The organism is Microbacterium sp. LB12 (genome assembly GCF_037150835.1).
GTDB lineage: Bacteria > Actinomycetota > Actinomycetes > Actinomycetales > Microbacteriaceae > Microbacterium.
Genome location: NZ_JBBCPF010000004.1, coordinates 55,183 through 112,853 on the forward strand (window position 1 = coordinate 55,183; position 57,671 = coordinate 112,853).

The following is a 57,671-nucleotide window of genomic DNA, read 5'->3' on the forward strand; positions in this document are numbered from 1 at the left end:
GACAACCCGGACGTCGACATCAAGATGACACAGATCCCGGAAGCGGAGTTCGCGTCGAAGATGACCGCGGCGATCACCGCGGGAACCGTCCCCGACCTGATCTACGCCTTCACCGAGACCCAGTCGTCGCTGATCTCGACCGGGGGATTCGACGCCGTGCCCGACGGCCTCGTCGACCCCGACGACTTCTTCGACGTGATCTGGGACAACTCGGTGTACGACGACGTCGCCTACGGTGTGCCGTGGTACGCCTACGCCGACATGGTGATCTACCGCACCGACCTCGCCGAGGCGGCCGGCGCCGAGGCCCCGAAGGATTGGGACGGGCTGCGCGAGTTCGGCGAGAAGCTCAAGGCCTCCGGTGTCGAGTACCCGCTCGCGCTGTACGCGGCCTACGACGCGTACACCGCGCGCCAGCTGCTCACCTTCGCGAAGCAGAACGGCGGCGGGTTCATCTCCGACGACCTGTCGAAGTGGACCATCAACTCGCCCGAGAACGTCGAGGCGCTCGAGTACTGGGCCAGCTTCATGGCGGACGGTCTGGCCTCGCCCGACGGCCCTGCCTTCCTCGACACCGTCTCGTGGACCTCGACGGGCAAGAACGCCGCGATCATCGACGGCGGCCCGTGGTTCGTCGGCTGGTTCGACGACGCGAACGGCGCCGGTTGGGCCGACGAGCACCTGTCGCTGTCCACCATGCCGGTGGGTCCCGACGGCGACGCCGCGACCACGGTCGGCGGCGGCAGCTGGTTCGTGCCCTCCGACTCCGAGAACAAGGACGCGGCGTGGAAGTTCGCCCGCTTCATGTCGGAGCCGTCGAGCCAGGTCGAGTGGTTCAACATCTTCAAGAACATGCCGGCCGTGAAGTCGGCGTGGGACGACCCCTCCCTGGCCGGCAACCGCCTGCTGGAGACGGTCGAGGCCGGCCTCGAGACCGGTATCACGCTGCCGAAGGTCTCCACCTGGAGCCAGGTGGGCACCGTCATCGGCGAGCAGATGGAGAAGGTCGTCCGCGGCGGAATGTCGGCCCAGGACGCTCTCGACGAGGCTCAGGCGCAGGCCGAAGCCATCGGGATGGGGCACTGACGCCTCTCATGTCCACCACTGCGACCCGCACCATGGTCACCTCGGGGACGCCGGCCCGGCGTCCCCGAGGGGGCAGGAAGACGCACGAGGGTTCGCGGGCCGAAGCCACCACCGCGTGGCTGTTCCTCGCCCCGTTCCTCGCGATCTTCCTGTTGTTCACCGGCATCCCCGCCGTCCTGGCCATCAGTGCCAGCCTGACCGACATGAGCGCCCGCGACATCCGGGACCCGTTCAACGTCAACTTCACCGGCTTCCAGGGTTTCATCGACATCATCAACAACCCCGGATTCCAGAGTGCGTTCGGGAACACCGTGATGTTCGTGGTGATCTGCGTGCCGCTCAGCATGGCGCTCGGACTCGCCCTCGCACTCATGCTCAACAACGGCATCCGGCGCCTGCGCAATGTCTTCCGCGCCGCTGCCTATGTGCCCGTGATCACCAACATCGTCGCGGCGGCCGTGATCTGGCAGTACGCGTTCTCGATCACCGGACCCGTCAACTCCACGCTCGGCGACCTGGGGCTGCCCGAGCCGAACTGGCTCGGTGAACCCGGATGGGCCATCACCACCGTCGTCATGATGGGCGTGTGGCGCACCACCGGCACCTGCATGATCCTCTTCCTCGCCGGCCTCCAGGCCGTCCCTGAGGAGATCTACGAAGCCGCGGCCACCGACGGCGCGGGCGCCTGGCGCCGGCTCTGGTCGATCACCCTGCCGCTGCTGCGCCCGACGACACTGCTCGTCACGGTGCTGCAGACGGTGTCGTTCCTCAACATCTTCGAGGAGCCCTACCTGCTCACCAAGGGCGGGCCGCTCGGCTCCACGAAGTCGATCGCCGTATGGGTCTACGAGCAGTTCGGATTCGGCAACGTCTCCGCCTCCATGGCGGGCTCCGTGCTCCTGCTGCTGCTCGTCGGCGTCGTCGCGATCGTCCAGTTCAGAATCCTGAGGCCGAAACATTGAAAACCCTGTCTCCGACGCGGCAGGCCCTGAACTACACGGCCCTCGTCGTCATCACCGTCTTCATGCTGCTGCCCTTCGTCTGGGTGTTCTTCGGATCGTTCAAGACGCAGTCCGAGTTCCTCGGCAACCCGGGCGCCTGGTTCCCGGAGTCGTTCCAGATCCAGAACTACATCCAGCTGTTCGCCGACCGCGGCTTCGGCACCTACATGCTCAACAGCATCGTGGTCTCGAGCGTGGCGATCGTCGGCAACGTGCTCTTCAGCGCCATGGCGGGATACGCGCTGGCGAAACTCCGTTTCCGCGGTCGCGGTCTCGTGTTCCCGCTCGTGATCGCCTCGATGATCGTGCCCTATGTGGCGCTGTTCGTGCCGCAGTTCGTGATCGTGGTGCAGATGGGTCTCGTGAACTCGCTCATCGCCATCATCCTGCCGGTGCTCGTGCTGCCGCTGTGCGTGTTCATCATGCGCCAGTTCGCGCACGGCGTGCCGTTCGAGCTGATGGAGGCCGCACGGCTGGACGGTGCGGGGGAGGCGCGGATCTTCTTCCGTGTGTTCCTGCCACTCACCGGGCCGGGACTCGCGACCGTCGCGATCCTGTCGTTCCTCACCTCGTGGAACAACTTCCTCTGGCCGCTCGTGGTCGCGCAGTCGCAGGACACGTACACCGCGCCGGTCGGCCTCTCGGTCGCGTCGCAGGCGTCCAACACGATCTCGTTCGGCCTGCTGCTGGCCGGTGCCATGGTCGTGCTGCTGCCGATCCTCATCCTCTTCCTGTTCCTGCAGAAGTACTTCATCCAGGGCGTCGCCGCCACCGGGCTGAAGTGACCTCGTCTTCCCCCTTGAAAGGACCCGTCTCATGGCCGTGAAGGATCTGAAGTTCGCCCTCAACGCGATCCAGTGGATCAACGTCAAGGAGGACCCGGACGACCTGGACAGCGCGAGCCTCTGGCGTTTCGCCGATCCGTCGTTCGTCGCCGAGTACCCGGGCGTGCTGCGTGCGATCAAGGAGGCGGGGTTCGACGCCACCATGCTGGAGGTGCTCGACACGCAGACGCTGCAGAACTACGCCGCGATGGTCGAGGAATCGGGGCTCGTCCTCGCCCCCGGCTACGTGCAGGTGCCGCTCGCGAGCGATCACGGCGGGCGCCTCGAGCGCGGGACGTTCGAGCGGATCCACTGGTTCGACGGTGTGCGGCGCAAGGCCGAGGAGTCGAACTACTTCGGTCTGAAGACCATCTTCCTCGCCGCCGAGGTGGACCAGACCGCGATCCGCTGGCAGCAGCCGGCCGTCGGCGCCGACTTCTCGCAGGACCGACTCGACGAGCTGACCGACCTGATCGACGAGGCCGTGGACGTGCTCAACGCCGAGGGCGTGAAGCCGGGACTGCACAACCACGTCGGCACCTGGATCGAGACGCAGCACGAGTACGAGCACGTCCTGCAGTCGATCGACGCCGCACGGCTGGGGGCGGCCTTCGACATCGGCCACCTGGAATGGGCGGGCATCAGCGCGAAGGATGCCATCGCGAAATGGTCCGACCGGGTGCAGGACCTGCACCTCAAGGACCTCGACCTCGATCTGGCCCGCCGCAGCCGCGACGAGGGCCTCACCTACGAGCGCGCCACCGACCTGGGCCTGTACCTGGAGCCGGGTCTCGGCCAGATCGACCTGCGCGGCACGCTCGAGGCGCTGCCCGAGGGCTGGGGCGGCTGGGTGATCATCGAGGTCGACCGCGCCAGCATGGACCCGATCGCCAGCGCCCGCCACACCGCGGGCTGGGTCGCCGAGATCACGGCCTGATCTCATGACCCTCACGCAGGAGCACTTCTCGCTCAACACCCTCCAGTGGATCACCGTCTCGCTCGGCGAGTCGACGGGCGAGCCCGGCAGCGTCGGGTGGGAGTTCGATCGACCGAGCTTCCTCGCCCGCCAGCCCGTCGTGCTCGGCCAGGTGCGCGACGCCGGGTTCTCGTCGGTGATGCTGGAGGTGCTGCCCACGCAGACCCTGCAGGCGTACGCCCGTGTCGTCGCCGACTCCGGCCTGCAGGTCACGCCCGGCTACGTGCACATCGGGCTGCCCGAGGAGTTCGGTCTGGATCACACCGGCGACGACGAGGCGCACTTCCGCTGGTTCGACGGCATCCGTCGCCGTGCGGAGGAGACCCGGTTCATGGGCCTGGACCGGGTGTTCCTCGCCGCCGACATGGCGCCGGGACGGCCGCGCATCGATGAGGCCGCCGCATCCGGTCACGCCTTCGACGCGGCCCGCCTCGACCGGGTGGCGAACATGATCGGCGAGGCCGCGGAGGTGCTCGCCGCCGAGGGCGTGACCGCCGCGCTGCACAATCACGTCGGCACCTGGATCGAGACCGAGGAGGAGTACGAGTACGTGCTCGACGCCGTCTCGCCGTCGCTGCTCGCCGCCGGTCCCGACCTCGGGCACCTCGCATGGACCGGGACGGACGTCGTCGCCTGGGTCGCCGCACACGCCGAGCGGATCTCCGACCTGCACGTGAAGGACATGGACCTCGCACTCGCGAAGAGCGCTCGTGAGGCACGCACGCCGTACTTCGACGTGATGGCGCAGCGGTTCTTCCTCGAACCCGGCCTGGGCGATGTGCCGATCCGCGACGCGCTCGCCGAGCTCCCGGACGACTTCGGCGGTACGGTGCTGATCGAGGTCGACAAGCCCAGCATGGAGCCGTTCGAGAGCGCGAAGACGAGCTGGGCGTGGATCGCCGAGAACTACCCGTCATCCGAGGAGCCGTCATGAGCACGCATCCCGTCACCCTGTTCACCGGGCAATGGGCGGACCTGCCCTTCGAGGAGGTGGCACGGCTCGCCGCCGAGTGGGGCTACGACGGTCTCGAGGTGGCCGCGTCCGGCGACCACCTGGACCTGCGCCGTGCGGACGAGGACGATGCGTACCTGGCGTCGCGCAAGGAGATCCTCGACCGGCACGGCCTGAAGATCTTCGCGATCTCGAACCACCTCGCCGGTCAAGCGGTGTGCGACGCCCCGATCGACTTCCGCCACCAGGCCATCCTGCGCGACTACGTGTGGGGCGACGGTGAGGCCGAGGGTGTGCGGCAGCGCGCCGCGGAGGACATGAAGCGCGCGGCCCGGGTGGCGCGCAAGCTCGACATCGACACCGTCGTCGGCTTCACGGGGTCGTCGATCTGGCCGTACGTGGCGATGTTCCCGCCGGTGCCCGCCGAGGTGATCGAGGGCGGTTTCGAGGATTTCGCGGCCCGCTGGAACCCGATCCTCGACGTGTTCGACGGTGAGGGCGTGCGGTTCGCGCACGAGGTGCACCCCGGCGAGATCGCCTACGACTACTGGTCGTCGGTGCGTGCCCTGGAGGCGATCGACCATCGGGAGGCGTTCGGGTTCAACTGGGATCCCTCGCACATGATGTGGCAGAACATCGACCCGGTCGGCTTCATCGTCGACTTCGCCGATCGGATCTACCACGTCGACTGCAAGGACACCCGGATGCGCCCGCACAACGGCCGCGCGGGCGTGCTCGGGTCTCACCTGCCGTGGGGAGACCCGCGCCGCGGCTGGGACTTCGTCTCGACAGGGCACGGCGATGTGCCGTGGGAGGACTCGTTCCGCGCACTCGACGCGATCGGCTACACCGGTCCGATCTCGATCGAGTGGGAGGACGCCGGCATGGATCGGCTGCACGGCGCGGCGCAGGCCGTCGGCTTCGTGCGGTCCCTGCTGTGGCCGCAACCCACCGCCTCGTTCGACGCCGCCTTCCGCAACCAGTAGGGGCTTCGTGTTCTGGGAGCCCCTGCGTGCGCGATTCACCCGGGAGGCCCTGACCCGTTCGTTCCTGGCGCTGCGCGTCCGCGACTACCGACGGTGGAGCATCGCGCAACTGCTCTCGGGTGCGGGAGCCGCGGCCTCGCAGATCGCGATCGCGTGGCTCGTGGTCGAGCTCGGCGGAGACGGCATCGCCCTCGGTGCGGTGACGGCGTGCATGATGCTGCCGACGCTGCTGCTCGGTCCGTTCATCGGGGTCCTCGTCGACCGACATACGCGCCGCGCGGTGCTCCTGGTGACCGCGGTCGCGCAGATGCTGATCGCCGGCGTGCTCGCTGCGCTCACGTTCGGCGGGGCGCTGGAGCTGTGGATGCTCCTGGCACTCTCGCTCGCGCACGGTGTGGCCTTCGCCGCCGACAACCCGGCGCGCCAGCTGCTCGTGATGGACCTCGTCGGTCGGGAGCGGATGACGAGCGCGGTCAGCATGAACGAGGTGATCATCAACGGCGCCCGTGTGATCGGACCCGCGATCGCCGGGGTGCTGCTGGTCGTCTCGGACGCCGGGTGGTGCTTCGTGTTGAACGTGCTGCTGTTCGTGCCGTCGATCTTCGTGCTGCTGTCGTTGCGGCCGGTCGCGCCTGTGCCCGCTCCACCGTCGGCGGAGCGGGCGGTGGGCGCCTGGCGGTTCGCGATGCACACCCCGGCGATCCGGGCGACCCTGCTCCTCGCGGTGTGCGCCGCCGCGAGCTACAACATCGCCGTGGTCGTGCCGCTCATCGTCGCGGACGTGTTCCGCGCCGACGGCGGCACGTACGGAGCGCTCGCCGTGGCGTTCGGCCTCGGGGCGCTGCCCGGCGCATTCTTCTCGGCCACCGGGCCGACCATGCCCCGCAGCGGCGAGGTGCGGGCAATGGCCGTCGCGATGGCCGCGGCCGTGCTGCTCGCCGCCGCCGCGCCGTCGCTCCCGCTGTTGTTCGTCGGTCTCGCCGCCGTGGGCACGGTGGTGATGTGGTTCATCGCCCGCGCCAACGCGTTCGTGATGCTGTCGACGCCCACCGCCGTCCGCGGCCGGGTCATGGGTATCTGGGCGATGGCTCTGCCCGGATCCAGCGTGGTGACCGGGCTGCTGGTCGGCGGCCTGGCGGATCTCACCGACCCGCGCATCGCCTACGCCGCCGTCGGCGGAGTCACCGCGCTTCTCGTCGCGCTCTCCTGGCGGGGGCTGCGCTCGGCGCGGTGAGCCCGGCGATCAGCGGTCGCGGTGATCAGTGGTCGCGCAGGCGCACCAGACGCTCGTGGCCGGTCTCCTCGAGCTCGGCCATGTCGTCGCGCGACTTCAGGAAGTCGGAGAACGAACGGTAGCCGAGCGCCTTCTCGCTGAACGAGGGATCCATGCGGCGCATGTGCGTCTTCACCGCGGAGCTGTGCAGCCATTCATCGGCATCGCCCTTGTCGTGCCCCAGTCGCAGCGCGCGCTCGAGGAGTTGCGTCGCCTCGCTCTGCTCGTCGACCTTCGGGGGTGCGGCCGCCTTGGTCTTGGCGCGCGAGCGGCTCTTGCTCTTCGGGGCGTCGGCTGCCGCCTCGGCCGGTGCGGTGGCCGCTTCCGCCGGGGCGTCGACGGCGGGTGCCGCCACGACGGGAGCCTTCGGCCGCACCACGCCGGACAGCGAGTCGTACGCCTCGAACTCGTCGCACGCGGCGGCGAGGGACTTCGCGGTGGAACCCGCCACGCCCACCCCGATCACGTAGCGGCCGAGGCGCTTGCACCGCTGCGCGAGCGGCACGTAGTCGCTGTCGCCCGCGACGATCACGACGTGCGTGAGGTCGGGGAGGCGGAACATGTCCTCCACCGCATCGACGGCGAGTCGGATGTCGGCACCGTTCTTGGCGTAGGCCGCCGCCGGGAACAGCTGCACGAGGTCGACCGCGCGGGCCACGAGCTGGGAGCGGTAGACCGCGTTCACGGGCGACGACCAGTCGGCGTACGCCCGAGTGAGCACCAGCGTGCCGAACGAGGCGGCGTAGTCGATGATCGCGCCGACCTCGATCATCGCCTGGTTGAGGCGCTCGGCGACCTCCGGATCGTTGGGGTTCTCGCTGATGCGCTGACGGTCCTTGCCGTAGGCGTTGCGCCCGTGCACCCGGTCGTACCAGGAGATGACGATGTTGTCGAAGTCGAGGTAGACCGCGACGCGCGAATCGTTCGTCTCAGCCATTGCTCGCCTCCCCGGGGTAGCTGACCCCGATCTGCCGGCGGATCTCATCCAGGGTTCCCATGATCGCCACGCTCTCGGCGATCGGGAGGATGTCGCCCTCGAGGATGCCGTCGCGCACGAGGCGTTCGGCGGCGAATGCCTCGTGCTGCATGCCGCGCCCCTCCGCCTCGGATCCGACGCGACCGTCGAACTCCTCGAGCACGACGCCGTCCGGATCGATCAGGCGCACCACCGAGGGCGACCACCAGAAGCGCTCGATCTCGATGCGCGCCTGCGTGCCGAGGATGATCGCGGTGTTGGGGCCGGCCGCACGCGAGGACGACAGGCTCGTGGAGATCGCGCCGCCCTCATGCGTCATGACGGTGGCGACCTCGGAGTCGGCACCCGTCTCGACCAGGCGGGCCACGCTGCGGATGCTGGTGGGCGTGCCGAGGATGTCGTGGATGAACGACAGCGGGTAGATCGCGAGGTCGAGCAGCGCCCCGCCTCCCAGCGCGAGGTCGTTGAGCCGGTGCGCCGGGTCGGTCGGCAGGCTCTGCGTGTGGTCGGCGCTCACCGCGCGGATCTCGCCGAGCGCGCCCGCCGCGATCAGCTCGCGCACGCGGACCATGTGCGGCAGGTACCGCGTCCACATCGCCTCCATCACGAGCAGCCCGCGCTCCGCGCCGAGCGCCTGCAGGTCCTCCGCCTCGCCGCGGTTGAGCGTGAAGGCCTTCTCCACGAGCACGTGCTTGCCGTTCTCGAGGGCGAGCCGGGCGTTCTCATGGTGCATCGGGTGCGGCGTCGAGATGTAGATGATGTCGACCTCGGGGTCGGTCGCGAGCGCCTCGTACGACGCGTGCGCGCGGGGGATGTCGAAGCGCGCCGCGAACGCATCCGCAGATTCCTGCGAGCGCGAGCCGACGGCGGCGAGGTCCAGCCCTGCGGTGCGCAGATCGGACGCGAAGGCGCCGGCGATGCCGCCGGTCGCAAGGATTCCCCATCGAAGACCAGTCATGGTCTCAGCGTAGGGGGTGCGACCTGTGTGTCGGACTGTGACATCGCGTGACGCCCGGCATCGGCGCCGTGGCGCCCGGCGAACACGGCCTCCTACCGTGACGGGCATGACCGAACCCCTCATCATCGGCGCCATGGTGCGCACGCTCGGCGCCTATCCGTCCGGATGGCGCCAGCCCGGAGCACATCGCGATCCGGCCGCCGACGCCGACATCCTGCGCCACATCGCACGGGAGGGCGAGGACGCCGGTCTGGACTACCTCTTCTTCGGGGACTGGCTCGCCACCGGGGCCGATCTGGAGTTCCGCGACCCGTACCTGCTCGCCCGCATCGACCCGGTCAGCGCGGTGCTCTTCCTGGCGGGGGTGACCTCGCGGATCGGTCTGATCGCCACCGTCAACACCACGTATGCCGACCCCTACACGACGGCGCGCTCGCTGGCCTCGCTCGACGTGCTCACGCGCGGCCGCGCGGGCATCAACCTCGTCACCGGTGCGGAACCCCGCGCCGCGGGCAACCACGGCCGAGACGCCCATGCCGACAACGAGACCCGCTACGACCGCGCCGAGGAGTTCGTCGAGGCGCTGCGGCGACTGTGGGACTCGTGGGACGAGGACGCCTGGATCGCGGATGCCGAGCGTGGCGTGCTGATCGACCCCGACGGCCTCCGTGCTGCCGACCTGCACGGCACGCAGGTGCGGGTCACGGGACCGCTCAACGTCGCCCGCCCGCCGCAGGGCCGCATCCCGATCGTGCACGCCGGGACCTCGCCGCGCTCGCGGGCGCTCGCGGCCACCGAGGCCGACCTCGCCCTGACCGCCGCGCCCACCCTCGCCGACGCGATCGCCACGCGGCGACTGCTGCGGGACATCGCCGCGGAGGCCGGGCGCTCGCCGGATGCGCTGAAGGTGATCGCCCCGGTGCTGCCCGTCGTCGCCGACACCGACGCCGACGCCCGGCGCATCGTGGAGCGCCTGCTCGCCCTGGTGCCGCTCGCGGAGGGTCACCAGAGCAGCAGGACCGCATTCCCAGCGAACCGCACGGTGGCCGCCCTCGCCGACGCGCTGGAGATCCCCGCGAACGATCCGCTGCGCGCTGCGGCGTTCGATGCACCGGTGACCGCCGACGAGGCGCGCCGGCTGGGGGAGCGCGGAGCCGCGCTGATCGAGCGCCTGGCCCGTATCGCCGGCCTGCGTGTGACCGGAGCCGGTGACGGGGACGCGCTCACCTGGCGGCACCTGGTCGCCGCCCATGCCGTGCCCGCCGCCTTCGTGGTCGGCGACGCCACCACCATCGCCGACCATTTCGAGACCTGGCGCGACGAGGGCGCGGCGGACGGTTTCAACGTGCTCTCCGCCTTCCAACCCGCGCAGTTCGAGGCCTTCACACGGAGCGCGGCGCCCGAGCTGCGGCGCCGCGGGCTGCTGCGCGCCCCCGATGAGAGCGAGGGCACGACGCTCCGCGACCGGCTGCGCATTACCTCGTATGTCGATGCGTGACCAGGGGTGTCGTCACGCGACACCCGGTGTCCGCCGCCTCGCGCCGCAGCACCCCCGATTCCTAGCGTGATCACCACACAGCAGCACCCGAATCGCACAGCCCCACCCGAATCGCACAGCCCCCCGAACCACACAGCCCCCCGAGGAGTCCACCCCATGAACCGTCGTCTCGTCCGCGCCGCCGCGATCGCGCTCCCGCTCGTCCTGGCGGGAAGCCTCGCCGCGTGCGCATCCACCCCGGCCCCGGCCAACTCGCCCGATGCCGCCGGCGATCCCGTCTCCGGAGGCACCCTCACCTACCTCGAGCACCAGGCGTACACGAACCTGTACCCGCCGCAGGCCGGCTTCTACCCGAACGGCGGCATCGTCAACAACATCGCGGCGCGGCTCACCTGGCAGAACCCGGAGACGCTCGAGATCGAGCCGTGGATCGCCTCGGACTGGACCGTGAACGACGACGCCACCGAGTACACCTTCAACCTGAACCCGGACGTGACCTTCTCGGACGGCACCCCGGTCGACGCCGCGGCCGTCGCGAAGAACTTCGACACCTACGGCCTGGGCGACACCGCGCGCGGTCTCACGGTCTCCGAGGCGATCAACAACTACGCCAGCAGCGAGGTCGTCGACGACGACACGGTCACGTTCCACTTCACCGCTCCGTCGCCCGGCTTCCTGCAGGCCACCTCGACCATCAACTCCGGCCTGCTCTCGCCGGACACCCTCGACGGCACGATCGAGGACTTCGGGGCGGGCAACGCCGCCGACATCATCGGCGCCGGCCCGTTCACCGTCACGGACGAGAAGCTCGGCACCGAGTACACGCTCACCGCCCGCGACGACTACGACTGGGGCCCTGACTCCGTCGACAACGACGGACGCCCCTACCTCGACGCCGTGCACGTGCTGATCACCCCCGAGGACTCGGTGCGCATCGGCTCGCTGCTCGCCGGGCAGGCCGACTACGTGCGCTACGTGCAGGCCTTCGACGAGGACCGCGTCGAGAGCGCCGGCTTCACGCTGTACGCCCCGCAGACCCGCGGTGTGAACAACTCGATCGCCCTGCGTCCCGAGAACCCCCTGCTCTCCGACATCCGCGTGCGCCAGGCGATCATCGCCGCCGTCGACGCCAAAGAGGTCGTCGACACCCTCTTCACCGAGAACTACCCGCAGGCGACGTCGGTGCTGTCCTCGCAGGCCGTCGGATACAAGGACGAGTCGGAGCACTACGCCTTCGACCCGAAGAAGTCCGCGAAGCTGCTCGACGAGGCCGGCTGGGTGCCCGGTGCCGACGGCATCCGCGAGAAGGACGGCGAGCGCCTGTCGTTCACGGTCTACGAGGCCAAGCCGCAGCCGCTGTCGAAGCAGACGCTCGAGCTGGTCGCGCAGCAGCTGGCGAAGGTGGGCGTGGAGCTCTCGGTCAAGCCCGGTGACGCCGGCAGCGCCGCCGAGGACAACCGCGATCCGCTGAAGACCGGCTTCTACCACTCGATGGTCGGACGCGCGGACCTCGACGTGATCAAGAGCCAGTACTTCACCAAGAACCGCGACGTGCTGATCTCGAAGGACGCGAAGCTCGACGAGCTGCTGCTCGCCGTGGCCTCCGAGCCCGACGCCGACAAGCGCATCGCCGCCTCCCAGGCCGTGCAGGACTACATCGCCGAGCAGGCGTACGTGATCCCGCTGTTCGAGGAGCCGCAGGTGTACGGCACCGCGACCTACGTGCACGGCGTCGCCTTCGAGTCGGTGGGACGCCCGACGTTCTCCGGCGTCTGGCTCGCCGAGCACTGATCGGCATGGTGCATCGATGACCTTCGTCCTCCGACGAGCCGGGCAGGCCGCGATCGTTCTGATCGCGGCCTTCACGGCCACCTTCTTCCTGCTGCAGCTGCTGCCCGGCGACGCGCTCCTGATCAAGTTCTCCGACCCCAGCCTCGGGCTGTCACCGGATCAGCTCGCGAGCATCCGCGCCACCTACGGTGCCGACCTGCCGTGGTGGGAGCAGTACCTGCATGCCGGGCTCGGCTTCCTCGCCGGAGACTTCGGCTTCTCGACGCAGTTCGGCACCCCGGTGCTGACGATGCTCGCCGAGGCGCTCCCCGCGACGCTCCTGCTCGCCTCGCTCGGACTTCTCGTCGCCCTGGTGCTGGCGATCCTGATCGCGGGGTTGTCGTCGCTCGCCCGCTTCGGCTGGCTCCGCGACGGTCTGCGCCAGGTGCCGGGGCTGTTCGTGGCGGTGCCCGTCTTCTGGCTCGGCATCCTCCTCATCCAGGTGTTCTCGTTCGGACTCGGGTGGGTGCCGATCGTCGGCGCCGACCCGGTGCGCGGACTGATCCTGCCGGTGCTGACCCTGGCCGTGCCGATCTCGGCGCCGCTCGCGCAGGTGCTGGTCCGTGCGATCGACCAGGTGCAGGCGCAGCCGTTCGTCACCGTGGTGCGCGCGAAGGGCGCCCCGCCGCTGTGGGTGCTCACCCGCTCGGTCGCCCGCAACGCCGCCGTGCCCACGCTGACCATCGCCGGTGTGCTGTTCGGCGAACTCGTGGGCGGTGCGGTCGTGACCGAGACCGTGTTCGGCCGCACCGGCATCGGCCGCCTCACCGAGCAGGCCGTGGCGAACCAGGACATCCCGGTGCTGCAGGGCGTGGTGCTGCTCTCCGCCCTCGGCTTCGTGATCATCAGCTTCACCGTCGACCTCGTCACCCCGCTCATCGACCCGCGCCAGCGCACGATCGCGCGCTCGACCGGGGCCCCCTCCGCACGCCGCGCGCCCCAGGAGGTGGCAGCATGACCGCTCCCGTGATCGCCGATGCGCTCATCGAGACCGACACCGCACCGGCCGCGCCTTCCCCGCAGAAGCCGGGTGCCCCGCGCCGCCGCGGCCGTCTGCGCGGACGCGCGTGGGGGCTGTACCTGGCCGTGGTCGTGATCGCCCTCGCCGTACTGTGGGCGGTGATCCCCGGTGTGTTCGCCCCGGGGGACCCGCTCACGGGCATCCCGGCCGACAAGCTGCTGCCGCCGAGCGCCGCGCACTGGTTCGGCACCGACACACTCGGCCGCGACCTGTTCGGCCGGGTGGTGCACGGGGCCGTGAACTCGCTCTCGGGCGCGCTCATCGCCGTCACCGTCGGTCTCGCCCTCGGCACCGTGCTCGGGGCCATCGCGGGTGCGGTCGGCGGTGTCGTGGACGACATCCTGATGCGCGTCGTGGATGTGCTGCTCGCGATCCCGGGCCTGCTGCTGTCGCTGTCGGTGATCATCCTGCTCGGGTTCGGCACCGTGAACGCGGCCCTCGCGGTCGGCCTCGGCAGTGTCGCGGCCTTCGCCCGTCTGATGCGCGCCGAGGTCGCCAGGGTGCGCCGCACCGAGTACGTCGAGGCCGCCTTCGGCAGCGGCGCCACGTTCTTCGCGGTGCTCCGCCGGCACGTGCTGCCCAATTCGCTCACCCCGATCGTCGCGCTCGCCGCCCTGCAGTTCGGCACGGCGATCCTCGCGATCTCCACGCTCGGTTTCCTCGGCTACGGCGCCCCGCCGCCCACGCCGGAGTGGGGTCTGCTGATCGCCGAGGGGCGCAACTACGTCGGCACCGCCTGGTGGCTCACGGCACTTCCGGGTCTCGTCGTCGTCACGGTGGTGCTCAGTGCCAACCGCATCAGCCATCGCATCGGAAGGAACGGGTCATGAGTGTGCTCACCGCCACCGACCTCACGGTCTCGTACGGCGAGAAGGAGGTCGTGCACGGCGTCTCGTTCGAGATCGCGGAGGGGGAGACCCTCGCACTCGTCGGCGAGTCGGGGTCGGGCAAGTCCACGACCGCGCACGCGCTGCTCGGTCTGCTTCCGTCGGGTGGGCGGGTCGACGGCGGTCGGGTGGTGCTCGGCGACCTCGACATCTCCGGCTGGTCGGATCGGGCGCTGAGGGGCATCCGCGGTGCCGAGATCGGCCTTGTGCCGCAGGACCCGACGACGTCGCTCGATCCGGTGCGTCCGATCGGGGTGCAGGTGGAGGAGATCCTGCGTCTGCACGGCCACCGGGATGCCCGCACGCGCCGAGCGCGGGTGATCGAGCTGCTCGATCGCGTCGGCATCGACGACCCCGACCTGCGCGCCCGCCAGTACCCGCACGAGCTCTCCGGCGGGATGCGCCAGCGCGTGCTGATCGCCACCGCCATCGCCCTGCGCCCCCGACTGCTGATCGCCGATGAGCCGACCAGTGCCCTGGACGCGACGGTGCAGCGCAAGGTGCTCGATCTGCTCGACGAGCTGCAGCGCGAGGAGGGCACCAGCATCCTGCTCGTGACCCACGACCTCGGTGTCGCGGCCGATCGCGCTGAACAGCTCGTCGTGCTCAAGGACGGACGCATCGTCGAGCAGGGCCCGAGCGCCGCCGTGCTGGCCGCGCCCACCGATCCCTACACGACGCAGCTGCTCGCCGACGCCCCCGCGTTCGCGACGGGTTTCCGCCGTCCCGATGCGCCGCCGTTCCTGCGCGATGCTGCGGCCGTGGCGGCCGAGAACCCGTATGCGATCGTCGCGGAAGGCCTCGTGAAGGAGTTCCGGGTGGCTGGACGCGAGCGGTTCCGCGCCGTGGACGATGTCTCGTTCCGGGTGCGCAAGGGCACCACGCATGCGCTGGTGGGGGAGTCGGGGTCGGGCAAGACCACGACCGCACGGCTCATCACCCGCTTCCACCAGCCGGATGCCGGGACCATCGAGGTCGACGGCGAGGACGTCACGCACGCGAAGCGGGAGCAGCTGCGCGCCCTGCGCCGGCGCATCCAGCTGGTGTACCAGAACCCGTTCGCCTCGCTGGATCCGCGGCAGCAGATCCAGGACATCGTGGCGGAGCCGTTGCGGAACTTCCGGGTCGGCTCGCGCACCGACCGCCGGGAGCGCGCACTCGCGCTGCTCGATCGTGTCTCGCTGCCGGCAGACGTCGCCCGCCGCACTCCGCGCGAGCTGTCGGGCGGACAGCGTCAGCGCGTCGCGATCGCCCGGGCGCTCGCGATCGACCCGGACATCGTCGTGCTCGACGAGGCCGTGTCGGCACTGGATGTCACGGTGCAGGCGCGCATCCTCGAACTGCTCACCTCGCTGCAGGCCGAGCTCGGCCTCACCTACCTGTTCATCTCCCACGACCTCGCGGTGGTGCGTCGGATCAGCCACACGGTCTCGGTGATGCGCCGCGGCCGCATCGTCGAGGAGGGGCCGACCGAAGAACTGTTCCACGACCCGCAGCACGGCTACACCCGGGAGCTGCTCGCCGCGGTGCCCGGACGATCGGAGACCGTCGCATGACCACCGCACCCACCGTCGCCTTCTTCACGCGCCTGCTCGACGACGCCTCACCGGCGGAGCGGTATGCGCTCGCGACCGCGCAGATCCAGCAGGCCGAGCGTCACGGCATCGGCCGGGCCTGGGTCGCGCAGCACCACTTCCATGCCGCGGAGGGCGGGCTGCCGTCGCCGCTGGTGTTCCTCGCGCATGTCGCGGCTCGCACGAGTCGCATCCGCCTCGGCACCGGGGTGATCACTCTGCCCCTGGAGGATCCGGTGCGGGTGGCCGAGGACGCCGTGGTCGCCGACCTGCTCTCGGGAGGGCGACTGGATCTGGGGCTCGGCAGCGGCGGCACCCCGTCGTCCTTCGCGCCGTTCGGTGAGGACGTGCGCGAGAAGGGCCCGACCTACGATCGCAAGCTCGGCGTGCTGTTGGATGCGCTGGCCGGTCGCGACGTGGGAGCCGGGAACACGCTGTACCCGGATGCCGTCGACCTCGCCGACCGCGTCTGGCAGGCGACCTTCTCGGTGCCGGGCGGGCATCGCGCGGGCATCCACGGCCACGGTCTGCTACTGTCGCGCACGCAGCCGCGTCCGGCCGATCGACTGCACGCACCGCTGTCGGCGCTGCAGGATCCGATCATCGACGCCTACCTCGACGCGCTGCCCGCGGGCGTCGCCCCCCGCATCACCGCCTCGCGCACCGTGTTCGTGGCGGACGACCGCGCCGAGGCGCTGCGCTTCGCCGAGGTCGGCCTCCGACGTGCCGCGGAGGGCTTCCGTGCCCAGGGCCAGACGATCCCCGGAGACAGCATCGAGGAGCTGATCGTCGCGCTCGACACCCACGTGGGCACGCCCGAGGACGTGGCCGCATCGCTGGCCGCCGACGCCACGCTCGGCCGTGCGACGGAGGTCGCGTTCCAGGTGCACTCGGTCGACGCGCCGCATGAGCAGCTGTTGCGGTCGATCGAGCTGTTCGCCACCGAGGTCGTCCCGGCGCTCGGCTACGCGCTCGACGAGACCAGTACGACCACCACCACCGCAGAGACCATCACCACCGAGGCAATCAAGGAGAAGGCATGACAGACGACATCGTCGATCGGATCGCGGGGGTGACGCCCGCGCTGGATGCCCTGCGGCGGCGCCGTCCGGTCACCAGGGAGCAGCTGCAGGCGAGCTTCGACGCACTGTTCGCTCCGGTGTCGGCCGCGCACGTCTCGCAGGCGGAGCGCGAGCTCGTGGCCGCGTTCGCCACGGCGCTCGCCGGTGCGGGCGACGCCACCGCGGCGTTCTACGCCGACCGGGCACAGCAGGCCGACCCGCAGCGCGCCGAGCTCGTGCGCGCCGAGGCAGGCACGGCCGCCGTCTCCGGCCCGTTCGGCGCCTACACCGAGCTCGGGTTGCAGGACGAGAACAGCGAGGGGGAGCGGTACGAGCCCTCGGCCGAGGTCACCGCGGCCGTGGGCGAGCGTCTCGCTGCCGCCCTCGCGCACACGCATCTGCTGGTGTTCCGTCCCCGTGAGGCCTCCGGTGCCGACCTCGGGCGCCTGCTCGATGCGGGCTGGTCGACGGACGGGATCGTGACGCTGTCGCAGCTGGTGTCGTTCCTCGCGTTCCAGCAGCGCGTCATCACGGGTCTTCGTGTGCTCGCCGCGTCGGGGCTCAACACGACGGACCTGGCCGCATGAGCACCGAGCAGAGCGTGCTCCGGCACGACGACGCCCCGCACCCGCACGCCTTCACGCGCGGTGAGGTCGGCTGGGTGCCGCACCTCGCCCCTCTCGCCGAGGAGGAGCTGACAGAGCGCCACTTCGACGGTCTGGTCGAGGCCGCGCGCGCGAAGAACGACTACTTCCGCCTGTTGGCCCGAGACCCGGAGGTGCTGAAGGCGCGCACCCTCGTCGACAAGGACATCTTCTACAACGCGGCGGAAGGTCTCCCGCGGGCGGACCGTGAGTTGGCGGCGACAGCGGCCTCGCGTCGCAACGGCTGCGTGTTCTGCGCCTCCGTGCACTCGCGCTTCGCCGCGCACCACAGCAAGCGCGTCGACGACGTCGATCTGCTGCTGGACGAGGGCGTGGATGCGGAGCTGGGCGAGCGGTGGAACGCGATCGTCGCGGCCTCCATCGCGCTCACCGACACGCCCACCGGGTTCGGGGCGGACGAGATCGCGCGGCTGCGTGCGGTCGGGCTCGACGACCTCGAGATCGCCGATGTCATCCACGGCGCGGCGTTCTTCAACTGGGCGAACCGGCTGATGCTGTCCATCGGCCGTCCGGTGGCACCGGCCTGACGCGGAGCCGGGCGGCACTTTCGTGATCTGCCGCCCGGTCCTGCCGGTCTGGCCCACCGCCCGGTGGCACCGGCCTGAGCTCAGTCCTCGTCGCTACGGCACGAGGATGATCTTGCCCGAGGCGGCGCCGGACTCCATGAGCTCATGGGCCTGCGCCGCTTCGGCGAGCGGCAGCTCGGGGCCGAGGTCGATCACGAAGTCCCCGGAGGCCAGCAGTGCGATGGTCTCCGGAAGCGCCTCGGCGCGCCACGCGAGCTCCTGCTCGGTCAGCGGCACGGGCGAGCCGCCGGAGAACGCGCGGATGCCGAACGATGCGGCATCCGGTCCCCGTACGATCGTCGCGATGCGGTCGCGGTCGGCCACGAGGGCGAGGGAGGTCTCGATGGCCTCGTCGGTGCCTGCGCAGTCGAGGGCGACCGTGACCGGCGCGGGAGCGGCGTCGCGCACCCGGTCGAGCAGGCCGTCGCCGTAGGCCACCGGGATCGCTCCGAGCTCGCGCAGCTGCGCGTGCCGTGCCGGGCTCGCGGTCGCGACGACCGTCGCGCCCCACGCCACGGCGAACTGCACCGCGGCCTGTCCGACCGCGCCGGAGCCGCCGTGCACGAGCAGCACGTCGCCTGCGCCGACACCGAGCGAACGCAGCGCCTGGTAGGCAGTGCCGGCGGGGATGCCGATACCCGCGCCCTCGGCGGCCGTGACGGAATCGGGGAGCGCAGCGAGGTTCTCGGTCGAGACGGCCAGGGCCGAGGCGTAGGTGCCGTGCCCTTCGCGGATCGCGACGCGGTCGCCCACGGCGAAGTCCTCGACGCCCTCGCCGAGTGCCTCGACCACCCCGGCGCCGTCGAAGCCGACCGGGCGCGGTTCGGTGATGGGCGGCGAGGGGCGCTTGCCGGCCCGCAGCTTCGCGTCGATCGGGTTGGCACCCGCGGCCTCGATGCGGACGACGACCTCGCCGCGCGCCGCGACGGGATCGGGGATCTCGATCAGACAGAGGACAGCGGGGGAGCCGAGTTCGGTGTAGACGATCGCGCGAGCCATGGATCCAGGCTAGCGGCGTCTCCCGCCAACGGCGTCGGCGTTCCCCTATGCCCGACACCCGCGCGGTTCGTACCGCGGTGACGAAGGAGATCACGCGATCCGAAGGAGCGCCCGCCGGAAACGTTCCTTCGAATCGGGAGATCTCCTTCGCGCCCCGTCGGGGGCCTCGCACTCCGGGCCGTCTTCCGGCCTCCGTGCCGGGTCAGCGCCCCGCCAGCACCTTCATGATGCGCTGCGGCGACACGGGCTGCGCGGTGCCGAGCCGCTGCGCGAACACGCTGATCCGGTACTCCTCCAGCAGCCAGCGCACCTCGACCAGCACGGGCGGCGCGCCCGAGGGGAGCGGGATCGTGCCGCCCGCCTCCTGGAACGCCGTCGACATGCGCTCGTACTCGGTCATGCGGGCGCGGTCCTTGCCCGGCTCGTTCGCGAGGGTCTGCAGACGGTCGAGCATCCCCTCGAGGTACCGGGGGAAGTGGGCGAGCCGGTCGGTCCCCGCCGCCGACACGAATCCCGGATGCAGCAGCCCGCTGAGCTGGGTGCGGATGTCGTTCAACGGCACCAGGAGCGCAAGCGAGTTCTGCGACTTGATGCCGCGCTCGACGTCGCGGGACTTCGTGAGGATGCGGGCGACGAGCGAGACGCACGCGAAGAGCTCGTCGACGAGGGCCGCCGACACGGCATCCCGCACGCGCGTGAACTCCGCCTCGGTGCGCACGATGCCATCGGGCACGAGTCCCTGGATGACCTTCCGTGCGACCGCGGCGCGGCAGTCCTCGATCAGGGCCGCGGCAGAAGGATACGGGGAGGCGGCGAGGGCGAGCTTCTCCTGACTCGTCAGGTGCTCCTGCACGTACGACGACGGCGAGGGCACGCCCAGCAGCACCAGGCGCAGCACGCCGTCGCGGGTGGCGGCGGCTGCAGCATCCGGTGTCGATTCGACGCGCACCGACACGCTCTTGCCCGCGTCGACGATCGCCGGATAGCCGCGCACCACGCCACCGGCGACCCGGGTGTCGAGGACCTCGGGCAACTCGCCGAAGGTCCAGGCGGTCAATCCGGTCTGCTCGACGGGAGCGGCGGCGACGCGTTCGGCCCCCGCGCTGCGGCCGGCGGCACCGGGTCGGGCGGGGGCCGCGATGGAACGGGCGACGCTGCTGCGCGCGCGGTCCGACAGCCGTTCCTGCAGCGCGCGCAGGTCGCGCCCCGAGCCCACGACGCGTCCGCGTTCATCGACCGCGCGGAAGTTCATCCGCAGGTGCGCCGGCACGCGTTCGTCGTCGAAGTCGGCGGCGGAGACGAGCTGGTTCGCGAGCGGCTGGATGCGACGAGCGAGGGCTTCCTTGAGGGTGCGCGGCGGCAGCCCGCCGTGCGACTCCGGTCCTTCCTCGACGAGCTCGGCGCCGAACTTCTCGGCCCAGTCGGCGGCGGGGACCACGTGGCGACGGATCGCCTTGGGCAGGGCGCGCAGCAGCCCGGTCACGAGTTCGGCGCGCAGTCCCGGCACCTGCCAGTCGAAGCCGCGGTCGTCGAGCTGCGCGAGCAGGGGCAGCGGCACGACCACGCTGACACCGTCGTCGTCGGCACCCGGCTCGAACCGGTACGCGAGGCCGAGTACCTGGTCGCCCTGCGTCCACCGGGTCGGGAACTCGCGCTGGTCCGCGCGCTCGGCGTCGTCGATCAGGTCGCTCTCGCGCATCACGAGGAGCTTCGGCGTGGTGGCCATCGCCTCACGCCACCAGCTCTCGAACGAGCGCACGTCGAACACGTCGGCGGGGATGCGCTCGTCGTAGAACCGGAACACGGCTTCGTCGCCGGCGAGGATGTCGCGGCGGCGCTCGCGCTCCTCCAGCTTCTCGAGGCGCTTGCGCAGCTCGGCGTTGCTGCGCCAGAACGCGCTGACGCGCTTGTCGATCCGCGTCGGATCCCACTCGCCCTCGACGAGTGCGTGGCGCACGAACAGCTCGCGGGAGGCGGCGCGGTCGATGCGGGCGAACTGCACCCGGCGCCGCGGGATGATCTCGAGCCCGAACAGCGTCACCTTCTCGAAGGCCACGGCGGCGCCGGCATCCTTCGACCAGTGCGGCTCGGTGACCTGCCGCTTGGCGAGGTCTCCGGCGAGCGGCTCCGCCCAGGCCGGGTCGATCGCGGCGACCGTGCGGGCGAAGGTGCGCGAGGTCTCCACGATCTCGGCGGCGATCACCGCGCGTGGGCTCTTCCTGCGCAGGCCCGAGCCGGGGAAGATCGAGAAGCGGATGCCGCGGGCTCCGCGGTACTCCGCGCCGCCCTTGCCCTTGGATTTGTCCTTCGCGATGGTGCGCTCGTCGAGGATGCCGATCTGCGAGAGCAGGCCGGAGAGCAGAGCGCGATGGATCGCATCGGGGTCGCTCGCGCCGGTCTCGTTCCCGCCGCGGTCGGGCGTCTTCACGAGCGTGCGCAGCTGGCGGTGCACGTCGAACCACTCGCGCACCCGCACGTAGTTGAGATGCTCGGCCCGGCACAGCCGACGGAATGCGCTCGATCCGAGCGCGCGCTGCTGCTCGCGCAGGTGGTTCCACAGGTTCAACAGGGTGAGGAAATCGCTGGTCGGATCGACGAACCGCGCGTGCAGGCGATCGGCTTCCTCGCGGCGCTCCTCCGGTCGCTCCCGCACGTCCTGGATCGTCATTCCCGACACGATCGGCAGCACGTCGTGCACGACGCCGTGGCGTCCGGCCTCGATCAGCATGCGGGCGAACCGCGGATCGATCGGCATGCGCGAGATGTCGCGCCCGGTGCGGGTGAGGTGCGGGGAGCCGTCGCGACGGGACGGCTCGACGGCGCCGAGCTCGGTGAGCAGATCGAACGCGGCCTTCACGCCGCGGGAGTCCGGCGGAGTGAGGAACGGGAACGCCGTGATGTCGCCGAAACCGAGCGACAGCATCTGCAGGATGACGGAGGCGAGCGACGTGCGCAGGATCTCGGGTTCGGTGAACTCCGGACGCTTCTCGTAGTCGTCCTCGGAGTACAGGCGGATCGCGATGCCGTCGCTGGTGCGGCCCGCGCGGCCGGAACGCTGGTTCGCGGACGCCTGCGAGACCGGCTCGATCGGCAACCGCTGCACCTTGGAACGATTGCTGTAGCGGGAGATGCGTGCGGTGCCCGTGTCGATCACGTACTTGATGCCGGGCACCGTGAGGCTCGTCTCGGCGACGTTCGTGGCGAGGATGACCCGGCGGCGCACCCCCGCCACACGGCTGCGCTCGAACACCCGATGCTGGTCGGCGGCGGAGAGACGGCCGAACAGCGGCAGCACCTCGGTGGGGGAGCGGTCGTTCGAGTAGGCGCCGCGCACCGCGTCTGCGGCGTCGCGGATCTCGGCCTCACCGGGGAGGAAGACGAGCACGTCTCCCGGCGGTTCCCGGTCGAGCTCCCGCAGGGCGGAGACGATCGCCGACACCTCGTCCTCCGGCTCGGCCGGTGCATCCTCGTCGTCGGTGTCGTCGACCGGCCCGCGGTAGCGGATCTCGACCGGATAGGTGCGTCCGGACACCTCGATGATCGGCGCCGGGGTGCCGTCCGCGGCGGCGAAGTGCCTCGCGAAGCTCTCCGGATCGATCGTCGCCGAGGTGATGATCACCTTCAGGTCGGGGCGTTCCGGGAGGATGCGGGCGAGGTAGCCGAGCAGGAAGTCGACGTTGAGGGAGCGCTCGTGCGCCTCGTCGATGATGATCGTGTCGTAGCGGGTGAGCAGCCGGTCGCGATGGATCTCGTTGAGCAGGATGCCGTCGGTCATCAGTGCGATGCGGGTGTCGTCGGACACCTTGTCGGTGAAGCGCACCTTGTAGCCGACCAGGGTGCCCAGCTCGACCTGCAGCTCCTCCGCGACGCGCTCGGCGATCGTGCGCGCGGCGAGGCGTCGCGGCTGCGTGTGCGCGATGCGCTCGCGGCCGAGTTCGAGGGCGATCTTCGGCAGCTGCGTCGTCTTCCCCGAGCCGGTCGCACCGGCGACGATCACGACCTGATGGTCGCGGATGGCGTCGGCGATCTCCGCCCGAGCAGCGCTGACGGGCAGCTCCGGAGGGAAGGAGATCACGGGGGAGGACATAGCCCTCCATCGTATGCCGCCGTCGGCCCCCTACGATCATCTGGTGATCAACGCTCTCGCTCCCGTCCGCTGGTTCCGCGGATTCGGGCGGCCCCCGCGCATCCTCGGCCTCGACATCGCCAGAGGGCTTGCCATCCTCGGCATGGCCGGCGCGCACATCGGCGACACCAGGACCTTCGACTGGGGCGACCCTGCGACGTGGACCGACCTGGTGCACGGGCGCTCCTCGATCCTGTTCGCGGTACTCGCCGGGATCTCGATCGCGCTGATGACCGGACGCCACCAGCTCCCCGAGCCCGAGCGACTGCCGAGCATCCGACTGAACCTCATCGGCCGCGGCGCCGTGATCTTCGTGATCGGTCTGACGCTGGAGATGCTGAACACCTCGATCGCGGTGATCCTCACCCTCTACGGCCTGCTGTACGTGGCGGTGATCCCGTTCCTGCGTTGGCGGCCGTGGCAGCTGCTGACGGCTGCCGCGGTGCTCGCTCTCGCAGGGCCCGCGGTATTGGCGTTCCTGAACGCCCTCATGCTCAATCCCTACGGGTCCGGGATCAGCTTCGTGCTGTTCGGCACCTATCCGATCACCGTCTGGATGGCGTTCGTGCTGGGCGGCATGGCGCTGGGCCGACTGCGCGTGGAGCAGGTGCGCACCGCGTGGATCGCTCTGGGCGTCGGGTTCTCGCTCGCCGTGATCGGATACGGGCTCGGCGGTGTCGGACAGGCCGCCGGTGCCGCCTCCTCCGGCGGGAGCAGCTCGTTCGTCGATGGCTCCGACGGGTCCTGGGAGACGCCGACCGGCTGGGCGGACTACCCGCGTGCGCTCGCCGAGGCCGACCCGCTCGGGGCCGTGCTGCGCGCCGTGTTCGGGGTCGAGCCCCACAGCGGCGGCACGGCCGAGATCCTGGGTTCCGGTGGCTTCGCGGTCGCGGTCATCGCGCTGTGCCTGCTGCTGAGCCGGCCTCTGCGCTGGGTGCTCCTGCCCCTCGGTGCGCTCGGTTCCATGCCGCTGACGGCATACAGCGCGCATGTCATCTCGATCGTCGCGGTCGGCGGGCCCGGTGCGTTCTTCTCCAGCAACGAGTTCTGGTTGGCGACCGCTCTCGGGCTGCTGCTGATGACGACGCTCTGGTCGATGTTCCTCGGGCGGGGTCCACTGGAGCGGCTGGTCGGAAAGGGAGCGGTCGCTATGGCCTCGGTGCCGAAACCCCGTTCTAGGCTGGAGGCATGACCATTCCTGCACTCGAACTGAACGACGGCAACTCCATCCCGCAGCTCGGCTACGGCGTCTTCAAGGTGCCGCCGGCAGAGACCGAGCGCGCGGTGAGCGAGGCGCTGGAGATCGGCTACCGCCACATCGACACGGCCGCGATCTACGGCAACGAAGAGGGTGTGGGCGCGGCGATCGCCTCGTCCGGCATCGCACGGGACGAGCTGTTCGTCACGACGAAGCTGTGGAACGACCGCCACCACGGCGAGGAGCCGCGTGCGGCCATCGCGGAGAGCCTCGACAAGCTCGGCCTGGAGAAGGTCGACCTGTACCTGGTGCACTGGCCCACCCCGGCCAAGGACGACTACGTGCACGCGTTCGCGAAGCTCATCGAGCTGCGCGAGGCAGGGCTCACCCGCAGCATCGGCGTCTCGAACTTCCTGGTGCCGCATCTGGAGCGCACGGTGAAGGAGACCGGTGTCGTGCCGGCCGTGAACCAGATCGAGCTGCACCCCGCGTACCAGCAGCGTGACGTGGTGGCCTGGGCCGACGAGCACGGCATCCGCATCGAGGCCTGGGGCCCGCTGGGCCAGGGCAAGTACGACCTGTTCGGCACGCCGGCGGTCGCGGATGCGGCGGCGGCGCACGGGGTCACCCCGGCACAGGCGGTGCTGCGCTGGCACCTGCAGAGGGGCATCATCGTCTTCCCGAAGTCGGTCAGGGCCGAACGTCTGCGGGAGAACCTCGATGTGTTCGGCTTCGAGCTGACCGATGCCGAGATCGCGGCCATCGACGCGCTCGACCTGCTCGACGGTTCCGGCCGTGTGGGTTCGCACCCCGACGAGGTGAACTGACCGCGGGATCGTCGAGCCCCGACGCGCTCGACCCGCTCGACGGTTCCGGCCGTGTGGGTTCGCACCCCGACGAGGTCAACTGACGGCAGGGCCTTCGGGCACTGACCGGCAGGTCCCCGGCCATATGACGCCCCGTGTCGCATCGCGCGACACGGGGCGTCGTCGTGAGTACCGTCGAGGCATGACAGCTCCGTTCCGCGTCGTGGCCGTGTCGGGTTCCCTGCACGAGCCGAGCAAGACGACCGCCCTCGTCCGTGCGATCACGGCCGCGATCGCCGAGCGCGCCGAGGTCGAGTCGCAGCTCATCGAGCTCACGCAGATCGGTCCGGGTCTGGCGGGTGCGCTGCAGCGCGACCAGCTGCCGCCCGAGGTCGAGGCGCAGCTGCAGGCGATCGAGTCCGCCGACCTGCTGATCGTGGGAAGCCCGGTCTACCGGGCGTCGTTCACCGGTCTCTTCAAGCACCTGTTCGACTTCGTGGGCCAGTACGACCTGGTCGGCAAGCCGGTGCTGCTTGCGGCGACCGGCGGCGGCGAGAAGCACGCCCTGATCATCGAGCACCAGCTGCGGCCGCTGTTCGCGTTCTTCCAGGCGCTGACGCTGCCGCTCGGCGTCTACGCCAGCAACACCGACTTCGACGGCTACGAGATCTCCTCCGAGGTGCTGCAGGCCCGCATCGCGCTGGCTGCCGACCGCGCTCTGCCGCTCGTGGGATATGCGGCCTCGCGTCCGGTCGAGCTGCTCGTCGGCTGACCCGGGCCTCGCCTCGCCCGCTGCGCGCGGCGTAGCGTGAAGTCATGACCAACCGGCTCGCCGACACGCTCAGCCCGTACCTCCGCGCGCATGCCGACAATCCCGTCGACTGGTATCCCTGGGGTGAGGCGGCGTTCGCGGAGGCGCAGCGTCGCGACGTGCCGTTGCTGATCTCGATCGGGTACTCGACGTGCCACTGGTGCCACGTGATGGCGCGCGAGTCGTTCGCCGACCCGGCCACGGCGGATCTCATCAACCGGGACTTCGTCGCGGTCAAGGTCGACCGGGAGGAGCATCCGCAGGTCGACGGTGCCTATATGGCCGCCGCGTCGGCGTTCACGCAGAATCTCGGCTGGCCGCTCACGGTCTTCGCCACCCCGCGCGGCCGCGCCTTCTACGCGGGCACCTACTGGCCTCCCGAGGCCCGCCCTCCGCTGCCGGCGTTCCGTGACGTGCTCGCCGCGGCGCGAGAAGCCTGGATGCTGCGGCGGACGCAGGCCGAGGAGTCGGCGGATGCGGTGACCGACGCGCTCGCCCGTGCGGCGGAGTCCGCGCCGTCGGAGCTGCCCGACGTGGTGGCGCTCTCGACCGCGGCCGAAGCGATCGCGCAACGGGAGGATCCGCAGTTCGGCGGTTTCGGCGGTGCCCCGAAGTTCCCGGTGGCGACGACGCTGCGGTTCCTGCAGCATCCGCTCGTGCGGGACGCCGCCCCGGATGCGGCGGCGTCGGCAGTGCGGGCGCTCGCCGCGATGGCGGACTCGGACCTGCGGGATGCCGACGGCGGCTTCTTCCGCTACGCGACGCAGCGCGACTGGAGCGTGCCGCACTATGAGCGGATGCTGACCGACAACGCGCAGCTGCTCGACGTCGCGCTGGATGCGGGGGATGACGCGACCGCGCGGGGGATCGCCGCGTTCCTGGTCGACGTGCTGCGGCGGGACGGCGGCGGGTTCGGGGCGGCGCAGGACTCGGAGTCGACGATCGACGGTGCGCGCAATGAGGGCGGGTACTACCGTCGTCCGGTCGCCGAGCGTGGGGAGCTGGAGCCCCCGGCCGTCGACGGCAAGGTGATCACCGGCTGGAACGGGCTCGCGATCGGTGCGCTCGCCCGGGCAGGAGCGGCCCTCCGCGAGCAGAGCTGGATCGATGCGGCAGCGTCCGCCGCCGACGAGGTGCTGCGGGGGAACCGCGATGCCGCGGGCGCTCTCGTGCGGGCATCGCTCGACGGACGGGCATCGGCGGCGGTGGCGACCGCCGCCGATCTGGGCCTCCTCGCCGACGGACTGTTCGCGCTCGCCCTGGCGACCGGGCGGGCGGAGTGGGCGGTCACGGCACGCAGCATCCTCGACCGGGCTCTCGACGGCACCGCCGGCGATGACCCGCTGCTGTCGGCGCAGGGGATCGCCACCTCGCCCGACCAGACCGACGGCGACCTGCCCTCCGATGCCGCGGCGGTGGCCGGCGCGGCTCTCACGGCGTGGTGGCTGGGTGCGGGCGACCGATACCGTGTCGCCGCCGTGGAGACGGTTCGCGCTCTCGCCGAGCGTTCGCGGGAGCAGCCGTTCGCCCACGGCACGCTGCTGCGGGTCGCGGCCGGTCTCGCCGTGCCTCCCCGTCAACTCGTCGTGGTCACTGCCGCGCAGGATGGCGCTCTCGCCGCGGCCGCCAGGGGTGCCGATGCCGAGGTCGTGACCGTGGTCACCCCGGCGCAGGCGAGAGCCTTCGCGGATGCCGGATTCGAGCTGTTCGAGGGCAAGGACGCGACCGCGGAACGCGCCTACGACTGTCGCGCGTTCGTGTGCCGACTGCCGGTGAGCGACCCGACTGACGTGTCGCCGACGCGCTGAGGATCAGCCCTGGTTGCGGGGATGGCGTCGCGCAGTGCGCTCCGTGCCGCGGCGGTAGTTCCCGGTTGTCTTCGCCATCAGCAGCTGGGCGTCGCCGAGCGCGGCCTCGGCGAGGAAGTCCTGCGCCCGCGCGCCGCGAAGCACGGTCGCGGTGATGCCGTGATGACGGATGACGACGTCGTCTCCGCGAACGACGTACTCGAATCCTGCCGGTGTCCCCATCCGGCGATCGTATCCGCTGCGGGTGGCTCGCCGGCGTTCGGCCCTCGTCCCGGCCGAGGCCTTTACGCTGGGAGCCACACGAGTGCGAGGGGACGCCGATGAGCAGGGGACGCCGATGAGCAGGGTGCGGACCGACTGGGTCGACATCCCGGCGGGCGACGTGCAGCGGGGGACGCCGGCCGACGAGGTCGACGCGCTCACCGCACGCTACGCCGATACCGGGGTTCCGCGCGCGTGGTACGAGAAGGAGACGCCGCGCACGCGCGTGTCCGTCCCGGCGTTCCGTCTCGCCCGCACCCCGGTGACGGTCGCGCAGTGGGCGGAGTTCGCTGCGAAGACGGGTGCGCGTGCCATTCCAGGGATCGACGATCATCCGGTCGTCGGGGTCACCTGGGCAGAGGCGTCCTCGTTCGCCGAGTGGACCGCCGCGCAGCTCGGCGACGAGGTGCGGCTGCCGACCGAGGACGAGTGGGAGCGGGCGGCCCGCGGCGACGACACCCGGGAGTTCCCCTGGGGTGACGAGTACGTGCGCGGTCGGGCGAATCTGCACGACCTCGGGCTCGGCGCCACCACCCCCGTCGGGTCGTTCCCCGATGGCGCCAGTCCCTTCGGGGTGCTCGACTTGGCGGGCAACGTCGACGAGTGGACCTCGACGCTGTACGCCCCGTACCCCGGCGCCCCGGCCGACGTTGCCGCGGTCGAGGACTGGGCCGCCGATCCCCACATCACGCGCGGCGGAGCGTTCCGTCACGACGTCGACCTGGCACGCTGCGCCCGACGGCACGGCGCCTACGAGACCGATCTCGTGGCGGTCGGCATCGGGTTCCGCCTCGCCGCTGCGGCTGTGCAGACTGCCTAGCGTGAAGCGGTCAAGCGGTCGTTGATTGCGCGACCTGCGCAGCATTCGATGCACCGATTGCCCAGTGCCTCGCATCCGTTCTACTGTTGCGCGACAGCAGGCGGCGCCGCTCGGGCCGCCACCGACTCACAGCAAGGATGCTCTGACGATGCCCCTTCCCTCCCGCGCAGGACTCGACGCCGTTCCCGCGTACCGGCAGGGGCGCGCAGCCCCGGCCGGTGCGTCGAAGCTCTCCTCGAACGAGTCGCCGCATCCGCCGCTGCCGTCGGTCGTGCGGGCCGTGCGCGACCGCCTCGAGGGCATCAACCGCTACCCCGACATGAGCGCCGCCGTCCTCCGCGAACGGCTCGCCGCGCGGTACGGCGTCGACGCGTCCGAGGTGACGGTGGGGGCGGGTTCGGTCGAGATCGCCGCCCAGCTCATCCATGCGGTGGCCGGCGAGGGCGATGAGGTGATCTTCGCGTGGCGCTCGTTCGAGGCGTACCCGTCGCTCGTGCGCATCGCCGGTGCCACGCCCGTCCCGGTGTCGCTCGACGCCGACCACGGGCACGATCTCGACGCGATGCTAGCGGCCATCACCTCGCGCACGCGTCTGATCTTCGTCTGCAATCCGAACAACCCGACGGGGACCGTGGTCGGGGCCGACGAGCTGGAACGCTTCGTCGCCGCCGTGCCGCACGATGTGCTGGTCGTGATCGACGAAGCGTACGTGCACTTCGACCGCACCGAGAGCCGTGGTGCCGGTATCGAGCTGTTCCACCGGCATCCGCATGTGGCCGTGCTGCACACGTTCTCGAAGGCGTACGGGCTCGCCGGTCTGCGCATCGGCTACGCGATCGCCCCGGCCGACGTCGCCGAGAACCAGCGCAAGGTGGCCGTGCCGTTCGGCGTCACCGACCTCGCCCAGACAGCGGCGCTGGCGTCGCTGGACGCCGAAGACGAGCTCGCGGCGCGCATCGACGAGGTGGTCGCGCAGCGTGACCGGCTGCATGCCGCGCTCACCGCCGCAGGCTGGCCTGCCGTCCGCTCGCAGGCGAACTTCGTCTGGGTGCCGTCGGCGGATCGCACCGAGGAGCTGGATGGTCTGCTGCAGGCGGGCGGCGTGGTCGCCCGTGCCTTCGCAGGGGAGGGCGTGCGCATCTCCGCGGGCTCCGCGGACGACATCGACCGCGTCGAGGCAGCGCTCACCGCTGCTCGCGTCGAGGTCGGCGCATGACCGGCGACCGGGCGACCGAGTCCCGCGCCACCGCAGCTCACGCCACCGCAGCTCATGCCACCGCAGTTCACTCCACCGAGGTGCCGCCGACCACCACGACCACCAAGGGCCTGCATCCGGGGCTCACCCGACGCCAGATCTCGATGATGGGGCTGGGCGGCGCGATCGGCGCCGGCCTGTTCGTCGGATCGGGTCAGGCGATCAGCATCGCCGGCCCGGCTGTGCTGGTCTCGTATCTCGTCGCGGGCGGCATCGTCGTGCTCGTGATGGCGATGCTCGCCGAGATGGTCGCCGCGCGACCGAGCTCCGGTGCGTTCAGCTCGTACGCGCAGAAGGCGATGGGGCGCAGCGCGGGCAGCGCGGTCGGCTGGCTCTACTGGATCCAGCTGGTCGTCGTGATCGCGGCCGAGGCGACCGGCGCCGGCGGGATCGTTTCGGCCTGGACACCGGGGATCCCCGCGTGGGCGTGGGTGCTGATCTTCGTGGTGGCGCTCACCGCGGTGAACCTGTTCGGCGTGCGCAACTACGGCCGCTTCGAGTTCTGGTTCGCGGCGATCAAGGTCGCCGCGATCATCGCGTTCCTCGTGGTCGGGGTGTGCGCGATCGTCGGCCTCATCCCCGGCCTGCCCGCCACCGGCATCGCGAACCTCGTCGACAACGGCGGCTTCGCCCCGAACGGCATCACCGGCATCGCCGGGGCGCTGCTGATCGTGGTGTTCGCGTTCGGGGGGACCGAGGTCGTCGCGATCGCCGCGGCCGAGTCGAACGACCCCGCCCGCAACATCCGCCGCATCGTCCGCGAGGTGCTGGTACGCATCCTGGTGTTCTACGTCGGCTCGATCTTCGTGATCGTCGCCGTGCTGCCCTGGAACGACCCGGCGGTGAAGGACGGGCCGTTCTCCGCCGTGCTCGACACCCTGAACGTGCCCGGCGTGGGTCTCGTGATGGATCTGATCGTCGTCATCGCGCTGCTGTCGGCCATGAACGCGAACATCTACGGCGCCTCGCGCATGGCGTACTCGCTCGGGGAGCGCGGTCTCGCTCCGCTGGCGGCCACCCGCACCAGCCTCAAGGGCGTGCCGTTCGTCGCCGTGTTGGCATCGGTCGCCTTCGGATTCGTGACGGTGGGTCTCAACTGGGCGTTCCCCGATGTGGTGCTGCCCGCCCTGCTCAACGTGGTCGGCTCGACCCTGCTCGTGATCTGGACGGCGACGGCCGTGTCGCAGATCATCCTGCGCCGTCGTGCCGATCGTGCGGATGAGGTGATGCCCATGCGGATGTGGGGCTTCCCCTGGCTGTCATGGCTGTGCCTGGTGCTGCTGGCTGCGGTGACCGCGCTCTCGATGATCGACGAGGCGGCGCGCACGCAGCTGCTACTCACCCTCGGTCTCACCGCGGTGCTCCTCGTGGTCGCGCGGGCGACGAGAGCGGTCGCGCGCCCCGGCGTGGTGCGGGAGTAGTCGTGCGGATCGATCGCCTCGACGCCCAGCTCATCCGGCTGCTCACGGAGTCGCCGCAGCTGCCGATCCTGGAGTGCGCGCGCCGCCTCGGGATCGCCCGCGGCACCGCGACGAGCCGCCTGGCACGCCTGCACGAGGGCGGGGTGATCGAGGCGATCGTGCCGCGCATCGACCCCGCCGGGTTCGGTTACGGCGTGGTCGCGTTCTGCCTGGTCGAGATCGACCAGAAGGTGGGCCACGACGAGGTGGCCACGGCGCTCGCGGATGCGGTGCCCGAGATCGTCGACATGCACACGGTCACGGGGGCGAGCGACATGCAGCTGCGGCTGGTGGCGCGCGACGCCACGCGGCTGCAGGAGGTGCTCGATCGGGTGGCCCTGGTGCCGGGGGTCGCGCGCACCGCCTCGTCGATCGCGATGCGCACGCACCTCTCGGGTCGCGTGCTGCCGCTGGTGGATCACGTCGCGACCGACGACGGTCCCTAGCGCGATAGAGTTCGAGCATGTCGAGTCCCGAGTCAGACGAATCGGGGGCCGTCGGTCACACCGCCGGCCCCGTGCGCTGATAGCTGCGACCCTGTAGCTGCGCATCTCCGGATGCCGGCCGTGGTGACGAGAAGCCCCCTTCTTGATCTCTCACCTCGGAGTACTCCCATGCCCTCTGCTCTCTATCTGCTCGCCCTTGCCGTCTTCGTCATGGGCACATCCGAATTCATGCTCGCGGGTCTGCTGCCGGCGATCGCGGCCGATCTCGACGTCTCCGTCGGCACAGCGGGACTGCTCACCTCGGCCTTCGCCGTCGGCATGGTCGTCGGCGCGCCGCTGATGGCCGCGTCCGCTCGTCGATGGCCGCCGCGACGCACGTTGATCGTGTGCCTCGCGCTGTTCGCCGGGTGCCACGTCGTCGGGGCACTGACCGCGATGTTCCCGGTCCTGCTCCTGACGCGCGTGCTCGCGGCTCTCGCCAACGCCGGCTTCCTCGCGGTGGCACTGCGCGCGGCGACGGACATGGTTCCGGCCGACCGGAAGGGGCGGGCGCTGGCGATCCTGCTCGCCGGAACCACGGTCGCCACGGTCGCCGGGGTGCCGGCCGGTTCCATGCTCGGCTCAGCGCTGGGATGGCGGACGACTTTCTGGGCCGTCGCCCTGCTGTGCGTTCCCGCGATCGTCGGTGTCGCACGCGGCGTCTCGCGCACAGCGGACGCGGCGGAGGGATCCAGCGCATCGCCGAGCCTGCGCTCCGAACTCCGTCAACTGGCGACGCCGCATCTGCTGCTGCCCATGGGCATCGGCGCGCTGATCAACGGCGGCACCTTCGCGGCCTTCACGTTCCTCGCGCCAGTGGTCATCGAGACCGCTGGTCTCGCGGAGATCTGGGTGCCGGTGGCCCTGGTGCTGTTCGGCGTCGGCTCCTTCCTGGGAGTGACGCTCGCGGGCCGGCTCTCCGACCGACAGCCGGGCCTCGTGCTCTTCGTCGGCGGACCGCTGCTGCTCACGGGTTGGGTCGTGCTGGCGGCGCTCGCCTCCGTCCCGGCCGCGCTCCTCGCGCTCGTCTTCGTCCAGGGCGTCCTGTCGTTCGCGGTCGGCAGCACGGTGATCACCCGCGTGCTCTACGCGGCATCGGGCGCGCCCACGATGGGCGGCTCGTACGCCACGGCGGCACTCAACGTCGGGGCGGCCGTCGGACCTGTGCTCGGGGCGGTGGCGCTCAGCGCGGGGTGGGGGCTGCGCGCTCCGTTCTGGGTCGCGTCAGTCCTGACTGCCGCCGCGCTCGCGGTCCTGCTCCTGACCCGTCACACCCAGCCGGGCATCCAGTTGTGCAGCCGCCAGAAGTCGTAGGGCACGCTCATCCCGGTCCACAGGGGAAGGAAGAACGCCGACACCAGCACCACGAAGGCGAGGAAGATCATCACGGTGCGCTCACCGGACTGCCGTCGGTGCAGCGGATCCTCCCGTCTCCCGGCGATGATCCGCAATGTCATCGCGAGGGCGAGCACGAGGAACGGCATCATCACGACCGTGTAGAACTGGAAGATCGTCCGCTCGGGGAACATCAACCAGGGCAGGTACGTGACGGCGAGGCCGACGAGGGGGATGCTCAGCTCCGGGCCGACCGGCTGCTTCGTGATCCAGCCCCGCACGAGGCGGTACAGCAGGTAGACCGCCGCAGCGACGCCCGCGTACCAGATGAGCGGGTTCGGGATCGCCGAGATCACGCCGATGCAGTGGTCGGTTCCGCAGCCGGTGGGGTCGGAGTCGACCCAGACCGCGGTCGGGCGCAGCAGGAACGGCCACTCCCACGCGGGGCTGGCGTACGGGTGCCCCCGGGTGAGTCCGACGTGGAAGCCGAGTATCGACTGGTGGTACTTCCACAGGGCGATGAGCGGATTCGCGTCGCTCTGCCGGTCGTAGCCGCCCGCGGTCACGAGCCATCCGGTCCAGCTGATCAGGTACACGGCGAGGGCGGGGAAGACCAGCAGCACGAACGAGACGGGCCCCTGGCGGAAAGCAGCGGCGGTCGGCCACAGGACGACGCCGGCGCGGCGTCGCGCGAGCGCATCGGTGATCACGACGTACAGTCCGAAGCCGGCGAGCACGTACAGGCCCGACCACTTGACCGCACACGCCGCACCGAGCGCGACACCCGCGGCGATCAGCCAGGGGCGACGCCAGAGCACCGGACCCCAGAACGGATCGGGTGCGTCGGGGTCGCGCCTCTCGAGCAGGGGGATCGTGCGCTGCCGGTCGATCAGCACGAACAGCACCCCCAGCAGGACGAAGAAGGTGAGGATGCCGTCGAGCAGGGCGATGCGGCTCATCACGATGCTGAGCCCGTCGATCGCGAGCAGTGTGCCCGCCACGCTCGCGACGACGATCGAGCCGCTGAGGCGTCGGGCGATCAGGTACACCAGCAGCACGGATCCCGTGCCCAGCACCGCGGTCGCCAGTCGCCAGCCGCCGCTGTTGTCGGGGCCGCCGATCGCCATGCCGAGCGCGATGAGCCACTTGCCCAGCGGGGGATGCACGATGAACGCGCCCTGATCGGAGAGGGGCAGCTCGCGCAGCGTGACGAACGCGTCGTTCGCGTTCTCTCCCCAGGTGCCCTCGTAGCCGAGGGTCCAGAGCGACCAGGCGTCCTTGACGTAGTAGGTCTCGTCGAACGCGAGCTGGTGGGGGTGCGCGACGTTGACCAGACGCAGCAGCGCGGCGACGGCGGTGATCACGAGCGGAGCGAGCCACCGGATCGCGCGTCCCCAGTCCGGATCGCCGAGCAGCCGATCGCGGAGCTGCCCGTAGCGCGTCGACCGCTCCTCCGTCGGGGGAAGCAGGGGCTCGGGTGCGGTCACCGGTCCAGCCTAGACAACGGGGCTTCTCGATCGGCTGCAGACCGCTCCGCCTAAGCTGGGCGGGTGATCATCCTCGCCGCCACTCCGATCGGAAATCTCGGCGACGCGTCGCGGCGCCTCGTGGAGGTGCTGGAGAACGCCGAGGTCGTGGTCGCGGAAGACACGCGCACGACGCAGCGCCTGCTCAAGGCTCTCCAGATCGACAACCGCCCCCGGCTCATCGCCCTGCACGACCACAACGAGAAGCAGAAGGCCGCCGAGCTGGCGTCGCTCGCGGTGGAGACCGACATCGTCGTGATGAGCGACGCCGGCATGCCGACCGTGAGCGACCCCGGCTACGGGCTCGTCGCCGAGGCGGTGGCCCAGGGGGTCACGGTGACCGCGATCCCCGGACCGAGCGCGGTGTTGATGGCGCTCGCGATCTCCGGCCTCCCCACCGACCGCTTCACGTTCGAGGGGTTCCTGCCGCGCAAGCCGGGGGAGCGGCGCTCGACTCTTCGCGCACTCGCCGCCGAGCCCCGCACGATGGTGTTCTTCGAGTCGCCCTCCCGCCTGGCGAGCTCGCTCGCCGACATGGGTGCGGCGTTCGGCGACGAGCGGCGGATCGCCGTGTGCCGCGAGCTCACAAAGATGTACGAAGAGGTGCGCCGAGGCACGGCGTCCGAGCTCGTCGCGTGGGCCGAGAACGGCGTCAAGGGCGAGATCGTGGTCGTGGTCGAGGGGGCGACGCGTCGGGATATCTCCCCGGAAGATGCCCTGGCTCAGGTGCAGCAGCTCGTCGCCGACGGTATCCGGCTGAAGGATGCGGCGTCCGAGGTCGCCGCGCTCACGGGTCTCTCGTCCCGCGACCTCTACCAAGCGGCCCTCGCCGCGCGCTGACCCCCGACGAAACTTCGCAGAACAGCAGAAACCTCGCAGCGGTTCCGCGGATCTCTGCGAAGTTTCTGCAGTTCTGCGAGTTTCCGTGAGGGGAGGGGTGGGGTGAGGCGAGGGGGTGGAGGGGAGAGGCCGGCGGAGCGGGGTGGGTAACCTGGTGGCGGACCGAGGGGAGCCTGATCGTGAGCAAGGCAGCGACCGTCTATGACGTCGCCGACCGTGCCGGAGTGTCGATCGCCACCGTCTCGCGGGTGCTGCGCTCGCCGGATGCGGTGCGTCCGGCCACTCGTGAGCGCGTGCTCGATGCCGTGACCGCGCTCGGTTACGTGCCCAGCGGCAGCGCCCGCGGCCTGGCCGAGCGTCGCACCGGGGTGCTCGGGCTGTACTTCCCCGGGTTCGACGCCGCAGACGAGGCGCCGGCGCTGGACGCGCTCTCCGCCGAGACGGCACCGCCGTTCACCGTGGTCCACGGCGATGCGGACGACGGCGACCATGCCACGATGCTGTTCCTCGACGAGGTGCTGCGGGGGGCCGAGCTCGAGGCCTGGAAGCAGGGGTTCGTGCTCATGGTCGGCGTGGGGCGCGACGACCCCGACCGGTCGATCGTGCGCGACATGGCCGGCCGTGTCGACGGGCTGATGGTGCTCGCGAGCAGCGTGCCCGACGACGTGCTGGCGGGGCTGGCGCGGCGCATCCCCGTGGTGGTGCTGTCCGGGCCTCCGCGCGGTGACGACTACGACCACGTGCTGGTGGGCAACGCCGAGGCGATGGCCGAACTCACCCGACATGTCCTGGCGCAGGTGGGCGACGGTCCGCTGGCGTTCCTCGCCGGGCCGGCAGACTCGCCCGATGGCGCGCAGCGGTGGGAGGGGTTCGCGACCGCGGTGGCCGACGCCGGGATCCCGCTCGATGCCGTGAGCGTCGTGCGCGGCGATTTCACCCGCGCCTCGGGCCGGCGCGCCGGCGAGGAACTGCTCCGTGCCGTGGTGCCCTCCGCGCTGATCGCGGCGAACGACCAGATGGCGCTCGGTGCGATGGATGCGCTCCGCGCGGCCGGGGTGCGGGTGCCGGAGGACACGCTCGTGACGGGGTTCGACGGCATCGAGGCCGCCGTGCTGTCCACCCCTCCGCTGACGACCATCCGGCAGCCGATGATCGAGCTCGGCCGGGCCGCGGTGCAGGTGCTCGCGCGCCGCCTGGAGCGCCCGGATTCCGCGCCGATCGTCGCCCGGTTGCCGGTGCGGATCCTGCTCCGACAGAGCTCGCAGCGCCCCTCCTGACCCGCCGGACGCATGTCGGTGGATCCGTGTCAAGGGGTTGCGATCGCAAAATGTATGCGCTTACACTCGCTGAGGCGGCGCGAGCCGTGCGGGTGATCCGACGCGGAGAGCCCGTCATGACAGAGACGACATGAGGTGGCAGAGTGGCCGATCGCAGAGGGCCGAAGACACGGATGTTCGGACGGTGGCGACGCGTCGCGGTCGTGGGGATCGCGGCGGTGGCCATCGCCCTGACCGGCTGCAGCATCCAGATCACGTCGCAGCCCGACCCGTCCATCGGCGAGGACACGATGCTGATCAACGCCGACCACGGCAACCCGTTCTTCACCAGGAACTTCAACCCATACCTCACCAACACGCGCACCGCGTCACGGTGGATCTACGAGCCGCTGATCCTGGTGAATCCGCTCGACGGCACGCTGAACCCGTGGCTCGCGTCGGCATGGACGCAGCCCGACGCCCGCACGATCGTGATGACGATCCGCGACGGCGTGACCTGGAGCGACGGCGAGGACCTGACCGCGGACGACGTGGCCTTCACCTTCCAACTGTTGAAGGACAACCCCTCGCTCGACATCAAGGGCGCGTGGCAGCACCTCGACAGTGTCGAGACCGACGGCAGCGACGTGATCCTGCACCTCAAGACCGAGGATGCGCCGTCGCTGTCGATCCTCGGGCAGACCATGATCGTGCCGGAGCACCTGTGGTCGGACGTGAAGGACCCCGGGACCTACCGCAACGAGAAGCCGGTCGGCACCGGGCCGTTCGTGCTCGGCAACTACAACGACCAGCAGTACTCGATGGACCGCAACCCCGACTACTGGCAGGCGGACAAGATCGAGATCGAGCACATCATCCTCCCCGCCACGAACTCGCAGCTCGACACCGTCAGCCGCGGATACGACTGGGCATACGCGTTCATCTCCGATGTCGAGGGCACCTGGGGTGCAGCCAGCGAGCACAACTCCTGGTGGTTCCCGCCGGGCGGTGTGATCGCGCTGATGCCGAACCTCGAGGTCGCACCGTTCGACGACGTGAACGTGCGCCGCGGCATCGCCCTCTCCCTCGACCGTGAGGAGATCGCGGAGACCGCCTCCGAGGGATACATGAAGCCGGCCGGTCAGACCGGGCTCATCCTCCCGAACCAGCAGGAGTACCTCGATCCGAGCATCCCCGACCAGGGCATGATCACCCAGGACACCGACGCCGCACTCGCCTCGTTCGCCGAGGCCGGGTACACGCTCGACGGCGACCGGCTCGTGAACGCCGACGGGGAGCAACTGGAGTTCGCCCTCACCACCGCGAACGGCTTCACCGACTGGACCCGCGCAGCGCAGACCGTACAGCGCCAGCTCGCCGCGGTCGGCGTGAAGGTCACGCTCAAGCTCCCGCAACCCGCGGGCTACCAGAGCGCGATCAGCAACGGCGACTTCGAGATGGCGATCGGCGGCATGGGCAACGGCGACGTGTACCAGGCCTACAACAACCTGCTCTCCAGCGAGTTCTACGTGCCGTCGGGAGAGCCGACCGCGAACAACTTCGAGCGCTACCGGTCTCCCGAGGCCGATGCGCTGCTCGCCGAGTACCGCGAGACCGTCGACCCTGTGCGCCAGGAAGAGATCGTGACGCAGCTGCAGGGCATCGTCTACGACGAGCTGCCCGTGATCGGCCTCTACTACGGCGGCATCTGGGGCCTGTTCAACGACGCCAAGTTCACCGGCTGGCCGAGCGAGGACGACCCGTACATGATTCCGCAGAACTACGACTCCGCGCCGCTGATGATCTTCACCCACCTGACGCGCGTGAAGGGGGACGACCGATGAAGTACGTGCTGCAGAAGTTCGGCCTGTTCGTGCTCACGCTGTGGGCTGCGATCACCCTGAACTTCTTCCTTCCGCGCATGATGCCGGGCTCGCCGGCGGACGCCGCGATCGCGAAGCTGTCGCAGAACGGGCCGGTGTCCGACGCGACGCGAGCGGCGATCGAGGCGCAGTTGGGCGTGCCGACCGGATCGCTGTGGGACCAGTACCTCGCCTATCTCGGTCAGGTGGTCCGGCTCGACTTCGGCGTCTCGTACACCTTCTATCCGCAGAGCGTCGCGAGCATGGTGTCCACGGCCCTGCCGTACACGCTCGGGCTGGTCGGCATCGTCACGATCCTCGCGTTCGTGATCGGCACGCTCATCGGCGTCGCCGCCGCCTGGCGCCGCGGCACCTGGCTCGACACGCTGCCGACCTTGACCGGCTCGTTCCTGAGCACGTTCCCCTACTTCTGGACGGCGCTGCTGCTGCTGTTCTTCTTCGGCTACGTGCTGCACTGGTTCCCGACCACGGGCGCCTACTCGGCCACCACGACCCCCGGGTTCACGTGGGACTTCCTCGGCGATCTGCTGAGCCACGCGTTCCTCCCCGCCCTGACGATCCTGCTCACGTCGCTCGGCGGCTGGATCATCGGGATGCGCAACGCCATGATCAACACGCTCGGCGAGGACTACATCACCTTCGGCGAGGCGAACGGCCTGCACGGCCGCACGATCGCCCTCCGCTACGCCGCGCGCAACGCGATCCTGCCGAACCTCACCGGCTTCGGGCTCACGCTCGGCGGCGTCGTCGGCGGATCGATCCTCGTCGAGCAGGTCTTCGGCTACCCCGGTATCGGCTACCTGCTCTTCAACGCCGTGATCGGGCAGGACTACCCGCTCATGCAGGCGCTGTTCCTGATGATCACGGTGAGCGTGCTCATCGCCAACTTCCTCGTGGACATCCTCTACGGGGTTCTCGACCCGAGGACTCGCCGATGACTACTCCGAATCACGCACCCTCCACCATGAACGTCAAGATCCCTGCCGAGCGCATCGCCGCGCCCAGCCCGTGGCGCGCTTTCGGGCGCATGGTCGCGACCCTCTGGGGCAACGGCAAGGCACGGTTGGGACTGTGCCTGCTCGCCTTCTTCGTGCTGGTCGCGGTGTTCGCGCCGCTGCTCGCCCCCTACGGCGCGAAGGACAACGGCTTCGAGCGCAACGCCGACGCCTCGTGGGAGCACTGGCTCGGCACCACGGCCGCGGGGGAGGACGTGCTCAGCCAGCTCATCTACGGCGCGCAGGTCAGTCTGCTGGTCGGTTTCGCCGCGGGCATCCTGTCCACGATCGTGGCGGTGCTCATCGGTCTGAGCTGGGGCTACATGCGCGGCTTCGCCGGCGAGGTGGTCGGCTTCATCGTCAACCTCTTCCTGGTGATCCCGGGTCTCCCGCTCATGATCGTGATCGCCGCCTACCTGCAGAACGGCGGCATCCTGATGATCATCGCCGTGATCGTGGTGACCGGCTGGGCGTGGGGTGCGCGCGTGCTGCGCAGCCAGACCCAGTCGCTGCGCGGCAACGACTTCGTCACCTCCGCGCAGTTCTCGGGCGACAGCAGGACGCGCATCGTGTTCCGCGAGATCCTGCCGAACATGACGTCGATCATCGCCGGCACGCTCTTCGGGGCGGCGACGGCGGCGATCCTCGCGGAGGCGGGGCTCGAGTTCCTCGGGCTCGGCGACTCCAGCATCGTCAGCTGGGGCACCATGCTCTACTGGGCGCAGAACTCCAACTCGCTCCTCACGGGCCAGTGGCTGCTGCTGTTCGCCCCCGGTCTGTGCATCGCCCTGCTGGCGCTGAGCCTGACGCTCATCAACTTCGGCGTGGACGGCATCTCCAATCCGCGCCTGCGAGAGGGGAAGGGGCGATGACCGCCATGGACTCGAAGGACATTCTGCTCGAGGTGCAGAACCTCTCGGTCGAATACGCGTCGCCGGGGACGAAGCCCGTCAGCGCCGTCGAGGGCGTCTCGTTCTCGCTGCGTCGCGGGGAGTTCGTCGGTCTCGTCGGCGAGTCGGGATCGGGCAAGTCGACGCTCGGATTCGCCCTGACCCGGCTGCAGAAGCCCCCGGCGCGCATCAGCGGCGGGCGCATCCTGTTCGGCGGCCGCGACATCCGCGAGCTCGATGCCGAGGAGCTGCGACGCCAGCGCCAGGGCGGCTTCGCGATGGTGCTGCAGTCGGGCATGAACGCCCTCAATCCGGTGCGGACCGTGGGCAACCACTTCCGCGACATCTTCGCCGCGCACGGACACGTGCCGCGTGACGAGCGGGATGCGCGTGCCCGCGAGCTGATCGGCAAGGTCGGCCTCGACGCCTCGGTGCTCGCCCGCTACCCCGGCGAGCTGTCCGGCGGCATGCGGCAGCGCGTCTCGATCGCCCTCGCACTGTCGCTCGAGCCCCAGTTGATGGTGTTCGACGAGCCGACCACGGCCCTCGACGTGCTCGTGCAGCACGCGGTCATGGACACGATCAAGGAGCTGCAGCACGCCGAGCAGTTCACCGCCATCCTCATCAGCCACGACCTCGGGATCGTGCTGGAGGCGACGGACCGCGTGATGGTGATGCACGAGGGGCGCATCGTCGAAGACGCCAGGAGCATCGACATCCTCGAACGCCCGCAGGACGACTACACGCGCATGCTGCTCAGCCACTACGCCGACCCGCGAGCGGAGAACATCGAGATCCCCGGGTTCGTCGACCGGGAGTCTTCTTCCACCTCCGTCCACACCCGTGACACCCGTCGCGCCGACGCCGCGATCGTCGTGGAGGGCGTCTCGAAGCACTACCCGGCCCCGCGACGAGGGCAGAGCGCCGTGACCGCGGTCGACGACGTCTCGTTCCGGCTCGAACCGGGGGAGGCGCTCGCTCTGGTGGGCGCGTCGGGTTCGGGCAAGTCGACCATCGCCAAGATGCTCACCGGGGTCGAGAAGCCCACCTCGGGCACCATCCGCTTCGGCGATGTCGACGTGGCGACGCTCAAGCGACACGGCCTGCGCGAGCTGCGCAAGGACGTGCAGATGGTGTTCCAGGATCCGTATGCGGCGCTGAACCCGCTGCACACGGTCGAATACGCCCTGACCCGCCCGGTCATGAACTACACGAAGCTGCGTGGGCCGGAGGCCAGGGCTCGGGTGCTCGAACTGCTGGAGACGGTCGGGCTCACGCCGGTCGAGCAGTTCGCGGCCAAGCTGCCGCATCAGCTCTCCGGCGGACAGCGGCAGCGCGTCGTGATCGCCAGGGCGCTGGCGAGCGACCCGCAGGTGCTCATCGCCGACGAGCCGGTGTCGATGCTCGACGTCTCGCTGCGGGCCGGGGTGCTGGCGTTGCTGGAGGATCTGCGCGAGCGGTGGGGCATCAGCATGCTCTACATCACGCACGACCTGTTGAGCGCGCGACTGGTCACCGAGAACATCCTCGTGCTCCACAGCGGGCGCGTGGTCGAACGCGGCGAGACCGCCCAGGTGCTGCAGCATCCGGAGGATCCGTACACGATCCAGCTGCTCGACGCCGTTCCCAACCCCGCACGCGCTCGCTAGAGCGCGGCATCCCAGAAAGAGAGGAGAGCACTCGTGCTCGCATTCCCCGACGGCTTCCTGTGGGGCGCCGCGACCGCGGCCCACCAGGTGGAGGGCAACAACACCACGAGCAACTGGTGGGCGATGGAACATGCGCCGGACTCGCCCATGGTGGAGCCCTCCGGAGACGCCGCCGACCATCTGCACCGCTACCCGGAGGACATGCGGCTGCTCGCCGACGCCGGCCTGAACTCCTATCGGTTCTCGCTGGAGTGGGCGCGGATCGAGCCGGAGCGGGGCTTCGTCTCGCGTGCGATGCTCGACCACTACCGCCGCATGATCGGCACCGCGCGCGAGAACGGACTCGACCCGACGATCTCACTGCTGCACTTCACCGTGCCGCACTGGTTCCAGAAGGACGGCTTCTGGCGTGCCGACGACGCGGTCGACCTGTTCGCCGGCTACGTCGAGACGGTGCTGCCGCTCCTCGACGGCATCGACTACGTGTGCACGATCAACGAGCCGAACATCGCCGCGATGCTCGCCGGGGGAGAGGACGCCGCGAACCTCGTGGCCTTCGGGCTCCCGAACCCCGACCTCGCCGTGGCGGACACCCTGCTCGCGGCGCACCGGAGAGCATCGGAGATCGTGCACGCGGTGCCGGGCGTCAAGGCCGGATGGACGATCGCCACGCAGGCGTTCCACTCCACCGGCGAGCCGGGAGCCGACGAGATGCTGGCCGAGTACGGCGACCCCCGCGACCACTGGTACCTGGAGCAGTCCGCGGGCGACGACTTCGTCGGGGTGCAGGCGTACACACGCACGTTCATCGGGCCGGAGGGGCCGCGACCGGTCGCGGACGACGTGGAGACCACGCTCACCGGGTGGGAGTTCTTCCCCGACGCCCTCGAACTGGGCGTGCGCAGCGCGTGGGAGCGCAGCGGCGGCGTGCCGGTGCTGGTGACAGAGAACGGCATCGCGACCGCCGACGACACCCGCCGCATCGCCTACACGCAGGGTGCGCTGGAGGGACTGCACCGCGCCATCGCCGACGGCATCGACGTGCGCGGCTACCAGCACTGGAGCGCGCTGGACAACTACGAGTGGGCGAGCGGCTTCCGGCCCACCTTCGGCCTCATCGGCTTCGACCACGAGACGTTCGCGCGCACCCCGAAGCCCTCGCTCGCGTGGCTCGGCGAGGTCGCGCGTCGCAACGGCCTCTGAGAGCGTAACCACGGGCATGGGGGCACCTAGAATTGTCCCCATGCCCGCAGGCGAATCCTTCTACATCACCACGCCCATCTACTACCCGTCCGACGTGCCTCACATCGGCCACGGGTACACGACGGTGGCCGTCGACACTCTCGCACGGTGGCACCGTCAGGCGGGCGACGACACCTGGATGCTCACGGGCACCGACGAGCACGGCCAGAAGATGCTGCGCGCCGCCGCGGCCAACAACGTCACGCCGCAGGAGTGGGTCGACAAGCTCGTCAGCGAGAGCTGGTTCCCCCTGCTGAAGACGCTCGACGTCGCGAACGACGACTTCATCCGCACCACGCAGGAGCGCCACGAGGAGCGCGTCAAGAAGTTCGTGCAGGCGATCTACGACCGCGGCTACATCTATGCGGGCGAGTACGAGGCGCTGTACTGCGTGGGCTGCGAGGAGTTCAAGCCGGAGTCGGAGATCCTCGACGGCACGGGTCCGTTCGAAGGCCTGAAGGTCTGCGCGATCCACTCGAAGCCGCTCGAACTGCTGCAGGAGAAGAACTACTTCTTCAAGCTGAGCGAGTTCCAGGACCGTCTGCTCGAGCTGTACAAGGACGAGCCCGACTTCATCCGCCCGGAGTCGGCGCGCAACGAGGTCGTGTCGTTCGTGCGTCAGGGCCTCAAGGATCTGTCGATCTCGCGTTCCGCGTTCGACTGGGGCATCCCGCTGCCGTGGGACGAGTCGCACGTCATCTACGTGTGGGTCGACGCGCTGCTGAACTACGCCACGGCCGTCGGCTACGGCGACGACGACGCGACGTTCGAGCGCCGCTGGCCCGCGTACCACGTGGTCGGCAAGGACATCCTGCGCTTCCACGCCGTGATCTGGCCGGCGATGCTGATGGCGGCGGGCGTCGACGTGCCCAAGGGCGTCTTCGCGCACGGCTGGCTGCTGGTCGGCGGCGAGAAGATGTCGAAGTCGAAGCTCACCGGCATCGCGCCGACCGAGATCACCGACGTCTTCGGCTCCGACGCGTACCGCTTCTACTTCCTCTCCGCGATCGCCTTCGGGCAGGACGGCTCGTTCTCCTGGGAGGACCTGTCGGCGCGCTACCAGGCCGAGCTCGCGAACGGCTTCGGCAACCTCGCCTCGCGCACCACCGCGATGATCGAGAAGTACTTCGAGGGGATCGTGCCGCCTGCGGCCGAGTACACCGAGAACGACCTCGCGATCCAGAAGATCGTGGCGGATGCGGCGACGAACGCGGATGCCGCGATCGCGCAGTTCCGCATCGACGAGGCGATCTCGGCGATCTGGACGATCGTCGACGCGCTGAACGGCTACATCACCGCGAACGAGCCGTGGGCGCTGGCCAAGCAGGCCAACAGCGGAGACGAAGACCAGCTCGCGCGCCTCGGCACCGTGCTGTACACGTGTGCGGAGGGTCTGCGCGCTCTCGCGGTGCTGCTCTCGCCGGTGATGCCGCAGTCGACCGAGAAGCTGTGGGTCGCGCTCGGCGCCGCCGAGACGATCGGCCGCCTGCAGGACCAGCCGATCCGCGAAGCCGGCGCCTGGGGCGTGCTGCGCCCCGGGACCAGCGTCAACGGTCTCGCGCCGCTGTTCCCGCGGGTGGAGCAGTCGGCCTGAGCCATGTCGGGGACGTACGTGCAGCGCCGCGACGGCGACGGGCGCAAGGATCTGCGATATCCGGCCGCGCCCGAGCCGCTCGCGGTGCCGGTGTACGACAACCACGCCCACCTCGAGATCGTGGACGGCGATGACCCGCTGTCGCTGACGGAGCAGCTCGACCGCGCGGCGGCCGTCGGCATCGCCGGGGTCGTGCAGGCCTCGGGCGACATCGAGTCGTCGCGCTGGGCGGTCGAAGCCGCGGCGTCCGATCCGCGCGTGCTCGCCGCCGTCGCCATCCACCCGAACGACGCGCCCACCTATGCGGAGGAGGGGCGCCTGGATGAGGCGATCGCCGTGATCGACGAGCTCGCCGCGCATCCGCGCACGCGGGCGATCGGCGAGACGGGGCTCGACTTCTTCCGCACCGAGCCCGAGCGGCAGGCGCCGCAGTTCGCGTCGTTCGAGGCGCACATCGCGCTTGCGAAGAAGCACGGCATCGCGATGCAGATCCACGACCGCGACGCGCATGACGCGGTGCTGGAGACGCTCGCCCGCGTCGGCGCTCCGGAGCGCACGGTGTTCCACTGCTTCTCGGGCGACGATGCGATGGCCCGCATCTGCGCGGACGCCGGATATCACCTGTCGTTCGCCGGCAACGTCACGTTCAAGAACGCGCAGAATCTGCGGGACGCGCTGAAGGTCACCCCGCTCGATCGCCTCCTGGTAGAGACGGACGCCCCGTTCCTCACGCCGGTACCGCTGCGCGGCCGCCCGAATGCGCCCTACCTGGTGCCGATCACCGTGCGGTTCATGGCCGCCGAGCTCGGCATCGACGTCGACGAGCTCTCCGCCCAGCTGGCCGAGAACACCCTGCGGGTCTACGGTTCGTTCGCCGACTGACTCTCTGATTCCCCGTCTACCGGGTTCGGTTCTTCCACCGGCTTCGCGCTGACGATCTGCGAGATCGGCTTCCACACCAGCAGCAGGGTGAGCGCCGCGCCGCCGAACGCGAACCACCACGGCGCGGTGAGCCCCCACATCTGCGCGATCACGCCGCCGAGCGCCTGGCCGATGACCATGCCGCCGAACACGCCGACCATGCTGACGGAAGCCACGCGGCCCTGCAGTGCGGTCGGCACGAGGCGCTGCCGCACGGTGGTGGAGATGGTGCCCCACACGAACGCGTACGCGCCGAAGAAGAACATGATGACCAGAGCGACGACGCCCGTGGTGGTGAGGGCGAAGGCGAGGTGCATGAGCACCTCCATCGACAGCACGATGCGCATGAGCGTCGCGAACGACACGTGTCGCTCCAGCCAGCCGAAGCTGAACGTGCCGAGCAGCCCCCCGGCCGCCGATGCCGTGGTGAGGGCGCCGTACCCGACGGCGCCCATGTGCAGGTGCTCGGTGGCGTAGAGCACGAGCACGCCCCAGGGGGCGGCCCAGGTGACATTGAAGACCAGGATGATGATGGTCAGCATCCGCACCGGAGGGTTGCGCCACAGCCAGCGCACGCCCTCCGCGATATCGGTGTGCACGGGCGTGCGCTCGTCGGTGTCGCGGGGTGGCACCGGCGTGCGGGCCATGCGGGAGATGAGCACGACGGCGAGGCTCACGCACACGACCTCGAGCAGGAACGGCCACGCGGTGCCCGCCGCGAACAGGAACGCGCCCAGCGGAGGGCCGGCGAACTGGTTCGCCACCAGGTATCCCGCCTGGAGGCGGGCGTTGCCGATGCCGAGGTCGACGGGCTTCACGAGCATGGGGAGCAGAGTGCTGCCGGCTGTGTCGACGAACACCTCGGCGGTGCCGTAGAGGAACGCGACCGCGAGCACGACCCAGATGTTGGCGACGCCCGTGATGAGGAACACGCACAGCGCCGCGAGCACCACGGCCCTGGCGGCGTTCGCGAACATGACCAGTCGCCGTCGGTCGAAACGGTCGGCGATGGCCCCGGCGTGCAGGCCGAACAGCAGCCACGGCAGGAACTGCAGGATCGCGCCCGCCGCGACCAGGATCGGCGACGACGTCATCGAGGCGATCAGCAGCGGCGCGGCGGCGAGTGCCACACCGTCGCCGATGTTGCTCGTCCACGAGGAGGCGAGCAGCCACCGGAAATCGCGGCCCAGGCGGCGGGGCGCGACGAGTTCACCGAGGGAAGGCACCAGAGAAGACTACTGAGGGCGGGGGACATCGGCGGCGTGGGGGAGAATGGGGGGATGACCGTCACCCTGCTCGGCGCTTCCGAGATCCGCCGCCTCGCCGCCGAGCTCGACGTCACCCCGACGAAGAAGCTCGGCCAGAACTTCGTGACCGACGCGAACACCGTCCGCAAGATCGTGCAGGCCGCCCGGGTGCAGCCGCACGAGCGCGTGGTCGAGGTCGGCCCCGGTCTGGGCTCCCTGACCCTCGCGATCCTGGAGACCGGGGCATCCGTCACCGCCGTCGAGATCGACCACCGCCTCGCCGCGCGACTGGCGCAGACCGCCGCGGAGCACGGCGTCGAGGCCGACCGGCTCACGGTCGTCGACGCGGATGCGCTGCGCATCACCGAGCTTCCCGGTGAACCCACGGTGCTCGTCGCCAACCTGCCCTACAACGTCTCGGTCCCGGTGCTGCTGCACTTCCTGGAGAACTTCTCGTACCTTCAGCGCGGTGTCGTGATGGTCCAGGCCGAGGTCGCCGAGCGCCTTGCCGCGAAGCCCGGGTCGAAGATCTACGGCTCGCCCAGCGTCAAAGCGGCCTGGTACGGCGAGTGGAAGCTGTGCGGGAACGTGTCCCGCCAGGTGTTCTGGCCGGTCCCGAACGTCGACAGCCTGCTGGTGGGGTTCGACCGTTCCGACGGGGAGCGCGGCACCGAGGAGGAGCGGCAGCGCACCTTCCAGATCGTGGATGCGGCGTTCAACCAGCGCCGCAAGATGCTCCGGCAGGCGCTGTCGGGGATCTTCGGCAGCTCGGCCGCGGCATCCGAGGCGCTCATCGCCGCCGGTGTCGCCCCCACGGCGCGCGGCGAAGATCTCACGGTCGAGGACTACCAGCGCATCGCGCAGCATGCTCCTCTCGCTGACGAGGTCGCTCCCACGCAGTAATCTGGCACGGTGACCGACTCCCCCCGCTTCCGTCCCGACGTCCCCGAGCTGCACCGCCCCTACGCGGCGGACGAGAACCGCTATCAGCAGTTCGCCTACCGCCAGGTCGGCACGTCCGGCCTGTACCTGCCCCCGATCTCGCTCGGCCTGTGGTGGAACTTCGGCGACAACATCCCGCTCGACAACCAGCGCGACCTGCTGCGTCACGCGTTCGACCGCGGCATCACACACTTCGACCTCGCGAACAACTACGGTCCTCCCTACGGCTCGGCCGAGAAGAACTTCGGTCGCATCTTCGCCGAGGACTTCCGCCCGTACCGCGATGAGCTGATCATCTCCTCGAAGGCCGGGTGGGACATGTGGCCGGGCCCGTACGGCGACTTCGCGAGCCGCAAGTACATCCTCGCCAGCGCCGAGCAGTCGCTCACGCGCATGGGCCTGGACTACGTCGACATCTTCTACTCGCACCGCGTCGACCCGGTCACCCCGATCGCCGAGACCGTGGGTGCGCTCGACACGCTCGTGCGTCAGGGCAAGGCCCTCTATGTGGGCATCTCGTCGTACAGCGCCGAGCGCACGGCCGAGGCCGTCGCGGTGGCGAAGCAGCTCGGCACGCCGCTGGTCATCCACCAGCCCGCGTACTCGATCCTGAACCGCTGGGTCGAGGACGGGCTGACCGACACCCTCGAGCAGTCCGGACTCGGGGCGATCGCGTTCACCCCGCTCGCCCAGGGGCTCCTGACCGACAAGTACCTCGGCGACGGCACGGCCGAGCGTGCGCAGCAGCGCGGTTCGCTGCCGCAGGGGCGTCTCTCCGACGGGGCCGTGCAGACGCTGCGTGCGCTGAACGAGGTGGCGCAGGGGCGCGGTCAGTCCCTCGCGCAGCTCGCGCTGCAGTGGACGCTGCGCAACCCCGTGGTCGCGTCGGCGCTGATCGGCGCCTCGCGCCCGGCGCAGCTCGACGAGAACATCGCGGCCGTCAGCGGGCCTGCGTTCACGGCGGAGGAGCTCGCCCGCATCGACGAACTCGCCGGTGCCATCGACGTGAACCTGTGGGCGACGTCGTCGGAGCTGTGACCCGATCATGAGCCTCGCCGCGTCCACCGACTCCGTGCACGTGCGCGCGCCCGGCAAGATCAACGTGTATCTGGGCGTCGGCGGTCGCCACGACGACGGCTACCACTCGCTCGCGACGGTCTTCCAGGCGGTGTCGCTGTACGAGGACGTGATCGCACGGCCGGCCGACGACTTCTCGATCACGGTCTCGGGATACGAGGACATGAGCGGGGTGCCGCTCGACGACCGCAATCTCGCGATGCGGGCGGCGAAACTGCTGGCGACGGCGGTCGAGCACCCGGGCGGTGTCGCGCTCGAGATCCGCAAGAGCGTGCCGGTGGCCGGGGGCATGGGCGGCGGTTCAGCCGATGCGGCGGCGGCCCTGGTGGCCTGCGACGCGCTGTGGGGCACCGGGCTGTCGCCGGCCCGGCTGCACGATCTCGCCGCCCGGCTCGGAGCCGATGTGCCGTTCGCGCTGCACGGCGGCACGGCTGTGGGCACGGGGCGCGGCGACCAGCTCAACCCCGCCCTCGCGCGCGGACGGTTCGACTGGGTCCTGGTGACGAGCGACCGGGGGCTGTCGACACCCGTGGTCTATGAGCGCCTCGACCTGCTGCGCGAGGAGGAGGGCGCCCTCGCCGACGACCCGCTGCTGTCGCTCGACGTGCCCATCCCCGTGCTCCAGGCGCTGCGGTCGGGCGATCCGGCACTGCTCGCCGACGCCCTCGCCAACGACCTGCAGGTGGCCGCGCTGTACGAGCGGCCCGATCTCGCCGAGACGATCCGTCAGGGTGTCGCGGCGGGTGCGTTGCAGGGGATCGTGTCAGGATCCGGTCCCACGGTGGCGCTGCTGTGCCCCGATCCGGAGACCGCGCAGGCGGTGCAGACGGCGTTGCGCGAGGCGGGACTCGATCCGCTGCACGTGCACGGACCCGTGGCCGGCGCCCGCATCATCGGTTGAGCCGCGTCTGCCGACACCATCCCGCGATCTGCGCCGCTCAGTCCGCGTGCAGGAGCGCGCTGACGCGGTAGGGGATGACCTCGCGCAGGAACAGGCTGGTCGAGGTGCGGAGGATGCCGGGGCAGAGCCGCACCACCTCAGCAACGCGGTAGAGGTCGTCGGGATCCTTGGCGACCACCCGCAGCAGCAGGTCGGTGTCGCCGGCGGGGGCGAAGCACTCCAGCACCTCCGGCACGCGGCTGAGTGCGTTGATCGCGGCGGTGATCTGGTGCTGGTCGAGCTCGACCATGATCGAGGCGGAGACACCGCGACCCAGCGCCCGCGGGAGCACGCGGGAACTGTGCGCGCGCAGGTAGCCGCCGGACTCGAGTCGTTCGAGCCGGGCGTGCACGGTGCCGCGGGCGAGGCCGAGGTCCTGCGCGATCAGGGCGACCGGCCGTCGCGGGTCGCCGTCGAGCACCGTGAGGATCCTCCGGTCGGTCTCGTCGAGGAGGTTGGCCATTTCGATCACCGTCGCCTTCATCGTCGGGTGGAGATTGATCAGATCGATCAATCAGAATCCACTCTATGGTCTGGATGACCGGCTCGTGTTGAAATGAGTGTCAGATACGCAGGATGTCTGCCGCGAGCGGGCATCACGCGCACCCGACCGGGAGGCCACGAGCCGCAGGTGCCGGGTGTCGACGGCGACGGGCCACGAGCCTCAGCCGGCCCCGTCCCCTCGGCGGCATCGTCCGGCACGGGGCGGGGCGGGCGCTGTCTCCGGTCGCCGCGTCACTCGCGGGGGAGGAGCAGGCGCAGCTGCACCATGGCCGAGAACCGGGCCTCGGGGTCGGTGAGGTCGAGACCGCTGATCTCAGACAGCCGGCGCAGCCGGTACCGGAACGTGTTGGGGTGCGTGTAGACGCGGGCCGCAGCCACCGCCACGTCGCCGAAGGCATCGAGCCAGGCCCGCAGCGTCTCGACCAGATGCGTGCCCTTCTCGCGATCCTGGGCGAGGAGCTGTGCGACGGGGCCGGTCGGCTGATCGCCGCGGGCGCGCACCAGGTCGCCGAGCTCGACCAGCAGCGCCTCCATCTGCACGGCGGTGAAGCGCGCGACCGGTTCGCGCAGAGACGACTGGCGAAGCACGCGGAGGGCACGGTCGGCGTTCGCGCGCGAGGTCGGGATGCCCGCGGCGTCGTCCGCCACGGTGCCGACGCCGATGCGGATCTCACTGGTCGCCCCGAGTCGTCCGAGGAAGTCGGTCGCCACGCGTGCAGCGCTGCTGTCGGCGTCGCTGTGCTCGGGGCCGGAGTCCGCGTCGCCCTGCTCCGGGCGGCTGCCCGCGACCGCGTACACGACATTGCCGATCACGGCGACGGCGGAGCGGAGATAGACGGCGCCGAGGTGGACGGCGAAGGCGTCCGCGATCCGCTGTCGCTCGGCCACCCCGCGCGCACCGGCGGAGGGGTCGTCGTCGGCCTCCTCCGCGGCGGACAGAGCGAGCACCACGCAGCGGTGATCGCTCAGGCGCAGCCGGGCCGTGGCGTCGGCGGCGCCAGGTCCGCCTTCGAGGATCGTGGCCAGCAGATCGGCGCGCAGACGGCGCTCCACGTCGGCGCCGGCCCGCAGCCGCAGCATGTGCAGAGCGACGAGTCCCGCGGAATCCTTGAGGGCGCGCACCCGGTCGGGGGAGAGGGGCTCCTGCACGGCGGCCCAGATCGACCCGAGGATCTCGTCGCCCGCGCGCACCGCGAGCGCCACCCGGGGGAACGAGGGGAGCCCTTCGGTGTTGAGCACCGGCCCGACGTCGATCGGGTCCTCGCTGCGGTACAGCTCCTGGAAGACGCCGCGCTCCTCCAGCTGACGGGCGAAGCGCTCCGGCACCTGCCGTCCGAGCACCGTCTCGATGCGGGCGGGATCGGCCTCGTGCTGTCGTCCGGAGAAGGCGACCACACGGGAGTTGCGGTCCTCGATCGTCACGGGGGCGTTCAAGAGTGTCGCGATCGCGTTGGCGAGGGCGAAGAGGTCGCCGGAGGGCATGCCGCCCAGGGTCGTGGCCGCCTGATCCCCGACGTCACCCTCGGCGATGAGCGAACGGAGCATCGCCGCGAGCTGCGCCCACGAGGCGCCGCGGGTGAGCGCGAGGACCGGGATGCCGGTGGCCTCGGCGGCCTCCCGCACCGGCTGCTCGGTGCGCACGGGAGCGCGGAGCACGAGGCCCGCCGCATGCTGGTCGGCGAGCGTGCGCAGCAGATCGGCGATCTCGTCGGGATCGCTCAGGCCCACTCCGAGCACCAGGGCTCCTCGTGTGGGCATCGCGTCGTCGAGCACGTCGTGGATCACGACCGTCTCGATCTCGGTGTCGTCGTCGGCCGCGCCGCTGACGACCTCGAGAAGCGTGTTCCCGAGATCTTCGATCACTCGGCCGAGGCTGGCGCGCGGCCGTGTCGTCACTGACATGAGCACAAGGCCCAGAGTAGGGGGCGACCGATCGCCGCGGATCTGTGGGGCACGACGAAACTGTATCGGCGTTTCGTTGCATCCGACAGTTCTCTTCCTAGAAGTGCCCCACAAGTTCTCTCTTAGAACGTGATCCACTCCGTGCGCACGGTCACGGCGTCCAGCGCGTCGGGATCGGGCGTGACGCCGATGCCCGGGCCGGTGGGCACGGCGAGCGTGCCGTCCTCGACCACGAACGGATCGGTGATGTCGCGCGAGTAATAGCGCCCGGAACCCGAGGTGTCGCCGGGGAGCGTGAACCCGGGGAGGGCCGCGAGGGCGACGTTCGCCGCCCGGCCGATCCCCGTCTCCAGCATGCCGCCGCACCACACGGGGATGTCGTTCGCCGCGCACACGTCGTGGATGCGCCGCGCTTCGAGGTAGCCGCCGACGCGACCGGGCTTGATGTTCACGATCGAGCACGCGCCCAGGGCGATCGCATCCGCCGCAGCCCGTGCCGACACGATCGACTCGTCCAGGCAGACCGGGGTCGTGATGGCCTTGGCGAGCTGCGCGTGACCGAGCAGGTCCTCCTCGTCGAGCGGCTGCTCGATCAGCAGCAGGTCGAACGGGTCGAGCTTCGCCAGGTGCCGGGCGTCGCCGCGGTGGTAGGCGGTGTTCGCGTCGACCTGCAGCAGCACGTCGTCGCCGAAGCGCTCGCGCACGGCGCGCACGGGGTCGATGTCCCAGCCCGGCTCGATCTTGAGCTTGATGCGCACGTACCCCTCATCGAGGTAGCCGCCCACCGCGTCGAGCAGTTCCGGGATCGAGTCCATGATCCCCACCGACACACCGCAGTCCACCCGGTCGCGCACGGCGCCCAGCTCACGTGACAGCGGCACGCCCTTCGCCCGCAGCTCCGCGTCGAGGATCGCCAGTTCCACCGCCGCCTTCGACATGCGGTGGCCCTTGAACTTCGCGAGAGCGGGCGCCACGCCCGCGGCATCCAGGTCGGGTACCTGGGCGAGCGCCGGCAGCAGGAACCGGGTGATCACATCGACGCTCGCCTCGACGTACTCGGAGGAGTACAGCGGGTCGTTCATCGCGACGCCTTCGCCCCAGCCCTCCGCCTCGTCGCCGACGGCGCGCACGATCAGCGCCTCGCGCACCGTCTGCACGCCGAACGATGTGCGGAACGGCGACACCAGCGGCATCTCGATCACGCGCAGTTCGAATCCGGTGAGCTTCATCCCTGTTCTCCTCTGTCGATGGTGTAGGCGCCGGAGCGGTCGAACGCGAGCACGCGTCCGCCGGTCTCCAGCAGATCTCCGAGCGTCTGACGCAGCGCCAGCCGCCAGCGGGTGGCACGTTCGGGGTCGGTGATGCGGAGGGCCTCGATGTCGCGTGGCAGCGCCACGCGCACCAGGCGCGCATCGGTGCGATGGATCACCGGATCGAGGTCGTCTCCGACGCCGAGCAGCGGTTCGGCTCGGCCGGTCGCCTGCTCGGCGAACGGGGTGGGCTCCGGAGCCGCGTGGGACGCCGCGACGACCCGCGGATCGCGCAGGCGCCAGGTGACCAGCATCCGGTCGGTGTCGTCGCTGCCGTTGAGCGCGTCGGCCATGTGCCCGTAGAAGTTGCGGTGGTAGGACGTCGGCATCGCACCGAGCTTCACGAGGTTGAAGTAGGCGTTGCGGCTGATGAGCGGATCGAACGTCCAGGAGATCTCGTCGAGTCCCTCGGCGAGAGCCCACGCCCGCTGGTGCACCTTCAGGGCGAAGCCGACGCTGCGACCCCGCATCCGGTGGGAGACGCCGGCGATGTGGCTGTGCAGGGCGCGCTGGTCGGGGGCGGCGAAGAACCCGAAGCAGGCGCCGACCAGCTCACCGTGCTCGAACGCGCCGCCCACATAGCTCCCCGCCTTGGAGAGCGCGCGCAGTGTCTCGACGTTCACCGGGGAGTTCTCGCCCTGCTTGGCCCAGATGCTCTGGAACAGATCAGCGACCAGTGCGAACTCGTCGACATCACCGAGCAACCGGATCTGCACCTCTGCTCTGTCCGCCGCAACGAGCGCGGCCTCCGCAGCCTCGGCGGGAGACGCGGTCCGCAGCTCGGCCCTGTCTTCCGCGGCGGCATCCGTCATGCTCATGCTCCTTCTCCGACCGATGCGGGTGCTGAGGCCAATGCGTGCGACACCAGCCGCTCCAGCAGGTGGATGCGCTCGGGGATCAGCGCGACGACCACGTGCTCGTCATCGGCGTGCGCCCCGCCGCCCACGGCTCCGAGGCCGTCGAGGGTGGGAACCCCGATGCCCGCCGTGAGGTTGCCGTCCGAACCGCCGCCCACGGCGACCCCGTCGAACGGCGTGAGACCGGCGCTCTCCGCGATCGACACCGCGTCGGCGAACAGTCCCGCGGAGGCCTCGGCGCCGAGCGGGCGACGATTCGGGCCGCCCTCCACCTCCACCGTGGCGCCCGAAAGGGTCGTCGGCAGGGCGCGGATGGCGGCATCCACCCGATCCTGCTCGGCGGCTGTGCGCGCCCGGACGTCGACCGCGAACTCCGCATCGGCCGGCACCGTGTTCGTGGTGCTCCCGGCACGGACCGTGGTCGGTGTCACGCTCGTACCCCGGTCGGGATCGCCGAGAGCAGCCACCGCGAGCAGCAGGTGCGCGGCCTCGACGGCGGCGTTGATCCCGCGCTCGGGTTCCAGGCCGGCATGGGCGGCGCGACCGGTCACCCGGATGCGGTAGGCCGACACGCCCTTGCGCTCCGTCTTCAGGTCGCCGCCGTCGGCTGAGGCCTCCAGCACGAATGCGGCCCTGCAGCCGAGTGCTTCCTGCTCGATGAGCTCGCGCGAGCTGGGTGAGCCGAGCTCTTCATCGCCCGTGATCAGGATGCTGACCCCGGTGCGGTCGGCCAGCGCGGCCACCGCATGGAACGCCATCACCACTCCGGTCTTCATGTCGAAGCATCCGGGACCGCGCAGCACTCCGTCGTCGATGCGGAACGGCAGCCGCTGCAGCGAGCCGAGCGGCCACACCGTGTCATGGTGCCCGAGCACCAGCACCGTGGGCTCGCCGAACCGCCACCGCAGATGCGTGCGGCCGTCGATCACGATGCGCTCGGGGGCGACGCCGAGGAGCCTTTCCCCGAGCGCGGCGGTGACATCCGCGCTGCGCGAGACCGCGCCGAGGTCGTCCGACGGCGACTCGCACGAGATCAGCGTCTCGATGTCGGCGAGCACGACGTCGAGGTCGACGTCCGCCTGCACCGTCATCACGACACCTTCGGTGCCGCACGCACGCCGTGGTGCAGGTACCGTTCTCCGGTCGGCAGCGAGTAGAAGATCACGGCATGCCAGCCCTGCTCGCCCTCGGAGCGCATCACGAACTCGCCCGGCCGCACCGGCACGAGGGGGTGCTCCTGCACCGGATCGGGCAGCAGGGCCGCCAACGGACCGTTCAACGTGGTGCGCATGCGCAGCCCGTCGTCGTCCGCGAAGATCTCGGTGCGCACGCCCGAGCGGTCGTAGACGCCCTCGAACTCGGAGAAGTCACCCGTGAACGGCTCCTCGGGCGGGTTCAGCCCCTCCGGAAGACGGACATCCGCCAGCTCGCGGAAGATCTCGCCGAACAGTTCGTCGTAGAGGTCACGCGTGTTGCCGCCGTTGGTCAGCAGCGTCACCGCGAGCCCCTCCTCGGGGAGGATGCGCAGGAACGCCGCCTGCCCGATCGTGTTCCCATCGTGTCCGATCACGTGGCGGCCGTCCCAGTCGAACAGGATCCAGCCCACGCCCCAGGCATCGCCGAGCGAATACGGGTCGGGCATGTCCACTTCGCGCTCCTGCATCCGCGCCACCGCGGCCTCGGACAGCACGCGGGTGCCGTCGGCGGCCAGTCCGCCGCTCAGGTGCATGCGGGCGAAGGCGAGCACATCGGCCGTGGTGGAGTTGATGAGGCCGGCCGGTCCCATCGATCGCGGCAGCATCCAGGCGGGGGCGAGGTGCGGACCGTCCTCATCGACCACGGTGTGACCGGTGGCCGCCCGGAACATGATCGCCTCCTCCGGGAGCGTCGTGGAGTGGGTGAGCCCGAGGGGCGTGATGACGAGGTCGCGCATCGCCTGATCCCAGGTGGTTCCGGTGACCTTCTCGATCACGCGGCCGGCCAGGGAGAAGCCCGAGTTGCAGTACGACATCGTCGCGCCGAGCGGGTGGTTCTGCGCCACGCCGTCCAGATGGGCGACGTACTTCTCGAGGGTGTCGTCGCCGCGGCCGGTGTCGGTGAACACATCGCCGTCGATCCCGCTCGTGTGGTTGAGGAGGTGGCGCAGGGTCACCGACCGCGTGATCTCGGGGTCGGTCGAGGAGAACTCCGGAACGTAGGACACGACCGGCGCGTCGAGGTCGAGCACGCCCTGATCCACGAGCCGCATGATCGCGGTCGTCGTCCACACCTTGCTCATCGAACCGATCTGGAAGACGGAGTCGTCGGTGGTCTCGATGCCGGTGCGCACGTTGAGTATGCCGTGGTGGGCATACACCGCATCCTCGCCGAGGCGGAGGATGCCGAGCGTGGCCCCGGGCACCTTGTGCGCGGCGGCCAGGGTGCTCAGGCGCTGCTGCCAGTGCCGGGCGTCCAGGCGTTCCCGCACGGGCTTTCCGGCGGGCGGCGCGTACTGCTCGACCCAGTCGACGATGCGCCGGGAGTAGTCGGCGCGGTGCGAGGGCGGACCCGACAGGATGAACAGGTGCGAGCCGCCGGGGTAGAGCACCAACCGCGTCG

Annotated in this window: 49 protein-coding genes (2 of these 49 only partly in view); 36 read left to right on the top strand and 13 right to left on the bottom strand. The window is 70.3% G+C overall.

Annotated elements, in window-relative coordinates:
• The 7 genes in view from WFM69_RS08900 to WFM69_RS08930 are tightly spaced (at most 31 nt apart) and all read left to right on the top strand, a layout consistent with a single transcriptional unit that may run on beyond the window.
• On the top strand, window positions 1-1,086 hold the 3' portion of the coding sequence (locus WFM69_RS08900) for a sugar ABC transporter substrate-binding protein (protein ID WP_337003768.1). 228 nt of this gene lie to the left of the window's left edge; the window shows 1,086 of its 1,314 coding nt (coding positions 229-1,314); its start codon lies beyond the left edge, outside the window; its stop codon occupies window positions 1,084-1,086.
• Window positions 1,087-1,094: 8 nt separating this feature from the next.
• Window positions 1,095-2,048: a carbohydrate ABC transporter permease gene (locus WFM69_RS08905; RefSeq protein ID WP_337003769.1), complete on the top strand. Its 954-nt coding sequence runs from the start codon at window positions 1,095-1,097 to the stop codon at window positions 2,046-2,048.
• Window positions 2,045-2,872, top strand: coding sequence for a carbohydrate ABC transporter permease (locus tag WFM69_RS08910; RefSeq protein WP_337003771.1), 828 nt, complete (start codon window positions 2,045-2,047; stop codon window positions 2,870-2,872). Before WFM69_RS08905 ends, WFM69_RS08910 begins: the two co-directional genes overlap by 4 nt.
• Before the next feature lie 31 nt (window positions 2,873-2,903).
• Window positions 2,904-3,848 carry a sugar phosphate isomerase/epimerase family protein gene (locus WFM69_RS08915; RefSeq protein WP_337003773.1) on the top strand — a complete coding sequence of 315 codons (945 nt, stop codon included), beginning with the start codon at window positions 2,904-2,906 and terminating at the stop codon, window positions 3,846-3,848.
• A 4-nt stretch (window positions 3,849-3,852) separates the two neighbouring features.
• Window positions 3,853-4,821, top strand: coding sequence for a sugar phosphate isomerase/epimerase family protein (locus WFM69_RS08920; protein WP_337003775.1), 969 nt, complete (start codon window positions 3,853-3,855; stop codon window positions 4,819-4,821).
• The gene (locus WFM69_RS08925; RefSeq protein WP_337003777.1) at window positions 4,818-5,825 is read left to right on the top strand and encodes a sugar phosphate isomerase/epimerase family protein; all 1,008 of its coding nucleotides are present in this window, start codon (window positions 4,818-4,820) and stop codon (window positions 5,823-5,825) included. The genes WFM69_RS08920 and WFM69_RS08925 overlap by 4 nt, the downstream gene beginning before the upstream one ends.
• A 7-nt stretch (window positions 5,826-5,832) precedes the next feature.
• Window positions 5,833-7,059, top strand: coding sequence for an MFS transporter (locus WFM69_RS08930; protein ID WP_337003778.1), 1,227 nt, complete (start codon window positions 5,833-5,835; stop codon window positions 7,057-7,059).
• Window positions 7,060-7,084: 25 nt separating this feature from the next.
• Here WFM69_RS08930 and WFM69_RS08935 read toward each other — a convergent pair whose 3' ends face one another.
• Window positions 7,085-8,035: an NYN domain-containing protein gene (locus WFM69_RS08935; RefSeq protein ID WP_337003779.1), complete on the bottom strand. Its 951-nt coding sequence runs from the start codon at window positions 8,033-8,035 to the stop codon at window positions 7,085-7,087.
• Window positions 8,028-9,032, bottom strand: coding sequence for a Gfo/Idh/MocA family protein (locus tag WFM69_RS08940; protein WP_337003780.1), 1,005 nt, complete (start codon window positions 9,030-9,032; stop codon window positions 8,028-8,030). The genes WFM69_RS08935 and WFM69_RS08940 overlap by 8 nt, the downstream gene beginning before the upstream one ends.
• Window positions 9,033-9,138: 106 nt before the next feature.
• Here WFM69_RS08940 and WFM69_RS08945 point away from each other — a divergent pair, with 106 nt between their 5' ends.
• From WFM69_RS08945 to WFM69_RS08980, 8 genes are all read left to right on the top strand, one after another.
• The gene (locus tag WFM69_RS08945) at window positions 9,139-10,530 is read left to right on the top strand and encodes an NtaA/DmoA family FMN-dependent monooxygenase (protein WP_337003782.1); all 1,392 of its coding nucleotides are present in this window, start codon (window positions 9,139-9,141) and stop codon (window positions 10,528-10,530) included.
• A gap of 156 nt (window positions 10,531-10,686) precedes the next feature.
• Window positions 10,687-12,321, top strand: coding sequence for a TIGR04028 family ABC transporter substrate-binding protein (locus tag WFM69_RS08950; RefSeq protein WP_337003783.1), 1,635 nt, complete (start codon window positions 10,687-10,689; stop codon window positions 12,319-12,321).
• A 16-nt stretch (window positions 12,322-12,337) separates the two neighbouring features.
• Window positions 12,338-13,318 carry an ABC transporter permease gene (locus WFM69_RS08955; protein WP_337003784.1) on the top strand — a complete coding sequence of 327 codons (981 nt, stop codon included), beginning with the start codon at window positions 12,338-12,340 and terminating at the stop codon, window positions 13,316-13,318.
• A complete protein-coding gene (locus WFM69_RS08960) occupies window positions 13,315-14,211 on the top strand; it encodes an ABC transporter permease (RefSeq protein ID WP_337003786.1) in 897 nt (298 codons plus the stop codon). Before WFM69_RS08955 ends, WFM69_RS08960 begins: the two co-directional genes overlap by 4 nt.
• On the top strand, window positions 14,208-15,824 hold the full coding sequence (locus WFM69_RS08965; RefSeq protein WP_337003787.1) for an ABC transporter ATP-binding protein: 1,617 nt from the start codon (window positions 14,208-14,210) through the stop codon (window positions 15,822-15,824). The genes WFM69_RS08960 and WFM69_RS08965 overlap by 4 nt, the downstream gene beginning before the upstream one ends.
• Window positions 15,821-16,885, top strand: a complete 1,065-nt coding sequence (locus WFM69_RS08970) for a putative FMN-dependent luciferase-like monooxygenase (RefSeq protein WP_337003789.1) — start codon at window positions 15,821-15,823, stop codon at window positions 16,883-16,885. Before WFM69_RS08965 ends, WFM69_RS08970 begins: the two co-directional genes overlap by 4 nt.
• The gene (locus WFM69_RS08975) at window positions 16,882-17,490 is read left to right on the top strand and encodes a CMD domain protein (protein ID WP_337003790.1); all 609 of its coding nucleotides are present in this window, start codon (window positions 16,882-16,884) and stop codon (window positions 17,488-17,490) included. The genes WFM69_RS08970 and WFM69_RS08975 overlap by 4 nt, the downstream gene beginning before the upstream one ends.
• Window positions 17,487-18,095, top strand: a complete 609-nt coding sequence (locus WFM69_RS08980; RefSeq protein ID WP_337003791.1) for an alkylhydroperoxidase domain protein — start codon at window positions 17,487-17,489, stop codon at window positions 18,093-18,095. Before WFM69_RS08975 ends, WFM69_RS08980 begins: the two co-directional genes overlap by 4 nt.
• A 93-nt stretch (window positions 18,096-18,188) precedes the next feature.
• Here the strand turns inward: WFM69_RS08980 and WFM69_RS08985 are convergent, their stop codons facing one another.
• Together WFM69_RS08985 and hrpA are read right to left on the bottom strand one after the other, a co-directional pair.
• Window positions 18,189-19,133, bottom strand: a complete 945-nt coding sequence (locus WFM69_RS08985; RefSeq protein ID WP_337003793.1) for a quinone oxidoreductase family protein — start codon at window positions 19,131-19,133, stop codon at window positions 18,189-18,191.
• A 202-nt stretch (window positions 19,134-19,335) separates the two neighbouring features.
• A complete protein-coding gene (gene hrpA / locus WFM69_RS08990) occupies window positions 19,336-23,220 on the bottom strand; it encodes an ATP-dependent RNA helicase HrpA (protein WP_337003795.1) in 3,885 nt (1,294 codons plus the stop codon).
• A gap of 43 nt (window positions 23,221-23,263) precedes the next feature.
• Here hrpA and WFM69_RS08995 point away from each other — a divergent pair, with 43 nt between their 5' ends.
• The 4 genes from WFM69_RS08995 (at window position 23,264) to WFM69_RS09010 (ending at window position 27,882) form a co-directional block, all read left to right on the top strand.
• Window positions 23,264-24,451, top strand: a complete 1,188-nt coding sequence (locus WFM69_RS08995) for a heparan-alpha-glucosaminide N-acetyltransferase domain-containing protein (RefSeq protein WP_337003797.1) — start codon at window positions 23,264-23,266, stop codon at window positions 24,449-24,451.
• Window positions 24,448-25,284 carry an aldo/keto reductase gene (locus tag WFM69_RS09000; RefSeq protein WP_337003798.1) on the top strand — a complete coding sequence of 279 codons (837 nt, stop codon included), beginning with the start codon at window positions 24,448-24,450 and terminating at the stop codon, window positions 25,282-25,284. The genes WFM69_RS08995 and WFM69_RS09000 overlap by 4 nt, the downstream gene beginning before the upstream one ends.
• 181 nt (window positions 25,285-25,465) lie before the next feature.
• Window positions 25,466-26,035, top strand: coding sequence for an FMN reductase (gene msuE / locus WFM69_RS09005; RefSeq protein WP_337003799.1), 570 nt, complete (start codon window positions 25,466-25,468; stop codon window positions 26,033-26,035).
• Window positions 26,036-26,079: 44 nt separating this feature from the next.
• Entirely contained in the window at window positions 26,080-27,882 is a 1,803-nt protein-coding gene (locus tag WFM69_RS09010; protein ID WP_337003800.1) for a thioredoxin domain-containing protein, read from the top strand.
• A 3-nt stretch (window positions 27,883-27,885) separates the two neighbouring features.
• Here the strand turns inward: WFM69_RS09010 and WFM69_RS09015 are convergent, their stop codons facing one another.
• Window positions 27,886-28,104: a hypothetical protein gene (locus tag WFM69_RS09015; RefSeq protein ID WP_337003801.1), complete on the bottom strand. Its 219-nt coding sequence runs from the start codon at window positions 28,102-28,104 to the stop codon at window positions 27,886-27,888.
• Window positions 28,105-28,219: 115 nt separating this feature from the next.
• Between WFM69_RS09015 and WFM69_RS09020 the strand changes: the two genes are divergently transcribed.
• From WFM69_RS09020 to WFM69_RS09040, 5 genes are all read left to right on the top strand, one after another.
• On the top strand, window positions 28,220-28,963 hold the full coding sequence (locus tag WFM69_RS09020) for a formylglycine-generating enzyme family protein (RefSeq protein ID WP_337003802.1): 744 nt from the start codon (window positions 28,220-28,222) through the stop codon (window positions 28,961-28,963).
• Window positions 28,964-29,111: 148 nt separating this feature from the next.
• On the top strand, window positions 29,112-30,179 hold the full coding sequence (gene hisC / locus WFM69_RS09025; protein ID WP_337003803.1) for a histidinol-phosphate transaminase: 1,068 nt from the start codon (window positions 29,112-29,114) through the stop codon (window positions 30,177-30,179).
• The gene (locus WFM69_RS09030; RefSeq protein WP_337003804.1) at window positions 30,176-31,639 is read left to right on the top strand and encodes an amino acid permease; all 1,464 of its coding nucleotides are present in this window, start codon (window positions 30,176-30,178) and stop codon (window positions 31,637-31,639) included. The genes hisC and WFM69_RS09030 overlap by 4 nt, the downstream gene beginning before the upstream one ends.
• A gap of 2 nt (window positions 31,640-31,641) precedes the next feature.
• Entirely contained in the window at window positions 31,642-32,124 is a 483-nt protein-coding gene (locus WFM69_RS09035; RefSeq protein WP_337003805.1) for an Lrp/AsnC family transcriptional regulator, read from the top strand.
• Window positions 32,125-32,292: 168 nt separating this feature from the next.
• The gene (locus tag WFM69_RS09040) at window positions 32,293-33,477 is read left to right on the top strand and encodes a Cmx/CmrA family chloramphenicol efflux MFS transporter (protein ID WP_337003806.1); all 1,185 of its coding nucleotides are present in this window, start codon (window positions 32,293-32,295) and stop codon (window positions 33,475-33,477) included.
• Here WFM69_RS09040 and WFM69_RS09045 read toward each other — a convergent pair.
• Complete coding sequence (locus WFM69_RS09045) at window positions 33,432-34,985, bottom strand: dolichyl-phosphate-mannose--protein mannosyltransferase (protein WP_337003807.1); 1,554 nt, start codon at window positions 34,983-34,985, stop codon at window positions 33,432-33,434. The genes WFM69_RS09040 and WFM69_RS09045 overlap by 46 nt on opposite strands.
• A 63-nt stretch (window positions 34,986-35,048) precedes the next feature.
• On the opposite strand from WFM69_RS09045, the gene rsmI reads away from it, so the two are divergent.
• The 9 genes from rsmI (at window position 35,049) to WFM69_RS09090 (ending at window position 46,255) form a co-directional block, all read left to right on the top strand.
• Window positions 35,049-35,864, top strand: a complete 816-nt coding sequence (gene rsmI / locus WFM69_RS09050) for a 16S rRNA (cytidine(1402)-2'-O)-methyltransferase (protein WP_337003808.1) — start codon at window positions 35,049-35,051, stop codon at window positions 35,862-35,864.
• Window positions 35,865-36,043: 179 nt separating this feature from the next.
• The gene (locus WFM69_RS09055; RefSeq protein ID WP_337003809.1) at window positions 36,044-37,141 is read left to right on the top strand and encodes a LacI family DNA-binding transcriptional regulator; all 1,098 of its coding nucleotides are present in this window, start codon (window positions 36,044-36,046) and stop codon (window positions 37,139-37,141) included.
• Window positions 37,142-37,284: 143 nt separating this feature from the next.
• Entirely contained in the window at window positions 37,285-38,964 is a 1,680-nt protein-coding gene (locus tag WFM69_RS09060; RefSeq protein ID WP_337003810.1) for an ABC transporter substrate-binding protein, read from the top strand.
• Window positions 38,961-39,941, top strand: coding sequence for an ABC transporter permease (locus WFM69_RS09065; RefSeq protein WP_337003811.1), 981 nt, complete (start codon window positions 38,961-38,963; stop codon window positions 39,939-39,941). Before WFM69_RS09060 ends, WFM69_RS09065 begins: the two co-directional genes overlap by 4 nt.
• Entirely contained in the window at window positions 39,938-40,870 is a 933-nt protein-coding gene (locus tag WFM69_RS09070; RefSeq protein WP_337003812.1) for an ABC transporter permease, read from the top strand. Before WFM69_RS09065 ends, WFM69_RS09070 begins: the two co-directional genes overlap by 4 nt.
• 5 nt (window positions 40,871-40,875) lie before the next feature.
• On the top strand, window positions 40,876-42,537 hold the full coding sequence (locus WFM69_RS09075) for an ABC transporter ATP-binding protein (protein WP_442928411.1): 1,662 nt from the start codon (window positions 40,876-40,878) through the stop codon (window positions 42,535-42,537).
• Between the two features lie 33 nt (window positions 42,538-42,570).
• A complete protein-coding gene (locus tag WFM69_RS09080) occupies window positions 42,571-43,740 on the top strand; it encodes a glycoside hydrolase family 1 protein (RefSeq protein WP_337003814.1) in 1,170 nt (389 codons plus the stop codon).
• A gap of 40 nt (window positions 43,741-43,780) precedes the next feature.
• Entirely contained in the window at window positions 43,781-45,373 is a 1,593-nt protein-coding gene (metG, locus tag WFM69_RS09085) for a methionine--tRNA ligase (RefSeq protein ID WP_337003816.1), read from the top strand.
• Window positions 45,374-45,376: 3 nt separating this feature from the next.
• Window positions 45,377-46,255: a TatD family hydrolase gene (locus WFM69_RS09090; protein ID WP_337003818.1), complete on the top strand. Its 879-nt coding sequence runs from the start codon at window positions 45,377-45,379 to the stop codon at window positions 46,253-46,255.
• Here WFM69_RS09090 and WFM69_RS09095 read toward each other — a convergent pair.
• The gene (locus tag WFM69_RS09095) at window positions 46,234-47,520 is read right to left on the bottom strand and encodes an MFS transporter (RefSeq protein WP_337003819.1); all 1,287 of its coding nucleotides are present in this window, start codon (window positions 47,518-47,520) and stop codon (window positions 46,234-46,236) included. The genes WFM69_RS09090 and WFM69_RS09095 overlap by 22 nt on opposite strands.
• Before the next feature lie 54 nt (window positions 47,521-47,574).
• On the opposite strand from WFM69_RS09095, the gene rsmA reads away from it, so the two are divergent.
• From rsmA to WFM69_RS09110, 3 genes are read left to right on the top strand one after another with little or no spacing between them, the layout of a single operon-like run.
• Window positions 47,575-48,444: a 16S rRNA (adenine(1518)-N(6)/adenine(1519)-N(6))-dimethyltransferase RsmA gene (gene rsmA, locus WFM69_RS09100; protein ID WP_337003820.1), complete on the top strand. Its 870-nt coding sequence runs from the start codon at window positions 47,575-47,577 to the stop codon at window positions 48,442-48,444.
• A gap of 9 nt (window positions 48,445-48,453) precedes the next feature.
• A complete protein-coding gene (mgrA, locus tag WFM69_RS09105; protein ID WP_337003822.1) occupies window positions 48,454-49,521 on the top strand; it encodes an L-glyceraldehyde 3-phosphate reductase in 1,068 nt (355 codons plus the stop codon).
• A gap of 7 nt (window positions 49,522-49,528) precedes the next feature.
• Entirely contained in the window at window positions 49,529-50,461 is a 933-nt protein-coding gene (locus WFM69_RS09110) for a 4-(cytidine 5'-diphospho)-2-C-methyl-D-erythritol kinase (protein ID WP_337003824.1), read from the top strand.
• A gap of 37 nt (window positions 50,462-50,498) precedes the next feature.
• Here WFM69_RS09110 and WFM69_RS09115 read toward each other — a convergent pair whose 3' ends face one another.
• The 6 genes from WFM69_RS09115 to WFM69_RS09140 form a co-directional block, all read right to left on the bottom strand.
• Complete coding sequence (locus WFM69_RS09115; protein ID WP_442928473.1) at window positions 50,499-50,984, bottom strand: Lrp/AsnC family transcriptional regulator; 486 nt, start codon at window positions 50,982-50,984, stop codon at window positions 50,499-50,501.
• A 251-nt stretch (window positions 50,985-51,235) separates the two neighbouring features.
• Window positions 51,236-52,867 carry a helix-turn-helix domain-containing protein gene (locus WFM69_RS09120; RefSeq protein WP_337003826.1) on the bottom strand — a complete coding sequence of 544 codons (1,632 nt, stop codon included), beginning with the start codon at window positions 52,865-52,867 and terminating at the stop codon, window positions 51,236-51,238.
• A gap of 161 nt (window positions 52,868-53,028) precedes the next feature.
• The gene (gene menC, locus WFM69_RS09125) at window positions 53,029-54,135 is read right to left on the bottom strand and encodes an o-succinylbenzoate synthase (protein WP_337003828.1); all 1,107 of its coding nucleotides are present in this window, start codon (window positions 54,133-54,135) and stop codon (window positions 53,029-53,031) included.
• Window positions 54,132-55,034: a GNAT family N-acetyltransferase gene (locus tag WFM69_RS09130; protein WP_337003829.1), complete on the bottom strand. Its 903-nt coding sequence runs from the start codon at window positions 55,032-55,034 to the stop codon at window positions 54,132-54,134. The genes menC and WFM69_RS09130 overlap by 4 nt, the downstream gene beginning before the upstream one ends.
• Window positions 55,031-56,164, bottom strand: a complete 1,134-nt coding sequence (locus WFM69_RS09135; RefSeq protein WP_337003831.1) for a M20 family metallopeptidase — start codon at window positions 56,162-56,164, stop codon at window positions 55,031-55,033. The genes WFM69_RS09130 and WFM69_RS09135 overlap by 4 nt, the downstream gene beginning before the upstream one ends.
• Window positions 56,164-57,671, bottom strand: partial view of a serine hydrolase gene (locus tag WFM69_RS09140; protein WP_337003833.1) — the final stretch only. It continues 1,828 nt past the right edge of the window; the window shows 1,508 of its 3,336 coding nt (coding positions 1,829-3,336); its start codon lies beyond the right edge, outside the window — the gene reads right to left on this strand; its stop codon occupies window positions 56,164-56,166. The genes WFM69_RS09135 and WFM69_RS09140 overlap by 1 nt, the downstream gene beginning before the upstream one ends.

Coding starts and splice junctions, on each gene's coding strand:
- WFM69_RS08905 (WP_337003769.1), top strand. CDS start 1,095: ATGTCCACCACTGCGACCCGCACCATGGTCACCTCGGGGACGCCGGCC.
- WFM69_RS08915 (WP_337003773.1), top strand. CDS start 2,904: ATGGCCGTGAAGGATCTGAAGTTCGCCCTCAACGCGATCCAGTGGATC.
- WFM69_RS08920 (WP_337003775.1), top strand. CDS start 3,853: ATGACCCTCACGCAGGAGCACTTCTCGCTCAACACCCTCCAGTGGATC.
- WFM69_RS08925 (WP_337003777.1), top strand. CDS start 4,818: ATGAGCACGCATCCCGTCACCCTGTTCACCGGGCAATGGGCGGACCTG.
- WFM69_RS08935 (WP_337003779.1), bottom strand. CDS start 8,035: ATGGCTGAGACGAACGATTCGCGCGTCGCGGTCTACCTCGACTTCGAC.
- WFM69_RS08940 (WP_337003780.1), bottom strand. CDS start 9,032: ATGACTGGTCTTCGATGGGGAATCCTTGCGACCGGCGGCATCGCCGGC.
- WFM69_RS08945 (WP_337003782.1), top strand. CDS start 9,139: ATGACCGAACCCCTCATCATCGGCGCCATGGTGCGCACGCTCGGCGCC.
- WFM69_RS08950 (WP_337003783.1), top strand. CDS start 10,687: ATGAACCGTCGTCTCGTCCGCGCCGCCGCGATCGCGCTCCCGCTCGTC.
- WFM69_RS08955 (WP_337003784.1), top strand. CDS start 12,338: ATGACCTTCGTCCTCCGACGAGCCGGGCAGGCCGCGATCGTTCTGATC.
- WFM69_RS08960 (WP_337003786.1), top strand. CDS start 13,315: ATGACCGCTCCCGTGATCGCCGATGCGCTCATCGAGACCGACACCGCA.
- WFM69_RS08965 (WP_337003787.1), top strand. CDS start 14,208: ATGAGTGTGCTCACCGCCACCGACCTCACGGTCTCGTACGGCGAGAAG.
- WFM69_RS08970 (WP_337003789.1), top strand. CDS start 15,821: ATGACCACCGCACCCACCGTCGCCTTCTTCACGCGCCTGCTCGACGAC.
- WFM69_RS08975 (WP_337003790.1), top strand. CDS start 16,882: ATGACAGACGACATCGTCGATCGGATCGCGGGGGTGACGCCCGCGCTG.
- WFM69_RS08980 (WP_337003791.1), top strand. CDS start 17,487: ATGAGCACCGAGCAGAGCGTGCTCCGGCACGACGACGCCCCGCACCCG.
- WFM69_RS08985 (WP_337003793.1), bottom strand. CDS start 19,133: ATGGCTCGCGCGATCGTCTACACCGAACTCGGCTCCCCCGCTGTCCTC.
- hrpA (WP_337003795.1), bottom strand. CDS start 23,220: ATGTCCTCCCCCGTGATCTCCTTCCCTCCGGAGCTGCCCGTCAGCGCT.
- WFM69_RS09000 (WP_337003798.1), top strand. CDS start 24,448: ATGACCATTCCTGCACTCGAACTGAACGACGGCAACTCCATCCCGCAG.
- msuE (WP_337003799.1), top strand. CDS start 25,466: ATGACAGCTCCGTTCCGCGTCGTGGCCGTGTCGGGTTCCCTGCACGAG.
- WFM69_RS09010 (WP_337003800.1), top strand. CDS start 26,080: ATGACCAACCGGCTCGCCGACACGCTCAGCCCGTACCTCCGCGCGCAT.
- WFM69_RS09015 (WP_337003801.1), bottom strand. CDS start 28,104: ATGGGGACACCGGCAGGATTCGAGTACGTCGTTCGCGGAGACGACGTC.
- WFM69_RS09020 (WP_337003802.1), top strand. CDS start 28,220: ATGAGCAGGGTGCGGACCGACTGGGTCGACATCCCGGCGGGCGACGTG.
- hisC (WP_337003803.1), top strand. CDS start 29,112: ATGCCCCTTCCCTCCCGCGCAGGACTCGACGCCGTTCCCGCGTACCGG.
- WFM69_RS09030 (WP_337003804.1), top strand. CDS start 30,176: ATGACCGGCGACCGGGCGACCGAGTCCCGCGCCACCGCAGCTCACGCC.
- WFM69_RS09040 (WP_337003806.1), top strand. CDS start 32,293: ATGCCCTCTGCTCTCTATCTGCTCGCCCTTGCCGTCTTCGTCATGGGC.
- WFM69_RS09065 (WP_337003811.1), top strand. CDS start 38,961: ATGAAGTACGTGCTGCAGAAGTTCGGCCTGTTCGTGCTCACGCTGTGG.
- WFM69_RS09070 (WP_337003812.1), top strand. CDS start 39,938: ATGACTACTCCGAATCACGCACCCTCCACCATGAACGTCAAGATCCCT.
- WFM69_RS09075 (WP_442928411.1), top strand. CDS start 40,876: ATGGACTCGAAGGACATTCTGCTCGAGGTGCAGAACCTCTCGGTCGAA.
- metG (WP_337003816.1), top strand. CDS start 43,781: ATGCCCGCAGGCGAATCCTTCTACATCACCACGCCCATCTACTACCCG.
- WFM69_RS09090 (WP_337003818.1), top strand. CDS start 45,377: ATGTCGGGGACGTACGTGCAGCGCCGCGACGGCGACGGGCGCAAGGAT.
- rsmA (WP_337003820.1), top strand. CDS start 47,575: ATGACCGTCACCCTGCTCGGCGCTTCCGAGATCCGCCGCCTCGCCGCC.
- WFM69_RS09110 (WP_337003824.1), top strand. CDS start 49,529: ATGAGCCTCGCCGCGTCCACCGACTCCGTGCACGTGCGCGCGCCCGGC.
- WFM69_RS09115 (WP_442928473.1), bottom strand. CDS start 50,984: ATGAAGGCGACGGTGATCGAAATGGCCAACCTCCTCGACGAGACCGAC.
- menC (WP_337003828.1), bottom strand. CDS start 54,135: ATGAAGCTCACCGGATTCGAACTGCGCGTGATCGAGATGCCGCTGGTG.
- WFM69_RS09130 (WP_337003829.1), bottom strand. CDS start 55,034: ATGAGCATGACGGATGCCGCCGCGGAAGACAGGGCCGAGCTGCGGACC.
- WFM69_RS09135 (WP_337003831.1), bottom strand. CDS start 56,164: ATGACGGTGCAGGCGGACGTCGACCTCGACGTCGTGCTCGCCGACATC.